Source organism: Caldicoprobacter faecalis, assembly GCF_900115765.1.
Classification (GTDB): Bacteria; Bacillota; Clostridia; order Caldicoprobacterales; family Caldicoprobacteraceae; genus Caldicoprobacter; species Caldicoprobacter oshimai.
In genome coordinates this window covers 115,344-173,014 of record NZ_FOXR01000001.1, presented here as the reverse complement: position 1 = coordinate 173,014, position 57,671 = coordinate 115,344, and the positions used below count along the sequence as shown (strand labels likewise).

Here is a 57,671-nt window from a genome sequence, read left to right as displayed (position 1 = left end):
AAAGCAATTTTACCTTATAATTCAAACGGTTTTCTAAACCCAAGCCGGTTTCGGCCAATTTCTGCCTGAATTCTTCCCTGAGTTTATTGTTAAGGCCCCATTTGAGCGTGCGGCGCGCATTTCGACAGTAGGCAATGGCCAGATTCTCCTCTATCGTCATGGATGGAGCAGTACCCTTCATGGGGTCTTGGAAAACTCTACCGATAAACCTGGCTCTTTCATGTTCGGGTACCCTGGTGATATCCCTGCCATCTAGCAATATGGTTCCCCTGTCAACTGGGTATACGCCTGCTATGACGTTCAAAAGGGTGGATTTTCCTGCGCCGTTGCTGCCGATTATAGAAATAAAATCGCCTTCATCAACTTTGAGGTTAATATCGCGCAGCACTACATTCTCGTTAACAGTACCTGCGTTGAAGATTTTCGTTACCCCTTTAAGCTCTAGCATGATAACCTCCTTCCCATTAAAACCCGTACAAAGCAAAACATCACGGTTCCAGCTTCAATTGGAGACAGTGGATGAGGTGCTTCGGAGCAAATTCCTGATCTTTGGCGTGCTGAGGGCTATTATCACCAGTACTGTGGTGAGCAGCTTTAAATCGGTGGCTGCGAAGCCTAGCCTCAATGCAATACCAATGCTCAATCTGTAGATAAAAGATCCCATCAAGGTCGCAAAAGTCGCCATACAAATGGTTCTTTCCCCTAGCATCATCTCACCTATGATTACCGAAGCCAAACCGGCAACAATGGTGCCTATACCCATACCTATATCGGCAAACCCCTGATATTGTGCTACAAGTGCACCTGACAGTGCTATCAACCCATTTGATAGGGATAAGCCGAGTATTTTCATGGTATCGGTGTTTATTCCGTTGGCTCGAGCCATTTCAGGGTTATCGCCCGTTGCCCTCAAGGCAAAACCGATTTGGGTTTTCAAAAAGCAATCCAGCAAAACCTTTATCAGAAATGCCGTAATTATAAACAACGCCAGAAATACCCATCTGTGTGGCACTCCCCATTCTTCGATATACGTAAATATGGTCCTGGAGTTCAGGAGCGTGACATTTGCCCGGCCCATGATGCGCAGGTTTATGGAATAAAGCGCTGTCATGGTCAGTATACCAGAAAGCAGTCCTGTTATCTTTCCCCGTGTGTTGAGGAAGCCTGTAATGCAGCCAGCAGCTATGCCAGCTGCTGTAGCCAAACACAGCGCTAAAAAGGGATTGCCGCCGTTAAAAATCATGATGGAAGCCACCGCTGCGCCAAGCGGAAAGCTCCCATCTACTGTTAAATCAGGGAAGTCAAGTACTTTAAACGTAATATAGACTCCCAGCGCCATTATGCCAAAAACCAGCCCCTGTTCCAGGGATGTAACCATCAGACCAAACAATCAAACCACCTCATCATCATTTTATAACCTCGTCGGCATTATCCAGTATATCTTTCGGTATGGTCAGACCAATGGTCTCAGCTGCTTTTTGGTTAATTATTAGAGTGACAACTTTAGCACCTTCTATCGGTATATCCTGAGGTTTTTTGCCCTTTATAATCTCTACGGCTATTCGGCCGGTTTGTTTGCCCAACTCTTTATAATCTATACCTTTGGTCGCTATAGCTCCTGCCTCTACCTGGCCTCGTTCAGAGCCTATGACCGGTATTTTGTGATCATTTGCAACCTTTATAACCGCTCCTATGGAGGAGACTATGGTGTTGTCAGTGGGAACGTAAATGGCATCCACCCTTCCCATCAGCGATTGAGTAGCCTGGCTGACTTCGTTGCTGTTGCTTACTGTGGCTTCTATTATAGTTAATCCGTACTCTGCAGCAGCCTGCTTTGCTATATCCACCTGAACCTTTGAATTTATCTCACCGGCATTATATAATATACCGACCTTTTTGGCATTTGGTACGAGGTCCTTGATCAATTTAATCTGTTCGGCTACGGGATTCATATCGGTTGTTCCGGTTACATTGCCACCGGGTTTTTCAAGGCTTTCAGCCAAGCCCGCTGACACTGGATCAGTCACTGCCGTAATCAATATGGGTATATCCTTGGTTACGTTAGCCGCCGCTTGAGCTGCCGACGTAGCTATGGCAAGTATCATATCCACTTTTTCATCAACGAATTTACGGGCTATGGTCTGCGCATTGGTTATATCATTCTGCGCATTCTGAAAATCGATCTTGATGTTCTTGCCATCTTCATAACCGGCTTCCTTGAGTGCTTCAATAAAGCCTTCACGGGCACTATCCAGAGCCGGATGCTCTACTAACTGTGATATGCCTATTTTAATTACCTTGTTTGAAGATGCTGTTTGGCTGCATGCAATAAAAGTAGTTGATAAGAGTGCTGTTGATAAAATAAGGATAAATACTTTTTTTAACATAAAAAAATTCCCCCTTTTTTTATTGACGGAGGGAAATAGACAGCTTATGCTTTTCCCTACCGTACTACCATACTACTTGCTAATTATAATAGCATATCAATATTGCAAAATCAAGAAAGCGATCCAGCGTTTTTATTTGTTTGTATAGTAACGTTTTGTATAACGCAAGCATAAAATAACAACACAGCATGAGAATTTATTTGAGGAGAGATGAACAATGCTTCCAAATAAGGATTTCGTTCGTCAATCGCTGGATATACATCTTTTTTTTGCGAGGATCATGAAGGAACACTCATTTTTTCTTCAAGTAGGATTTACGCCCAGAGATACTGATTTTATCCATGAAGCAGATGGATTTAGGAGGGCTTTTGATAAGCTTTTAGGGGAAACCATCTCACTTTCCAATGGCGTTGTCAGTCCCGAGGTGCTCAAATCGGGAGAAGTAATAACGCAATATACGCTTGAAGCTGAAATGGCTTCTTCATATTTAACAGGGGTTCGGATACCAACTGAATTAACTGAAGCGGAAGCAGGATTGTCAGGCGGGGGTTTTACAGGAGCCAATCCGATACTTGAACAGAGAGTGTTTATGCTTAATCAAAGGGCAATGAATTTAGTTGCTGCACTAATACAGTTTAAAACTGCTATTTTATCCAATGTTTTATCCTGTAAAATGTTTACGGTTAACTATCCTTTGCTGATTGAGCATATTTTAAGGGAAGCAAAACTTTATTTACGAATGATTCAGAGAATTCAAAACGGAGAGAGCATCAATATCGAGAGGGAAGCCCTTGAGCAGGAGCTATTCTGGAACAGAATTATGGCTGAGCATGCAAAATTTATCCGGGGGCTGCTTGATCCCACGGAAGAGGAATTATTCAAGAAGGCCAATGATTTTGGGAATGAATTTGATCAATTGACGAAAGAAGCCAAGGCTGCAATGGAAAAGACGATACCGCCGGCAAAGGTTACGGAGGAAAGCCTCAGAGCAACGCAGGCAATTCGGGATTTCAAAGCGCAGGGGACCCGGGGATTGCTTGAATGCAAGATCAGGTCCATAATTATACCGTTACTGGCCGATCATACGCTGCGCGAAGCAAATCACTATTTGCGGCTTTTAAAAACATTTCAAAGACAAAAATATATCAAAAATGAATAGCCAACTAGAAGATGTTTCTTCTGGTTGGCTATTTTGATAATTTGTCATACACGAGAACAGCACTATTAATGACAAAAAAATTATTATTTCCATATTACCAGCTTATGTTATATAATATCTTATGTTGCATAATATTATTGGTTTTTAGGTTGAAAAAATGCATTAAATGGCTAAAGGGAAGGGAATGATATTACCTTGAAAAAAGGAGCTAAAATAACAGCACGGGACATAAAAACACTAATAATACTTGTGGTATTCATTATTTTGGTTATATTTAAGATATCCGGCGAAAATAATTTTAAATCATCTGGAGATGTTCCAGGTAAAAAAGACATAACGTCGTTTGAAAAAGACGGTATAATAAATGATGGTTTAACAGTACATTTTATCGATGTAGGGCAGGCCGACAGCATTTTGATTACGATGAAGGATGCCGCGATGCTGATAGACGCCGGAAACAACGCAGACAGCCAGCTGGTTGTTGATTACATAAAGGACAGAGGAATAACAACGCTGGACTATGTTGTTGCAACCCATCCCCATGAAGACCACATCGGCGGGATGGATGCCGTTATAAACGCCTTTGAGGTGAAAAGCATAATAATGCCCAGGGTGGAGAGCACCACAAAAACCTTTGAGGATGTGCTGGAGGCCATTTCAAACAAGGGGCTGAAGGTTACTCCTCCAGTACCCGGCACCAAATATCCACTTGGAGAAGCCGAATTTACCATACTTGCCCCTAACAGCGAAGCTTATGAAGACACCAATGATTATTCGGTGGTTATAAAGTTGCAGTACGGCGCCACATCATTCTTGTTTACAGGGGATGCAGGCTTTGAATCAGAAGAGGAAATGCTTGAGAAGGGGTATGACTTAAGGGCAGATTTGCTAAAGGTTGCCCATCATGGAAGCAGGTATTCTACGTCAATGGAATTTTTGGAAGCCGTACAACCTAAAATAGCGGTGATATCAGTTGGAGAGGATAATGATTACGGGCATCCGGCACCTGAAACGCTACAGAGGCTCAGGCAGGCAGGTGCTGAAATATACAGGACCGATGAATCGGGCACCATAATCGCAACCAGCGATGGAAAGGCAATTGAAATGCTCAATCCATAAGGAGGGCTCTTGGCAATGAAGAAAGTTATAATTGACAGATTTGAAGGCGATTTTGCGGTTTGTGAAGACGAAGACAGGAAAATCATTAATATAGAAAAATCGAGGCTGCCCAAGGATGCAAAGGAAGGGACTGTACTCATAATCATGGGAGATAAAGAAGATGACATTAAAGTAGATTACGCTGAAACCGAAGCAAGAAAAAGCAGAATAAAGAGGATGATGGATTCACTATTCAATTGATTTCTCGTGAGCCGGGTTGCCTTTTTTGATTAAAGATAAAAACAACAGCATCAAAGGGATGACTATCTGGAACGGTATGGAATAGTAGAGCCATATATTTTCAGCCCAATCAAACATTTCGAATATATTTTCATACACCCATATAGAAAGCACAACGCAAAACGTGGCCACCGCTGTGGTGAATTTCCTGTAGTCGTTGGCTCCAATGAGCTGATCCAAACCGTTTACAGCAGCGTACATGCAAATCACAACCTTTATACTTCCACCTATTATCAGGTTTACATTAAAAAGCGGCTCTAGGTTTATACCTGGAATGAGCACAGAAGTCAGGTGAGGTACAAAGGTCGCTTGATATATAAGGTGGCTTCCAAGTACAGTTATATCCCTGAAAAAAATAAAGAGAAACAGCCCAGTGGCCGATAATGCCGATAAAGTCGAAACTTTTTTCAGATTCTCTCTCTTGTTTAAATGTGGAAATATCATCAGAAATACGATGGTCTCCCCAAATGGAAAGGTAAGCAAGTTTAAACTTGCTTTTATTACAGGGCTTATCCCGTTTTCTAACACAGGAAGAAATGCGGTAAAATCGTGGACGGTTAGAATCCCCAAGCTGATAATAACGGCTATAACTGGCACAAACGGCACCAAGATTTCGCTTGCCCTTCCTATGACCTCTACGCCGCTGTTTACAGCGTACATAACTACAAGGACAAAAATACCGACAATGACTTCCAGGGGTGTTTTGGGATATGTGGTTGTTACTATGAACGAACCAAAGTTTCTAAGCGCCAGGGAAGCCAGGTGTATAAAGTACCATATATAGAGTACGGCGATTATATTCCCTATAACCCTTCCAAATCGATGTCTCAAGATTTCCACTAGTGTCTTCGAGGGATTTAATAACGCGATTGAGGCATATACTGCGAGCAGCAGTGTACCACCTGCTCCACTTATAAGTATGGCCAGCCACCCATCGTTTTTTGCGCCCGTTGCTGGATTTAAAATCAGCGTGCTTCCAAATAGAAAACCTGTTATAAGCAGAAATAATTGTAAGCTGGATATTCTGGCTTTCTCCATCACTTTATCACTCCCGTCATTTTTAACATCCGCTCTATCCATTGTGAAGGGCTGATAGGCCTTTTCCCTATCGCCAAAAGCAATCCTATGGCAAGGCTTGATGCCATAATGATAATATTAACAATAAACACTTTTGCTGGTTCTTTTTTTCTTATAAATCGCCGAAAGTCATACAATCCCAGAATAGTAAAAATTATTAATATTATTAGGATGTTGCTATTCATCTTTCATCATTGGACTTTTTATGAGTCCCGCACGCATTATTTTTGCCTCCACCTTGATGTCAGCTGGCAGTTTGCTGAAGACATCGTTCCACTCGTCCATTACCTTTTTCCAGTAATGTGGATAATATTTATGCACCACTGTGCCAAATCCAAATATGTCACTGGAATAATCCTTTTGTGCTTTATTCAGCGCCATAACGATTTCCTTTTTAACCTCTTGGCTTAAAATTTTTTCTAATTTGTATATATCGTCAGGAGAATTAAGCGGTTTTTTCCCTGTGTATTCCCCTATGATTCCTTCAAGGCGAACTTGAACAGACAGTCTAGCTGGTTCACCATTTTTGAATTCTACGTCTATTTTTCCGCTCGAATTTGATACCTCTATGGACATCTTGCCATTGGTTACCGGAATATTGATAACAGTGCTTTTTACTTTATCTGTTGCAAACAAATATCCCCTTGTTTGGTATTGGTCCAGCCATCCAACCAGTTTCCCATCCTTGAAGACGGCTGTGCCTTCTGTTTTAACTGTTTTTTCGTTCTCCTTTGTTATTTGACCAATGGTAACCTGCCTGCATTTGTTCTCTATGTCCTTAAACAAATTTATTAACATTGTTCGTTTTACCTTTGCCCTTATGGCCGTGTTTTCTATTGTCCCCTTTATGTACATTGCTGGAATAGCCTCCATGTCAGGCTGTACTTTCAAAATTTGTTCAGGAGTTACATCCTTTGCCACCAGTACATCTGTTAGATACTCTGATTGATAATCCCTGTGGAGAAAGTCCAGTGCTTCATTGATACCGTCTTTGCAAAACCTCTCTCCGAGAATCAAAACCTGGGTTGTGCTTAAAAACAGCCTTTTATCTACTATCGACTTCATGCTTATTAAGGCATCGTAAATAGTTTCACCTTTATATGACTCAACAAATACCGGCTTGGGCTGCGCTGATCCTCCTCTTGCTTGGCCTGAAGATGTCGATTGTAAAGCGGCCGGTTCTATCACCTGCACGGTTACAATGATCTTTCCGTCTTCGGCTTTGTCTATTCCCAGAGCAGTTACTATGTTGATGTCTGCTAAATCCACGTTGTCCCAGCATCCGGTCAGCAGGACGGGCAGCATGAGTACAATCGCCAGTTTTTTAACCCTCACCTATTTTGTTCACCTCCCGACGCTTTATACCTACAGTACCTCTTGTATCCTCCTGAAACAGTATCTTTGGCCGGGTTATCATTGCCCATATTGGCACCATAATAATCGAATCCTTAAGATCGGTAGCTGTAAGCGGAGAAAAGGGCGCCATATATGGGATGCCGAAGGAGCGCAGCCTGCATAGGTGTATGATAACAGTTACTCCCACTAAAGATATTCCCAGGAAACCTAAAAAATTGGCGGCTATTAAAAAAACGAAGCGCAACAGCATGGTGGCTCTAATGAGCGGTGGAACAACGAAGCTGCATATGGCGGTTATGGCAATAATGATCACCATAAGGTTGCTGGCAATCCCTGCATTAACCGATGCCTCGCCCAGCACGATAGCCCCTACTATGCTGAGCGCTTGCCCTATCGTCCTGGGCATGCGCACTCCGGCCTCGCGCAGGAGCTCGAAAGCCGCTAACATTAATAAGGCCTCTACAAAAGGCGAAAAAGGAATTCCCTGCCGTGAAGCAGCCAGCGTAATTATAAGTTTAAAGGGTATTACTGTGTGATGGAAGCTGACCAGTGCTACGTACATCGCTGGCAGTAAATTGGATATAAGCAGTGCAAGGAACCGCAGCACTCTCATGAATGACGCAAAAAAAGCATGGTCGTAGTAATCATCTGACGTCTGGATAGATTCTATAAAAAGATGAGGTACTGTAATGACATAGGGAGTGCCATCGCACAGTATTGCCACCCTGCCTTCAAGCAGCTTTGCTACCAGCTTGTCGCATTTTTCGCTGTTTCCCACAATGGGGAAAAGGGTTAGCCGGTTGTCGGTTATGTACTGTTCTATATACCCCGTATCGAGGATGGCGTCACCTCTAATCTTTTTAACCCTCTTTCGTACTTCCTTGACGATTTCTTCATTTGCAATTCCCTTGATGTAGCATATGCAGATATCGGTTTTGGTCTGAATGCCTAGCTGCATCATCTCGAATTTCAGGTTGGGGGTTTTAATCCTTTTGCGAATGAGGACCATATTTGTAGCAAGATTTTCAACAAAACCTTCCCTTGGGCCCCTTATGGAAACCTCCGTGTCGGGTTCCTCAACCTGCCTGCCCTGTGGGGCTTTAACCCCCACAACCAGCGCACTTTTGCTTCCATCCACAAAAAGCACCGCATCACCCGATACGATTTTGTATACCACCTGCTGCATGCTTTGAACTTCTTCAACTTCATTATTGCTTATAACGCGTTCTTTTATAAGTTGATATACACGCTTTGCTTTGTCCTGCGCCTCTACACTCGAGAAATAGTCGAGTATGGGACGAACCACATCCTGATTTAATATACTCCTGTCCACAAGTCCTTCAATATATGAGACCAGTATTCGAATACAGCCATCCTCTCCGCATACTATCTCCCTTTGAATATAATCGCTGCATTCCGAAAAAATCTCATTAAGCCTCTCTTTCACTCTTTCGATATTCCGCGGCAGAGGCTCATCTATGCCCGTATATATTGTATCGATGTTGTCTTGCTGATTTCCCAGCCTCAAACGCTTCTTTATTTTTCTAAACATATCCACATCACCCTTCTTGTAGTATAACCTGCCCATTGGGAATGCATGCGTAAGTTTCAAGGAGCAAAAAGCTAAGGACAAAAGGCATGTCTTTGGATAGATTCAGGATGGTTATGGATCGGCCTTTCATGTTCATAATACGGGATAATTTGACGGGCGTTATACTGTTTGTGGGAGCTATAGTTGATTCGTAGTTGATCCTGGTATATAAGCATCATTAATTCTGCGACCATTAGCCCTGGTGAACATCAAAATATTTGTCGACCGTTAACCTAAAGATTATTTCAGGGTTAATGGTTTTTATATTGTTTTTTGCCAAAATATACTGTATTATTTAGTATAGAAACTACGCTTGAGGAGGTATAATGAATATGTATTACATAGGAATTGATCTGGGAGGAACCAATATAGCTGTAGGGCTTGTCGATGAAGAAGGAAAAATCATCCATAAGGATAGCGTTCCCACTTTAAATGAAAGGGAATATCCTGAAATCATAAAAGATATGGCCATGCTTTCGCTGAAAGTGATTGAGGACTCTGGCGTTTCTTTGAAAGAAGTAAAATCTATAGGGATAGGAAGTCCGGGAACGCCCAACAGTGAAGAAGGTATTCTCGTTTATGCAAACAATCTTAAATTCAGAAATGTTCCTATGCGGGCTGAAATGCAGAAATACGTAGACCTTCCTGTCTATCTTGACAATGACGCCAATGTGGCTGCTCTTGCTGAAAGCGTGGCGGGGGCCTGCAAGGGAGCAAAGCATTCGGTTACAATTACACTGGGTACGGGTGTAGGCACTGGAGTTGTGATAGATGGCAAGGTTTACAGCGGTTTTAACAATGCTGCTGCCGAAATGGGGCACATGGTGATTGTGGTAGACGGCGAGCAGTGCACATGCGGAAGAAAGGGATGCTGGGAGGCTTATGCTTCTGCCACTGCTTTGATACGTCAAACAAAAAAAGCAGCCGTTGCCAATCCCGATTCTTTAATAAATAAGCTTGTTGATGGGGATCTGTCAAAGATAAATGCTAAAGTTCCTTTTGACGCCGCAAGACAGGGAGACAGGGTTGGGCTGCAGATTGTTGAAGAATATATGAAATACCTTGCCGAGGGTCTGGCAAACGTAATAAACATATTCCAGCCAGAAATTATAGCCATAGGCGGCGGAATCTCGAAAGAAGGAGAATATCTGTTGGCGCCGCTCAGAAAGTTAGTGAGCGAAAGGATCTATACTGTTGAGGGGGTGCCTCAGACCAGGATAGTTGCTGCACAGCTGGGCAACGATGCAGGCATAGTGGGTGCAGCAATGCTAGGAAAAATGTTTTGAAGTTGTACAGCGGTTAGAATTTAGATGCGAAATGCTGACTGTTTTGTAAAAACTCGGAGGAGAATATTTTATTAGAGTAAAATGTTCCCCTCTGTTTTTTATTTTTTATAGGAATAGACACGGCTCGATGTTTGATGGTATTATTATAACTGGTATTACAATTTGATGTCCAACAACTAGCGCATAACTGCCTTTTAGCTAATATAGGTAAGAATATTGATTGATAATGTTTTGTGTAAGTGGGGGGAAGCTTAAGAGTGGTACATGCTTTTGAGATGAATGGACTTTACATAGCAGTAGATGTCAATAGTGGAAGTGTACACAGCCTTGATAGGATAACATACGAAATCTTAAAGGCTTTTCCGGATAATTTTTCGGCAGACAGGGCCATTCAGAAGTTTGGGGATAAATTCGGTGTGGACAGCGTTAAAGAGGCTTGCCGGGAAATTGAGCAGCTAACGGAACAGGGAATGCTATACAGCCCTGAATTAGATGAAGCCGTTCTCCTCCGACAGCTTGAAAATAATAGCGGCTTAAAGGCGCTGTGCCTTCACGTGGCTCACGACTGCAATCTAAGCTGTGAGTATTGCTTTGCCTCTAAAGGGAGTTACTGCTCCGAGAGAAGGCTGATGCCTGAAGAAGTGGCATTTAAGGCCATGGAATACCTTGCCCAAAATTCTGGAAACAGAAAAAATATAGAGGTAGATTTTTTTGGTGGGGAACCGCTGATCAACTTTGAAGTGATAAAAAAGGCTGTTGATTACGGTAAAGAGCTGGAGAAGCGGTACAACAAGAAGTTCTATTTTACCATAACTACCAATGGCACTCTGCTCGACAGGGAAAAGATTGGCTATATCAACGAAAACATGGACAACGTGGTTATAAGCCTGGACGGAAGGAAGAGCATCCACGATGCCATGAGATACCACAGAAATGGGGAGGGGAGCTATGACGAGATTGTGGATGCCGCCAGGAAATTGGTAAGCAGCAGAGGCGGTAAGAGCTATTACATCCGCGGGACGTTTACAAATAGAAACCTGGACTTCGCCGAAGATGTTTTCCATATAGCAGGATTGGGCTTTGAAGAGATATCGATTGAACCCGTGGTGGGTAGAGGTCAGCCATTTCACATCACGGATGAGCATATACCTGTAATCCTTGACGAGTATGAAAGGTTGGCCAAAAGAATACTGGACTATATAAAGGCCGGGAACAAGCTCAGGTTTTACCATTTTAACATAAACCTTTATGGCGGGCCCTGCGTTCAAAGGAGGGTTGTAGCCTGCGGTGCAGGCTTTGAATACCTGGCGGTATCGCCTGAAGGGCATTTCTATCCCTGCCATCAATTTGTTGGACAGCCGCAGTTTATAATGGGAGATGTATTCAGGGGTATAGATGACCCCGGGGGATTGTCCGACCAGTTTAAAAGGTGCAATATTCTGACAAAGGGAAAGTGCAAGGATTGCTGGGCCAAATATTTTTGTTCTGGCGGGTGTCATGCCAACGCGTATTTTACAAACGGAAGCATTGACATCCCAAACGAGCTGGCGTGTGCTATGCAGCGCAAGAGGATAGAATGTGCACTTATGATGGAGGTGGCGCTTTCCCTTGAAAGCGCTTGATAATTAGGGTTTGACTGCGCTCTTTGTGTGCCATTTTAACGATTAGGTATAGTGACAAAAGCCTGTAAAAAGTGGGGTGTGAAGCTTGAAAATCGTCTTAGCGCCCGATTCGTTTAAAGGGACTTTTTCTTCCCTGGAAGTCATTGAGCATCTGGAAGAGGTGGCAAGGCGGCACTTTTCGCCTTTGGAGGTGGTAAAGGTGCCCATTGCCGATGGCGGCGAGGGAACGGTGGACGCGCTTGTTACAGCCGCTAAAGGTGAGTACAGGACAGTTGAGGTAATGGGCCCGCTGCCAGGGATGCGCGTTAAAGCCAAATACGGCATAATTTATGGCAAAACGGCAGTAATCGAAATGGCACAGGCATCTGGGCTGCCCCTTATCCCGGCTGGAAAAAGGGATCCATTGAATGCTACTACCTATGGTACGGGTGAAATCATAAAGGAGGCGCTCGATGAAGGTATCCGGGACTTCATCATAGGGATTGGCGGTAGTGCCACCAACGACGGTGGAATTGGTGCCGCTCAAGCGCTGGGAGTTAAATTCCTGGACAGGTCGGGCAAAGAAGTGGGATTTGGGGGCAAGCAGCTGCAGTTTATCGATAGGATTATCTTGGATGATATAGATCCACGGATTAAAGAGAGTACCATTACCGTTATATGCGATGTGAGCAATCCCCTTACAGGGCCTGACGGGGCTACAGCCGTGTATGGTCCGCAAAAAGGGGTAACTGAAGAGACCTTTGGTATTTTGGAGTCCGGGATGAAAAACTATGAACGGCTCATCAAGGAAACAACCGGTATGGATATGAGCATGGTTCCCGGCTCGGGCGCGGCAGGGGGGCTTGGGGCTGCATTGGTGGCCTTTTTTGGAGCCGTGTTAAAGCCGGGGATTGACACTGTCCTTGATTATGTAAGATTTGATGAGCTGATCGAGGGAGCTGACCTTGTGATAACTGGCGAGGGCAGGATTGATGGGCAGTCGGTGTACGGCAAGGTGCCCGTAGGGATAGCCAGGCGCTGCAAGCCAAAGGGGGTCAAGGTGGTTGCCGTAGTAGGAGGTATGGGGCCAGGGGCACAGAGGGTGTATGAATGCGGGATATCTGGCATTATGCCCACCGTGAACGCTCCCATGTCGCTAGACGAGGCTATAGCCAGAGCTGAAGAGCTTTTGAAGGATGCCGCTGATCGAATGTTCAGGTTTATAAAACTGGGAATGGAGCTTAAACAGTGTGAGTCTGGCAAATTGGTAAAAATTTAAGCTGTTGAAAAAAGATTTTCAATATGGTAATATCTTATCATGAAAAACATAATTTTGCCAAAAAAGTTAGGGAGGGTTAATAATGGGCTGCAAAGATAAGGTTAGAGTGGGAATTATAGGATGCGGGGGGATAGCCAACGGCAAGCACATGCCGGGGTTGGCTAAGCTGGATTGCGTGGAGATGGTGGCATTTTGCGATATCATAGAGGAAAGGGCTGAAAAGGCAGCCGCACAATACGGGTCAAAAGATGCCAAGGTGTACACCGACTACAGAAAACTTTTGGAAGACAAATCCATTGATGTGGTACACGTCTGCACTCCAAATAAGTCTCACGGCTACATAACTGTTGATGCCCTTGAAGCAGGCAAACACGTAATGTGCGAAAAGCCAATGGCTAAGACTGCGGCCGATGCCCGAAAGATGGTTGAGACTGCCAGACGTACAGGCAAAAAGCTGACCATTGGTTACCAAAATCGTTTCAGGCCAGATTCGGAATACCTGTATACCCTGTGCAGGAACGGGGAGTTGGGCGAGATATATTTTGCAAAAGCTCATGCCGTGAGGCGCCGCGCAGTTCCCACCTGGGGCGTGTTCTTGGATGAAGAGGAACAGGGTGGAGGGCCGCTTATCGATATAGGTACCCATGCTCTGGATTTGACCCTCTGGATGATGAACAATTATAAAGTGAAGAGCGTTATGGGCACTGTGTATCACAAGCTTTCTCAGCGTGAAAATGCTGCCAATGCGTGGGGGCCATGGGATCCCAAGAAGTTTACCGTGGAGGATTCTGCCTTTGGCTTCATAGTCATGCAAAACGGGGCAACCATCATCTTAGAAGCCAGCTGGGCATTGAACACCTTGATGGTGGGCGAAGCCAAGACCACCCTGTGCGGAACCGAAGCAGGAGCCGATATGTGGGATGGCCTGCGTATAAACGGTGAAAAATACGGCAAGCTATACATAACGAAACCAGGGCTTGATGCTTCTGGAGTAGATTTCTACGATGCCAGTAAAGCTGAGTCGCCTGGCGACAAGGAAGCTAGGATGTGGATCGAGTGCATAATAAACGATACTGAGCCGGTGGTCAAACCAGAAGAAGCGCTGGTTGTAACCGAGATCCTTGAGGCGATATACCAGTCTGCTAGGACAGGAAAGGCTATATATTTTGACGAATAAACTCGCAAATCGCTAGGTATGTGGCTTTCTATGTGGCGAGTGAGGGGGGAGAGCTAAATGTCTCCCCCTTGATTATAGCGTTAAGAGACCCGGCTCCAGAGGTGAGGTTAAATGCGGTCATCTTTTTAGGTAAAATTAGGAAGTTCAAATACTATTGAACGCCCGAGATATGTTGCTAAAAATGACGCTGATGCGAGAGTTAAAGAGGAAGCTGCTCGTATTTGGGGAATTATTCCCAAAAATGATTCATAAGACTGGACTCTGCTCATCCGAAGAGAGCAATCCATTCAGTTTTTACAAAATAAACCAACTGAATAAAATCCTCCTATAAAGTAAAAGCTAAAATAGACAACCTTGATTTTATAGACTTTATGGGAGGGATATGCAAAATGGAAGGCCGAGTAGAGAAAAAGAATCAGCCTCTTTCCGGGGTCAAGTGCGTTGTAAACACCTGCCATTACTATATGGAAGGTGACTATTGCGGGGCCGCAAAAATCGAGATCCAACCGCGAAACGCTCGAACCACTCAGGAAACCGATTGTGCCACCTTTGTTCACAAGTAAGGGCCTATTGTGCAAAAACTTTAAAAGAGGGGTATGTCCTAATGGGCATACCCCTCTTGTTTTAAAAATTGGCTCTTCAACCCTTTCTTTTTTTTATAAATTGATTTATAATTTTAAAATATATTCTGTGTTACAACAACTATGAAAGCAAAATTCAAATACGAGCATGGATCACAAAAACTGCCAGCTGAGCAGCGAGTGAGTGGGATGTTATTTGAAAAAACAGTAAATGCTTTGGAGGGATAACGTGAAGAGATTAATGTTGGGGAATGAGGCGATTGCAAGGGGAGCCTATGAGGCGGGGGTAAGGGTGGCAACAGCATATCCCGGCACGCCCAGTACCGAAATCACCGAATTTGCAGCGAAATATGATGAAATCTATGCTGAGTGGTCGCCCAATGAAAAGGTTGCGCTGGAGGTAGCAATTGGCGCTTCATTTGCCGGGGCAAGGGCCATGGTGGCCATGAAACATGTGGGGCTCAACGTAGCGGCAGATCCTTTATTTACCGTTTCGTACACAGGGGTCAATGCCGGTCTGGTCATTATAGTGGCGGACGACCCAGGTATGCACAGCTCTCAAAATGAACAGGACAGCCGCTATTACGCTCGCGCATCCCAGGTACCTATGCTGGAGCCGGCTGACAGCCAGGAGGCTTTGGACTTTGTTAAACTTGCCTTTGAGCTTAGCGAGGAATACGATACCCCTGTGCTAATTAGGCTTACTACGCGCATCGCTCATTCACAGAGCATTGTGACCCTGGGCGAAAGGATGGATATAAAGCTCAAAGATTACAAAAAGCTACCCGATAAAAACGTTATGATGCCGGCCATGGCCAGAAAGCGCCATGTAGAAGTGGAAAGGCGTATGAAGGCTTTGGCCGACGCTGCCAACGATTTGTGGATAAACCGCATCGAAATGGGTGATACGTCAATTGGCATCATAGCGAGCGGCATAGTATATCAATACGCCAAGGAGGCACTGCCCAACGCTTCCTTTTTAAAGCTGGGCATGGTCAATCCCCTGCCGCGAAGGCTTATCGAGTCGTTTGCCAGTAAGGTGCGCAAGCTGTATGTCATAGAGGAGCTCGAACCGGTGCTGGAAGAGCAAATCAAGAGCTGGGGAATTCCTGTCATTGGGAAAGAGATATTCCCTGTGCAGGGCGAATTGAGCGCAAACATGATAGTGGAGAAAATCGCGGGCAGGGCGCCTGACGTAAGGCCAGCGCAGGACCTTCCGCCACGGCCACCTGTCATGTGTCCTGGTTGCCCTCATCGGGGTATATATTATGTCATGAAAAAGCTCAGGCTTCATGCCACCGGGGATATAGGATGCTATACTTTAGGGGCTCTGCCCCCGCTTGAGGCCATCGATACCTGCGTATGCATGGGAGCCAGCGTTGGGATGGCCCATGGAATGGAAAAAGCGCGAGGAAGGGATTTCTCGCGCAGGCTGGTGGCCGTCATCGGTGACTCCACCTTTATACATTCGGGGATCACAGGGCTTATAGATATAGTGTATAACCAGGGGACTTCCACCGTGGTCATACTGGACAACTACACCACGGGTATGACGGGGCATCAGGACCATCCAGGAACGGGGCGCACCATCAAGGGGGAGGCTGTCACGCCGCTCAACCTGGTAAACCTTATAAAAGCCATAGGTATAGAGCACGTCAGGGTAGTTGATCCTTTTGACCTTGAAGAGGTAGAGAAGGTTCTCAAGGAGGAAACGCAGAGGGAAGAGCCGTCTGTAGTTATTGCACAGCGTCCGTGCGCGCTGCTATCAAAGGAGATGAAGGCACCTCTGTCAATCGATAGGGATACCTGCCGGCTTTGTGGCGTTTGCCTGCGCTTGGGTTGTCCTGCCATCGAGAAAAAGTCCGACGGCATGCACATCAACCAGGCCCTGTGCAATGGCTGCGGGCTGTGCGTTAAGGTATGCAAATTCGGTGCAATAAGAAGGGCAGGTGAATAATATGGACACTAGGAGTATACTCATAGTAGGCGTAGGCGGACAGGGCACCCTGCTTGCCAGCAGGATATTGGGGAGCCTGTTTGTAGATTTGGGGTATGACGTCAAAATATCCGAGGTTCATGGAATGGCACAGAGAGGCGGCAGCGTAGTCACCCATGTAAGATACGGCACAAAGGTGTTTTCGCCGCTGGTTGAGCCAGGTACTGCCGATATACTGCTAGCGTTTGAGAAGATGGAGGCGCTGCGGTGGATTCATTTTTTGAAAGAGCAGGGAAGGGCTATAATAAACTCTCAGGAGATAGAGCCCATGTCGGTGATAATGGGAGCTTATGAGTATCCTAAAGATTTGGAAGACAGAATACGAAATGTTTGCCCCGGCGCTGTATTCTTTGATGCTCTGGCCGTTGCAAAGGAGCTGGGGAACATAAAAGTGGCTAATACTGTTCTCATCGGCGTGCTGGCTCGATTTTTGAACGTTGAACCTCCAATGTGGGAGAAGGCCATAAAGACGGCAGTACCTCCCAAGACAATTGAAGTCAATTTAAAGGCATTTCACAGGGGATATAATTCGGAGTTATCATAAGTCATCTTTGACGGCAAAAGCATTGTAAGGTTGATTAAAAAATAAAAAGAAGTTCAAGAAATAGGTCATGTATGAAATTAAGGAAGGTGTAGCAGAAATGTACTGGGATAAAGCACATGAATGTATGGAGCGGGAGCAGCTGAGGGAATTGCAGTCGCGCCGTTTGGTTGAAACGGTCCGTAGGGTATATCACAACGTGCCCTATTACCGTCAACGCATGCAAGAGATGGGATTGGTACCCGAGGACATAAACGGCGTCGAAGACCTGCATAAGCTTCCTTTCACCACCAAACAGGACCTTCGAGACAATTATCCTTACGGCACCTTTGCTGTTCCGCTAAGCGAAATCGTTAGGATACATGCCTCTTCCGGTACAACGGGTAAGCCTACTGTTGTGGGGTACACCCGAAAGGATATTATCACCTGGTCGGAGCTCATGGCCAGAACCCTAGTATGCGGAGGTACCACCAAGGATTCAGTGATTCAGATAGCCTATGGCTATGGCCTTTTTACAGGGGGCCTGGGGGTACACTACGGGGCCGAGCGAATCGGCGCTTCGGTCATCCCAATCTCGGGCGGCAACACAAAAAGGCAGATCATGATCATGAAGGATTTCGGCACTACTGTACTGGCGTGCACCCCGTCGTATGCACTGCACATCGCCGAGACCATGGAAGAAATGGGAATAAAAAGGGAAGAGCTCAAGCTCCAGTACGGGATCTTTGGTGCTGAGCCTTGGAGCGAGGGTATGCGCAGGGAAATAGAATCCAAGCTTCAGATATCTGCTATAGACATATACGGACTGAGCGAGGTTATAGGACCCGGGGTTGCCAGCGAATGTCAGTACAAGTGCGGGCTTCATATATTTGAGGACCACTTTATACCCGAGATAGTTGACCCTGAAACCGGAGAAGTGCTACCAGAAGGTGAGGAGGGTGAGCTGGTAATCACCACCATTACAAAAGAAGGCCTGCCCCTGATACGGTACCGCACCAGAGATATATCGGCTTTGAATTATGAACCCTGCAAATGTGGGCGTACCCATGTTCGAATGAAAAAGGTGTTGGGCAGGACCGACGACATGATCATAGTGCGGGGAGTAAATGTATTTCCTTCGCAGATTGAGAGCATACTTATGGAGATCGGACAGACAGAGCCGCACTATTTGCTGGTGGTCGACAGGATAAACAATCTGGATGTGCTGGAGATATGGGTGGAAGTATCCAACAAGTTATTCTCCGATGAGGTGCGCAAGCTGGAGGAACTCAACCGCAGAATAACCAACGAGATACAGAGCGCACTTGGCTTGTCAGTCAAAGTCAAGCTGGTCGAGCCTAAGACGATTGAGCGTTCAGAAAGCAAAGCCAGGCGCGTAATTGACCGGCGAAAGCTTTGAGAAGGGAGGAAAAGCCTATGACTCAGATCTCGGTATTTTTAGAGAATAAAAAGGGTAAGCTGGCCGAAGTCACAAAGGTGTTGGCCGAACATAACATTGACATGTGTGCTATATCGATAGCTGACACAACCAATTTTGGCATATTGCGAATCATAGTTGATAACTCTGAGAAGGCGCTGAGGGTATTGCGTGAAGCTGAGTATACTGTGAATACCACAGAGGTATTGGCAGTTGAAGTCCCCGATAAACCTGGAGGTCTGCACCAGGTACTTGACATATTGAGCAAAGGGGATATAAGTGTAGAGTACCTGTATTCTTTTGTGCGGCGGCCTGCCGAACGAGCCCTCATATTATTTAAAGTAGATGACCTCAAAGCAGCCAAAGAAATGTTAAAAAAGGAAAACGTCAGCGTGCTGACGGCGGATGATGTAAATGGCTTGGGAACAAAATGATCAGGATTCAGGTGATTTGAAATGCGGCCCAGTAAAGTAATAATTGACCTTGCCAAGCTGGATAGGAATATAAAAAGCATAAAGCGCATATTAAAGCCCGCTACTCAGCTGATGGCGGTTGTAAAGGCGGATGCTTACGGGCATGGTGCTATCGGTGTGGCACATCAGGCTTTGGTATCCGGAGCTTCATGGCTGGGAGTTGCCATACCAGAGGAGGGGGCAGAGCTCAGGGAGGCCGGCATTACCGCACCCATACTGGTGCTTGGAGGCATAGATGAGACTCAGGTGAAGACGGTAGTTGAATACGATTTAACCCAGTGCGTGTTTTCACTAGAGGTGGCAAGGCTGTTGAATCAGGAAGCCCGGCGGCTGAATAAGCGGATAGGCGTTCACCTCAAGGTCGATACCGGCATGGGACGTATTGGGCTGGTTGATATTGAAAGCATAAGGAAGTTCTGTGCCGAGATAAAGGCATGCAGCCATTTGAGATTGGAAGGGATATTTACCCATTTTGCTGCAGCTGACGAGGAAGACAAGTCCTTTACTAATCAACAGATGAGGCGGTTTTTAAACATCCTCGATATCCTTCGCGGCGACGGCATAGATTTCAAGTGGGTTCATGCCGCCAACAGCGCTGCCATTATCGATTGCCCTGATACCCATTTTAACCTGGTACGGGCAGGAATTGCCATGTATGGGTACTATCCTTCTGCAGCCGTCAAGCGTTCAGTTGTACACCTTGAACCAATACTCCAGTGGGAAACGAAGGTGGTGCACGTAAAGGATATAGATAAAGGCGATAGCGTCAGCTACGGTAGAACTTTTATCGCCGAGGGGCCCATGCGTATCGCAACCCTTCCGGTGGGCTATGCGGACGGATACAGCCGCCTGCTCAGCAATAGGGGATGGGTTTTGATAAACGGCCAGAGGGCTCCCATCGTTGGCCTGGTGTGCATGGACCAGGTCATGGTGGATGTAACCCATATCCCAGGGGTAAAACCTGGTGATACTGCGGTGCTCATTGGAACCCAGGGAGGGGAGACCATCTCAGCCGAAGACATCGCACGGCTGTGTGGCACCATTTCGTATGAAATTTTGACGGGTATAGGGCGCAGAATACCCAGAATCTACATCTGATGAAGGCATGGGAGGAGCTGATATACGTTGATAGACAAGGCAAAGGCTGTGACAAAGGAAGACATAAGGCGGATGATGGCCAGGCGCAGAAAGGAGATGGGCCAGCAGGAAATCGATGAGAAAAGCGTGCGGATAGCTGAGTTTTTACTCTCTTTGGACTTTATTAAAAATAGTCAAACCATCATGGCCTACGTAAACATGCCGGGAGAAGTAAGAACTGAGAAAATAATTGAAGATTTGCTGAAAGCCGGTAAGACTGTGGTGGTGCCGGTTTGTATCACTCAAACGGTTGACCTGTTGGCGTCGCAAATCAAAGGGCTGGACGAGCTTGTAGCCGGACATTACGGAATACTCGAGCCCAAAAAGGAGTATATAAGGCCTGTTGACCCCAGCATTTTAGAAGTGATAATAGTGCCCGGCCTTGCATTTGATATACACGGCAATCGGATAGGCCACGGTAAAGGGTACTACGACCGCTTTTTGATGAAGGTCCCGCCTTTTGCAAAAAAGGTTGGACTAGCCTTCGATTTTCAAGTTATGCCCAGCGTACCCGTTTGTCATTTTGATGTCCCGATGGACTTGATTATAACCGAAAGCGGTATTAAAAAGGTAATGTGAGTTTTAAGCGCAATACAGCAGGGATGATGCAAAAAAAGGCATGGAGCTAAAAGCCCCATGCCTTTGATTTTTATGAGCTTAATCATTATTTTTGTTGTCAGTTTAAAGAGGAATTTTAATTATTTTGTCGAATAAATATCTGTCGAATAAATGGTTGTATAAAATTTCTCATATGTGAGGGAGTCGATTTGGTTAAGAATATTAGTCCCCAACAGCTGGATGAAATAGTAAAAAAGGCTATTGAAGCTCTTGAAAACGGGAAAAAGCAGATATTTGAAATTTCAGAGAGTGCCAGGCAGGAATGGAAAGAGTTGGAGGCCAAGCTTGAAGAGCTGCAAGTTAAAGTAAAAGAAGCGGTAGAAGAGGTAGAAAGGCTGTCTCTCTTAGAAAAGAAAAGCCGATACAGGCTTATGATAGTGAGTAAAAACTTTAAGCTCTACAACGAAGATGACATCAAAATGGCCTACGATACCGCCAGAGAACTGCAAATCAAGCTGACCCTTAAAAAAGAAAATGAACAGCACTTGATAGCCCAGAGGACCGAACTTGAGATGAGGATTAGGCGTGCAAGGGAAATCGTAGAAAGAGCCGAATATCTGGTCACTCATGTGGCTGTGGCCATGAACTACCTTATCGATGCACTGACTAATATAAGTAGTACCCTATATGAATTACAAAAAAAAGAGATGATGGGTATAAGGATAATCACTGCCCAGGAACAGGAACGCCAGAGGTTGGCCAGAGACATCCACGACGGTCCCGCTCAATCGTTATCAAATATCGTGCTCAAGTGCGAGCTCTGCGAAAAACTACTGTACAGGGATGTAGAGAAGGCCAGGCAACAAATAGGCGAGCTAAAACAGCTGGTAAAACTAAGCCTCCAGGAGATACGGAGAATCATATTCGACCTGCGTCCCATGTCTCTAGACGATTTAGGCCTAGTGCCCACACTCCAGCGTTACGTGTCAAAGTTCATCGAAGAGACTGGCATAGATGTAGCGTTGGAAGTCTATGACCTGGATGAAAACGCTCTGGATAAAGTGGTTGAGGTGGCCGTATTCAGAATCGTGCAGGAAGCGCTAAACAACATAAAAAAGCATTCAAAGGCAACAAAGGCCTATATCAAGATGTACATAAAAGATGGTTTTTTAATTGCCAGGATTGCCGACAATGGCGTAGGCTTTGATAAAGAAAAAGTTGAAGAGCAGAAAAGGACCAATATCTATGAAGGAGGGTTCGGCATATATGGCATGAAGCAGCGTGCCGAGCTGCTTAAAGGCAAATTGACTGTTCAATCTCAGGAAGGAAGGGGTACCACGGTTTTATTGCAAATACCTATTAATACTACGGAAAAGGAGGGTTAATTAAATTTATGGAGAAGGAAAAGATAAAGGTGCTTATTGCTGATGACCACTCGCTTTTCAGGAAAGGCCTTGAGCAGTTGCTTGAATTAGAAGAGGATATAGAAGTAGTAGGTGAGGCTTCCAACGGTAAAGAGGTGGTGGAAAAAACCTTGCAGCTCAATCCCGATGTGATTTTGATGGACATAAACATGCCGGTACAAAATGGCATATACGCTATCAAAGAGCTTAAAGAGAGGGGATGCCAGGCCAAGGTAATAGTGCTCACGGTGCATGACGATCGGGAATACCTCCTGGAAGCGGTAAGAATAGGTGCGTCAGGGTATATCATGAAGGATGCTGACGTTGATCATCTTTTGAAGGCCATCAGGGACGTTTACAGAGGTGAAACTTACATACAGCCCAACCTCTCCGGCAAGCTTATAAAGGATTTTGACAAGATGAGCTATCATTCGGTAAGAAAGCAGTTTGAACAGCACAACTTAACTCCGCGGGAGATTGAGGTCTTGCTGCTTATAGCCGACGGCAAGAACAACAAGGAAATTGCCAATGAGCTGTACATAAGTGAGAAGACGGTTAAAAACCATGTGTCAAACATATTTAAAAAGCCGGATGTAAGCGATCGTACACAGGCTGCCATCTATGTGTTCAAAAATCATTTAAAATAAGATTTACGGCCTCTCCCCTCCTCTTCAAAATTGCCTAGAAATGATGCTTGTTTTATAGTATAATAACACAAGAGGGGAGGGGATAAAGTGGGACCCATAAAACAGGGTTTGAAGCTGCTGGGGACCCATGCTGTCATGTCGCTGGTTCAGTTTATATTTATGCCAGCGTTATTCGGTATTCTTGAAAAAAATCAGGTATACCAGTGGCTTATAGGGCTTGTTTATATAGCAATATTCTGGTTGATAATATACGCTGACATGAGCAGTAAAGGACTGGATGACGCCAAAAAGGAGGCTTTTGCCCCGTATAAAGGCTTTATAGCCGGCCTTATAGCTTCTATTCCGGGCGTGATTTTATACCTGCTGGCTATTAGTATGAAGTCTTCTGCAGACAGTATCAATTGGTTTAACACAGTTTTGCGGATTTGGCTGGTACCATATACCAAGATATTTGTTACGTTTGAGAAGATGATGCCTGATATAGCCATAATACCAATTGTTTTGCTTCCCTTATTATCGGGAATTAGCTATATAGATGGGCTTCGCAAGAGAAAGAAGATTTTGGAGGCCATAGAAAAGGCCGAGGCAATGAGGGCCGAGAAGTCAAAGGTGAATATAAGCTTTTGAGATGACGACATAAGTTATTTGCATGATAATTCCTCATATTACAAGCCAGTTGTCTGTCTGTCATATCTTCCTTTAAACAGGTATACACCCGCAAAAAGTGGGTGTATTTTTATTTTTATTTTTATGGAATAATCTCCTATATTTTTGGAAAAATAAAGGTATTGTACCAATATTGTTGGAGGAGCTGTGTATGGAGGAAAAGGTAAAGGGTAAGCTCATGATAATTGGCGGTGCAGAAGACAAAGAGGGTGAATGCGTAATCTTAAGAAAGCTTGTCGAACTGGCAGGGGGACAAGAGGGGCACATTGTGATCCTGACAGTAGCCACCGAGTATCCCCAAAGCATAGGTGAGGAATACACCCAAATATTTGATCGCTTTGGTGTACGCGATATAAGCGTGATACATATAGATTCCAGGCATCATGCTAACAACGACGGATTTATAGACAAAATGGACGTTGCCACCTGCATATTTTTCACCGGCGGCGACCAGCTGCGTATCACCTCTCTTCTGGGAGGTACAAAGGCTGAAGAGAAGCTGAAAGAGGCATATCATCGCGGTGTGGTAATTGCCGGAACCAGCGCAGGCGCTTCGGTCATGAGCGAAACCATGATCACGTCGGGCAATGATGATGACGCGCCCAAAAAATGTACACTAAAGATGGCACCGGGATTAGGGCTTTTAAAAGACGTCGTAATAGACCAGCACTTTGCCCAGCGTGGCCGAATTGGCCGCTTGCTTACCGCTATAGCTCAAAACCCGCACATGTTAGGGGTGGGAATTGACGAGGATACCGCAATCATAATAGATGGAGATGCGGTATTTGAAGTGATAGGGTCCCATGCTGTGACAATACTCGACGGCAAAAACCTGGATTTTACCAATGTCTCGGAGTTGAAGCCTGATGAAATACTGGCGCTGACCAACGTCGTAATGCATGTACTTCCAGCGGGTTACAGGTACGATATCAAATCGCGAAGACCGGTGATCAGGAGGTAATTGCTTTGAAGATTTGCGAGCTTAAGGCATTTAAAGGAAGGAACATTTACAGCCATCAAAAGGTCGTTAAAATGGTCGTGGACTTGGAAGAGCTGGCGGATATACCTACAAAGGATATAAGTGGATTCAACGGTGCGCTGTTGAAGCTGCTTCCCGGCCTGTACCAGCACCACTGCTCCCTGGGCTGTCCCGGTGGCTTCATTACGAGACTCATGGAGGGAACATATCTGGCGCACGTCATTGAACACTGTGCCCTGGAGATACAGCATGTTTTGGGGTATGACGTCAGCTTCGGCAGAGCAAGGCAAATCAAGGATTCAACCAGATACACCATTGTGTACGCCTACAGAAATGAGGTGGCAGGTTTGGAAGCCGGCAAGTGTAGCGTTCAATTGGTGGAGGCCTTGTGTCGTGGCCAGGCTTTTGACATTGATTGGCATCTTAATAGGATAAAAGAAAAGGCAATGAAAAGCGAGTTGGGCCCCAGTACCAAAGCCATTGTTGAGACCGCACTGGAAAGAGGGATTCCCGTTATGAGAATCGGGAATGGCAGCATATTGCAGCTAGGGTACGGAAAGTATCAAAAAAGGATAGAGGCTACCATCACTGAGAATACCAGCTGTATTTCGGTTGATATAGCCTGCGATAAGACCTTAACCAAAGAGATATTGAGGGAAGCGGGAATACCCGTTCCTGAAGGCAGCGTATGTACTTCGCTTGAAGATGCACTGGAGATAGCCCAGGAGTTGGGGTACCCCGTGGTTGTAAAACCTGAAAGGGGAAACCAGGGCAGAGGAGTGTCCCTCAATCTCACCACTCCAGAGGAGGTGGCCCAGGCTTTCAACATTGCCAAACAGGTGGATGAAAACGTCATAGTGGAGAAGTATATCAAGGGGAATGATTATCGTGTGCTGGTGGTGGGGGATAGGGTAGTGGCCGTTGCGCAGAGAATTCCTGCCCATGTGGTGGGAGACGGTAAGCACACCATCTCTCAGCTGGTGGATATAATAAATAAAGACGAAAGGCGAGGCGAAGACCACGAAAAGCCGCTCACCAAAATTAAGATTGACGAGATTTCGCTGGCAGTGCTGAAAAAGCAGGGGTACACTCCAGATAGCATTCCTCCCGCCGGCAAACGGGTGTATTTAAAAGTCAACGGCAACTTAAGCTCGGGCGGAGAAGCCATCGATTGTACCAACAAGATACACCCCATAAATTGTGAGATTGCGGTAAGGGCGGCACAGATAATAGGACTTGATATTGCAGGAATTGACATTGCCTGCCCCGATATTTCCAAGCCAATAGAAGAAGGTACAGGCGCGGTAATAGAGGTAAACGCCGCACCCGGTATACGCATGCACCTGTATCCATCCAAGGGCAAGCCGAGGAACGTGGCCCAACATATCGTCGACATGCTCTTCCCGCCGGGAAGCAGACACTCAATCCCTATCATATCAGTTACAGGGACAAACGGTAAGACTACCACTGTTCGCATGATTGCACACATTCTTAGGACACACGGTTATACCGTTGGAATGACGACAACCGGTGGGGTTTTTATAAATGACCGCTGTGTCATGAAAGGGGATACCACAGGACCTGCCAGTGCAAAGATAGTCCTGACCGACAAAAGCGTAGAGGTTGCAGTGCTGGAAACCGCCCGCGGCGGCATCATTAGATCAGGCCTGGGCTATGACCTCAGCGATATCGCTGTCTTGACCAACATCAGCGAAGACCATCTGGGGATAGATGAGATCTATACGCTTGAGGATTTGCTGCATGTAAAATCACTGGTGTTAGAGGCTGTAAAGACAAACGGTTATGTAGTGCTGAATGCCGATGACCCCATGGTGGCGGAAGCTGCCAAGCGGGTGAAAAGCAACATAATATACTTTTCAAGGCAGGAGGACAACATCACCGTACACAGGCACCTCATGGAAGGGGGAATTGCTGTATTCCTGAAAGGACAGCATATCACCATTGCTACGGGAGATGGATTTATACAGTGCATGGATGTTTCCAGGATCCCGGCTACATATGGGGGAAAGTTGACGTATAATATCGAGAACAGCCTGGCGGCCGTAAGCGTTGCCTATGCCATGAAAATTCCCATAGAAACCATACAAAAAGCATTGGGTTCCTTCTATGCCGATGAGTTCCATAATCCTGGCCGCTTTAACGTGTTCAATATAAAGGATTTCAGGGTGGTGGTGGACTATGCGCACAATATCAGCGGTTACACCCAAGTCATAGAAGCCATCAAAAAGATGGGAGCATCGCGAACGGTTGGAATCATAGGGGTTCCCGGCGACAGGCAGGACAGCAGCATCAGGCGCATAGGTTTTATAGCTGGAAAAGGCTTTGACAGCGTCATAATCAAGGAAGACGTTGACCTGAGAGGCAGGCGCAGGGGTGAGGTGGCCAAGCTATTGGAGGAAGGGATCTTGTCAGCCGGGATGGACCCTGGCAATGTCGAGATAATACTTTCAGAGGTTGAGGCGCTTAAAACCGCTATGAGGGGGGCAAAACCTGGAGACCTGATCGTGATCTTCTATGAGAAGCTGGAGCCTGTGATGGCCACGATAAAAGAGGCACTGTCAAATATTGAAGGAGGGACAAATAGCGATAGGGACAGCGCCATGGTGGAACTTACCAGGCTGCAATAGAAACGCCAAAGTTCGGATTACTACCCCGGATACCAACAAAAATTTGCGTTTAAACAACAGCAAATGATATTATATAAATTAGGAAGGAAGGAAAGGGGTAGTAATCATGGATATACATTTTAAGGAAATAGAGTTAGAAGATAAACCTGTATTTGACCACTATTTTTCATTGAGGCATTATGAAAATTCAGAGTTTACATTCACAAACATGTTCATATGGCGGCATGCTTTTAATTTGAGGTTTTCAATAATCGACGGCTGTCTTTGTACCATAGGCAGGTTTGGAAAAGATTTCTACTTCTTTTTCCCACCTTTAGATGGAGAAGGCAGCAACGTCGATAGCGCAATCCACAAGCTGATTCAATATTTCAAAAAACAAGGATATCCCATTGTGATGAAGGGAGTTACCGATATCACCCGAAGGATAATTGATGAGGCAGTGCCCGGGCTGTTTAGGTTCGAGCGGGATCCCAACAACGATGACTACGTATATCGTACCCAGGACCTCATTCACTTGAGGGGCAAGAAATACCATCAAAAGAGGAATCACATCAATAAATTTTTGAGAAGCTATCAGTATACATATGAACCGGTAGACGACAGCAACATAGAAGAATGCATACAGGCCGAGCTGGAGTGGATGAAAAGAAAGGATCCAGTCCCTGGATTGGAATATGAAAAGGTGGCTGTGCTTGAGGCATTGCGGAATTTCGACGCTTTAAAGCTCAAGGGCGGTGCATTGAGGATTGACGGCAAGATCCAGGCATTTTCTTTGGGAGAACTCCTTAACCCCGAAATGGCTGTCATTCACATAGAAAAAGCCAATACGCAGTATCATGGATGCTATGCCATGATCAACCAACAGTTTGCTGAGCATTGCTGGAAAGATGTGCCCTATATAAACCGCGAGGAGGACATGGGCATACCCGGCTTACGACAGGCAAAGAGGTCATACCACCCCGTTAAGATGGTGGAGAAGTACACCGGGTATCTGGTGGAGGAGTAGCCATGGAGATAAGGTTTGCTGGCCCCGATGATATGACACAGATAAAGAGCTTGTGGGAATACTGCTTTGACGACCCGCCTGAGTTTGTCAGCTGGTTTTTTAGCAGGAGATACAGAAGTGAAAACACTCTGGCAGTTTACGAGGGAAAAAACGTCCGCTGTGCCCTTCAGCTTTTGCCCTATCAAATTATGCTGAGGGGACAGCCTGTGAAGACGTCATACCTGGTGGGCCTTTCAACCTGGCCGCAGTACAGGGGAAGGGGCGATGCAAGGGCACTCATCCGGTATGCCTTTGAGGTTATGCGCATGCGTCACGAGTGGGTGTCCATTTTGTTGCCCTTTCGCTATGATTTCTATAGGAAATACGGATGGGAGATATGTTACCACCACTTGGTGTATACCGGGGACCGGGAGATATTGGGTCCGGCAGGCAAAATCCTGGATGACATAATTCCTGCCACAAAAGGACAAATAAATCTCATGAGCAAATGTTACCAAAAATTTATGGAGGCATATAATGGATATGTGATAAGGAATGAGGATGACTGGGAACGGTTGCTGGATGACCTTCATATAGCCGGTGGCACTGGATATATAGTCATCAAGGATTCTGAGGCGACAGGTTATGTGCTCTTTGAGATTTCAAACCGTCAATGCAAAGTACGTGAGCTCATATATATTACTCCCGAAGCTAAAAATACGCTTATGAGGCTCATTGCCAACCATTATTCCCAGGTTGATACCATTGTTTGGAATGCGCCGCCCGATGATATCACCTACATGGATATGCCTAACCCACGGGGGGTAATGTATAGACAACCTTATGTGATGGGGCGTATTGTGGATGTGGAGAAGGCCTTAAAGGTGTTGAGGACCTCAGGGGAAGTTGATTTGAAGATTCAGGTTATCGATCCTGTACTGAGGTGGAATGAAGGAGTCTTCCGTCTCCGCAATGGCGACGGGGGTCTGGAAGTGGTTTCGTGTAACGCTTTGCCACAAGTCGTAATGCCGATTACTACGCTTGCTCAGCTGCTATGGGGATACATAACCCCAATCCAGGCCCAAAAACAGGGCAGGCTTGAGGTGTTGGATAACAGTGCAATTGATTCTTTAAAGAGCATATTCACATCCACTGTCAATTATATAATAGAGGATTACTAGATCCCTTTAGAATTTCAACATATGTCACAGCAACAAAGCGCTATATACATTTTTTGACTATTGTTTTTTCTTTTTGGCCAGATAGGAGCCAAAATTCCATATTGACAACTTTCGAGGGACTTTTTATACTTAAGCTTATACGATAAACCAAATCGATTGCTATGCAGGACATTTATGTACAAGTTTACAGGGTGGTATTAGGAACTTGAAGGTTGTTATGATTTTAGCCGGCTTGACAGGCGGCTTTTTTATTGAGCGAGAAGTGATGCGCCTGAACGAAGCCCTTGTGGCAAGGGTCCTTCGGTCGGGCCGGGTAGATAAAAAATTTTTTGGACAGATTGTTGTAAAAAACGTTATTGTTTTACTAATTTTAACATTAGCAGCCGCTTGGTCGTTGACGCTGCTGTTGTCATTGAGCGCTGGTATCGTTTTGTATACCTTTTTCTATGTGGTCAAGAAAAACCGCCATATGGGGAAGACTATAAACAGAAGGGAAGCGATGGCTCATGGAAAGAATAATAGATATAAATCCTAAGGTGTGGTTTACCATACCCATACTGGGCGGAATACCTGTAACCGATGCCGTGTGTATATCTTGGATTGTCAGTGCCGGGTTGGCAATCTTTGCCTTTGTGGTAAGATTTTACCTTTTACCCCGGTTCCAGGAAATCCCCAGAGGTTTTCAAAACATCCTTGAGCTGTTTGTGGAATGGGTGTACAGCTTTTCGCGTGACACAGTACACGAATTCAGCAAAGAGTTGGCACCTTATATCGGTACGCTGGCGCTTTACCTTGGATTTGCAAACACCGTTGAGCTGTGGGGATTGAGGCCTCCCACCACTTACATTGCCTCCACATTCGCACTGTCAATCATCACCTTTTTCCTGATCAACTTTTATGGCATCAGGAAGAAGGGGTTGTGGGGCAGATTGAAGGATTATACCAAGCCTGTACCGTTTATCGCCCCCATCAAAGCCTTGACCGATTTGGCGGTGCCGGTGTCCCTGGCTTCCCGAATGTTTGGAAACATCCTGGGGGGCCTGGTGGTGATGGAACTCATATATAAGGTGGTGCCTCTTGTCATACCCTCATTTTTGTCGATATACTTTACCCTGTTTGATGGGCTTATACAGACCTTTATATTTATCACTTTGTCGTTAACGTTTATAGGAGAGGCTATAGAATAATGTTAAACAGACATCTCGATATAAAAAAACAGTAAACAGTGAGGTTAATGTAGTACAGATACTTATCAGGAGGTGAACCTAAAATGGGATTGACCGCCATTGGAGCTGCTCTGGCAGTCTTAACAGGTTTAGGTGCGGGTATCGGTATGGGCATTGCCACCGGTAAAGCCGCCGAGGCTACGGGAAGGCAGCCGGAGGCCGTAAACCAGATCAACAGGATCCTGCTTTTGGGCCTGGCTCTCACTGAATCTGTAGCCATATATGGCTTTGTAATCGCTCTGCTTATCATCTTTATGCAGTAAGGGCCAGCTTTGCGAGCTCTTATCAAACGGTTAAATAAGGGATTTCGCTTTTTATCTGGCATTGCTTGTTTTTCACATGGCGGGAAGCCATTGAATATTTGAATAAAAACAGTAAACCTGTATTCGTAAGATGTTCAGCAACGGATAAAAATCCTTATCGTGAGAAGAAGGCAGATTGGTTGCCGGCTTTCTCACGAAATGTTCTTTTTTGACGGATAAAAAACAAAAAATTTAAAGAAACGGTGAATTCATCATGAAAGAATATGTTTGGACCTTTATCTTTAATATAGTCAACACCATTATACTGTTTATATTCCTGAAATGGCTGCTGTTTAAGCCGATAAAGAACTTTCTGGATAGGCGTACCCAGAGATTTGAGGCAAAGATAGAGGAGTTAAAAAAACGCGAAAGCGAAATTGAGGAAAACAAGCGTCTGTCCAGAGAAGAGCTGGAAAAGGTGCGCCAACAGGTGAAGACCATCATGGAACAGGCTGAGCGCATTGCGCAGGAGCGCATACAGGAGGCACAGCAAGAGGCGCAGCGCCAGGCAGAGGCCATACTGGAGCAGGCCAGGCGCCAGATAGAACAGGAGCGAGAACAGGCGGTTGAGGCCGTTAAAGCGCAGGCAGTTAATCTGGCTGTCGAGCTGGCTTCAAAGGTCCTACAGAGCCATATAACTCCTGAACAGAACAAGGCAATAATTGAGAAATTCCTGGAGAAGGTGGAAACATGATGGCAGCAAACGTTGAAAGAGGGACCTTATGGTCTGCTTTTCCACTGGATGAGGCAAGCGTAGCGCAGATAGAAGAAAGATTCTCGGCTTTTTTGGGCAAAAAGATAAAACTGACTTTAAAGGCTGATCCTGAAATAATAGGCGGAATCATAGTAGTGGTTGGCGACAAAATATACGATGGAAGCGTGAAAGGCCAGCTTAATAGGATGAGGGAACACCTGCTGGGGCTTCAAAAGGGGGATATGGTTGACTTGGGGATTGACTTAAAGTCCTCAGGTCAACTCATCAGTATGGAGTCTGTTAGCGAGTTCATTCGAAACAGGATTCAAGAATATCAGCAGGAATTTGATGTTGAAAATGTCGGCCGTGTAATACGTTCAGGGGATGGTGTGGTATTAATCAGCGGGTTGAGCGATTGTAGATATGGCGAGCTATTGAGGTTTGAAGGCAACGTATTCGGCATCGCCTTTAATCTTGAAGAGGATACAGTAGGTGCTATATTGCTCAACAACCAGAATTCGGTGATGGAGGGGACAACTGTTTACAGTACCGGCCGCGTTGTTGAAGTGCCAGTAGGCGAGGGCTTACTGGGCAGGGTGGTCAATCCTCTGGGACAGCCGCTAGATGGAAAAGGCGCCATCCACGCCGAGGCCTACAGGGAGATTGAGCAGAAGGCTCTAGGTATATATGAAAGGGATGTGGTGAACCAGCCTTTGCAGACCGGCCTGCTGGCGATAGATTCTATGATACCCATCGGTAGAGGACAGAGGCAGCTGATTATCGGCGATCGCCAGACGGGAAAAACCGCTATTGCCCTGGATACAATAGTCAACCAAAGGGATAAGGATGTAATATGCGTGTATGTAGCCATCGGCCAAAAGGCATCCACGGTATCCCAGGCCATCAATACCTTGAAGGAAATGGGGGCCATGGATTATACCATTGTGGTTTCGGCTACTGCCAGCGATTCAGCTCCAATGCAGTACATTGCCCCTTATGCAGGCTGTGCTATGGCGGAATACTTCATGTACAAGGGAAAGGACGTACTCATCGTCTACGACGATTTGACCAAACATGCCATAGCATACAGAACGTTATCACTACTACTGCGCCGTCCTCCGGGGCGAGAGGCTTACCCGGGAGATATCTTTTATCTGCATTCCCGCCTTCTGGAGCGTTCAGCCAAGCTGAGCAAGGAAAAGGGTGGCGGGTCGTTGACGGCGTTGCCCATAATAGAAACTCAGGCTGGCGATATATCGGGATATATTCCTACAAACGTAATATCGATAACCGATGGCCAGATTTTTTTGGAAGACGAACTGTTCTTTGCTGGCATTCGTCCTGCTGTAAATGTTGGGCTGTCAGTTTCGAGGGTAGGAAAGGCGGCCCAGATTAAAGCCATGGCCAAGGTTTCAGGTACACTGCGATTGGAGCTTGCTCAGTACCGCGAATTGCAGGTGTTCTCCCAGTTTAGCTCAGAGCTGGATCCATCCACGCGGGAGTTGCTGGCACAGGGAGAGAGGATCACCGAGATACTCAAGCAGGAGCAGTACCATCCAATGGACGTAGCGCACCAGGTCATCCTCCTGTACGTGGTCACCAAGAAGATGCTGTTGGATGTACCTGTAAACAGAATACAGGAATTCAAACAACAATTTATCGAGTATATGGATTGCTATCACCGAAACGTGGTTGAAAATATACGCAAGACCGGCGATATAACTGAAGAGGATATGGCCGAGATAGAGGCTGCCGTAAATGACTTTAAACAGACATTTTTGAAGTAAGAGATGTGCAGGTGATATCTTATGTACAGCACGGTTGAGATCAAGCGCAGGATCAGGACCATACGTCAAACGCGCCAAATAACCAAGGCCATGTACCTCATCGCTTCGTCCAAGCTCAGCAGGGCCATGGAAAAGTACAGGGCTAATCACGTATACTTTGAAAAGATACGCTCTACTGTGAAGGATATCATAGTCCATAGCCCTGAAATCGACCATCCTTTTTTTGTGCCAAGGGGAAATGAAAGAGCCTCCTATCTCGTCATCGCGGGAAACAAAGGGCTGTGCGGAGCTTACAACCACAACGTGCTTCAGACAGCCCTATCACACATACAACAGCACAGGGGCTCCGTTAATATATTCGTGGTGGGCCAGGTAGCCCGCGATTTCTTCAAAAGAAAAGGCTATAACGTCAATGATGATTTTTTGTACGCAGCAGAAAACCCGAATTTTCACTATTCAAGAGATATGGCCGAGCAGCTGATAGATGCCTATAGCCAAAATGAGATGGATGAGCTTTACATCGTTTACACCCATATGGAGTCGACGGTAAAGCAGACTCCAAAAGTCATCAAGCTGCTGCCAGTCGAACTGTCGGCTTTTCGCGATGTGAGCCTTGACGTGGAGTATCGCGCCGATATACTTTATCACCCTTCGCCCAAGGCTGTGCTGGACCTGCTGATCCCCAAGTATCTGCTGGGATTCATATATGGGGCGTTGATACAGTCGTTTGCCAGCGAGCAGCAGGCCAGGATGATGGCGATGGATACCGCTACAAAGAATGCCGATGACATGATAGCAGAGCTGCAGATCAAGTATAATCAAGCTAGGCAGGCTGTTATCACCAATGAAATTTCCGAAATAATGGGTGGTGTGGCCGCTCTTGAATGAAAGCGGCTTCGGTAAAAGGAGATGAGACATAGATGGAATACAAAAATAAGGGAAAGGTTGTGCAAATCGTCGGTCCAGTAATTGATATACAGTTTGAGTCCGAAGAAGTACCAGCCATACTCAATGCCGTCAAGATAATAGACGGTTCCAGGGTGGTATGGGCTGAAGTGTCTCAGCATCTTGGGAACCGCAAGGTGCGCTGTATTGCCCTTGAGGCCACAGATGGATTAAAAAGGGGACTTGAAGCCTATGATACGGGAGCTCCTATTTCGGTGCCCGTGGGTAAAGAAGTGTTGGGTCGGGTTTTCAATGTCCTGGGGGAACCAATCGATGGCAAGGGGCCCGTAAATGCGCAGGAAAGGGTCCCCATTCATCGCCCGGCACCGCCACTTGAGCAGCAACGGCCAGCTACCGATATATTGGAAACTGGAATCAAGGTCATAGACCTGCTGGCTCCCTATCCCAAAGGGGGCAAGATTGGCCTGTTCGGTGGAGCTGGCGTGGGAAAGACGGTGCTTATCATGGAGCTCATACACAACATCGTTACCCAGCACGGCGGCGTTTCGGTGTTTACAGGAGTAGGCGAGCGTACTCGCGAGGGGCATGAACTGGTAAGCGAGATGACGCAGTCGGGCGTGCTGGAAAGAACAGCGCTGGTGTTCGGCCAAATGGATGAGCCGCCGGGCGCCAGGATGCGGGTAGCGCTGACGGGGCTTACCATTGCGGAGTACTTCAGGGACAAAGAAAGGCAGGATGTCCTGCTGTTTATCGACAACATCTTCCGCTTCATTCAGGCAGGGGCTGAGGTGTCTGCCTTGCTGGGCAGGATGCCTTCGGCTGTTGGGTATCAGCCCACCCTGGCGGTGGAGGTCGGGGCGCTGCAGGAGCGCATAACATCCACCAAAAACGGCTCCATCACGTCGGTCCAGGCGGTGTATGTTCCAGCCGATGACCTGACTGATCCGGCGCCCGCCACCATATTTGCTCACCTGGATGCCACCACCGTTCTGTCCAGGCAGATTGCTGAGATGGGCATATACCCTGCAATTGACCCCTTGGATTCCAGCTCGAGGATACTCGATCCGAGGATAGTGGGCAAGGAGCATTATCGGGTGGCGCGCAAAGTCCAGGAGATTTTGCAGAGGTACAAAGAGCTGCAGGATATAATCGCGATACTTGGCATGGAAGAGCTCAACGAGGAAGATAGGATGGCGGTTTACAGGGCCCGAAAGATTCAGCGGTTCCTGTCGCAGCCCTTCCATGTGGCTGCCACTTATACAGGCATCGAAGGCAAATTTGTTCCAATCAAGGAAACTATCGAGGGCTTCCGTGCCATCGTAGACGGAGAAGTAGACGATATACCTGAAGCCGCATTTTTCATGGTGGGAAACCTGGATGAGGTGTTTGAAAAAGCCGAGAGGATGAAGAAAGCGGGTTGATAGCATGGCAAGCGAGTTCTACCTCGAGGTCATAACCCCTGAGAGGACTTTTTTCCGGGGAAACGTTGAAATGGTGATAGTAAACAGCTCGGATGGAGAACTGGGCATCATGAAAGGGCATGTCCCAATGGTGGCGCTGGTCGCAATTGGAACGCTGAAGATCAAGCAAAATGGCAAGTGGCGTGAGGCGGCCATAAACGAAGGGTTTATGGAAGTGCGTCCCGATAAGACCATCATCCTATCCCATTCGGTAGAATGGCCGGAAGAGATAGACGTAAAGCGCGCACAGGCTGCTTTGGAGCGGGCACAGGAAAGGGCACGCCAGCGCAGGAGCATGAAGGAGTATTACCAGTCCAAAGCAGCCATGGCCCGCGCTATGGCGAGGCTCAAAGTAAAGAAACGTTATAACATCGATTAGGCTAATTGATTGGATCCAGGTCAGGGTATAGCCACAAATTCTGGCTGCATGCTGGTAAAAACAGTGAGCGTATCGAACCCTGACCTTTTTATTTCATTGAGCGCAGCCTCAAACTCGAATGCCACGTGTTCAGGGGCATGGGCATCTGAGCCCAGCGTAAGAATACTGCCGCCCAGCTGTTTGTATCTTGCAATTATATCGGGATGGGGCATAGGGGATTTGGATGCATGGCGGTAGCCAGATGTGTTGACTTCCAGTCCCTTGTCTTTGCTGATGAGGGTTTTCAATATTTCATCCACCAGCGTGGCACATAGAAGATGATCTGTCTCTTCAATGGGGAAGGGGGAATACCGCTTTATGTAGTCCAAATGACCTAAAACATTAAAAGCATCAAAGGATTTGATGAGCATAAGTATCTCCTCATAGTATTGCCGGTAGCTTTCCTCTTTTGTCTTTCCTTGATAAAAGGTGCCCCAGTAAGGGTCAACCCCTCCTACTATATGAACCGATGCTATTACAAAATCAAAGGGATATGCTTTTATGATATCGGTACATTTCTCGAGGATGTGTGGCTGCAAGCCAATTTCGATTCCCTTCTTTATTACTAGCTGTCCTTTAAACATGTCCTGCATTTTTTCTATGTCTTCAAAATACCTGTCCAGCGTCCTGATGTCAAAAGGTGGAATGCTGTCATCCGGCCAATCGATATCTATATGATCAGTGAATGCGATTTCTTTGAGCCCTGCTTCAATGGCACGCAGGCATGCCGCCTCCATAGACATACGGCTATCCAGCGAATACGTGCTGTGAAGGTGGTAGTCCAACAATTTCTATCCCTGCCTTTATATTGGATTTCTATATTATTTTACAGTCGTTGTTGCCGGCAGTCAATAAAACGCAACAACAACGGGCTTTATTCAGTGTTATATCGAGAGCAATTCAAGCCACAATTAACCGCTAAAAGTTTATCTTAAAGACAAAAGTAAATTCATAATTGACATTGCTCTAAAGTTTATAATATAATATACATTAGTTTAACGCTTTATCAATTTAATCAATTAAAGTGTTAAATAAATGGGGGGTTTAGATGATTGGTAAGCTAAAATTGAGCCTGCCCGACGGCGTGCAGGACTACTTGCCTGATGAATGCTATAACAAGCGCAAGATAGAAGATAAAATAAGAAGGTTTTTTTATTTGAGCGGCTATAATGAAATAGAAACGCCGATACTCGAATTTTTTGATGTATTTGCGGGGGTTAAGCCTTCTATCGAACAGGAACACATGTTTAAACTGATCGATCCCGAAGGAAGAGTACTTGTGTTGCGCCCCGATATCACCATGCCTATTGCCAGGGTTGTTGGCACGAAGATGGGTGACCACCCTCTTCCACTCCGATTATTCTATCTAGGGAATGTATACCGATACGGCGAATTTCAGGCCTGCAAACAGCGTGAAGTGGCACAGGCAGGGGTAGAGCTTTTGGGCGTAGATGGGCCTGAAGCCGATGCAGAGGTCATCGCGATGGCCATACAGCTGTTTCTGGATCTGAGGCTTGCAGAGTTTCAGATTGATATAGGTCAGGTGGAATTTTTTAAGGGCTTGATTGAAGAAGCGGGGATATCCGAGCAGGAGGCGGAAGAAATCCGAACCTTGATTGACCAAAAAAACATGTTGGCCCTTGAGATGCTTCTCAAGAAACTGCCCATTTCGGTGCATATTAAGGAAACGATGTACAGGTTGCCACAGCTCTATGGAGATAGCGAAATCCTGACAGAAGCCATGAAAATTTCTCGCAGCCCCAAATGCAGGGCCGCTCTCGAAAACATATATCAGGTATACGGAATTTTAAAGGACTACGGATTTGGCCGCTACATCACTTTTGACCTGGGAATGGTTCAAAGCTTCAACTTTTATACTGGCATAATATTCAGGGGAATAACAAAAGAGCTGGGTTATCCTGTGTGTGGCGGCGGTCGATATGACAGGCTGGTATCCGAGTTTGGGCGCGACCTGCCGGCTACAGGGTTCGCGATAGGCATCAAGCGCCTGCTTATCGCTCTGGAACGTCAAGGGAAATTGGAAGAGATACCGCCCGTCGATGTGCTGGTAGTGGCAGAAGGCAGCCAGAGGGGTAGGGCATATGAATTTATGCAGCAGCTCAAAAAGCAGAACAAAAGGGTAGAGATGTTCCTATCTACAGAGGAGAGCAAAAATCCTTTGGATTATGCCAGAAAGAAGCGCATTCCAAGGGTAGTAGAGGTCAGAGAAAAAGAGGATATTGTTGAGCACGAGATCGATTTCTAATAGAGATATAAGCTGACATTTACGTTGAGCGATGGAAGCGTTTTGTGGTTATTTTTTAGTTACTTGTAGTTATTTGTTCATCTGTTTTTTATGCAAGTTAACTCCATTGTTTTAAGCAGTTTAACACCATTGTACGAATTTTCAAGTGCCAAAAAAGGATATGCTTTACTATTCATAGAAAGGGGAACATTTCGTTGGTAACCATAGCTCTTGCCAAGGGAAGGCTGATGGAGGAGGCCATAGATGTTCTGGAGGCTGCAGGGGTTGACTGTGGCCAACTTAAAGAGCCCTCAAGGAAGCTGATATTTTTTACGCCCGACCAGCAAATTCGCATAATACTGGTCAAGCCCAGCGATGTTCCAACGTATGTGGAATACGGCATAGCTGATGTAGGAATTGTAGGCAAGGACACGCTGCTGGAAGAGGGGCGTCTTCTGTATGAGATGCTGGATTTAAAGTTCGGCCAGTGCAGATTGGTAGTAGCCGGTTTTCCTGAAAAGCAGGATAGCTGGATCACGCGCTCTCATACCCGTGTGGCTACAAAATACCCCAATATAGCGCGTAACTATTTTTCGCGGAAAGGCAAGGCAGTGGAGATTATAAAGCTGAACGGCTCTGTGGAGCTGGCTCCCTTAACGGGATTGTCCGATGTAATTGTGGATATAGTGGAGAGCGGCAGGACCCTTAAAGAGAACGGGCTTGTGATACTGGAAGAGATATGCAGTATAAGTGCCAGGCTGGTGGTCAATCGCGTCAGCTTAAAGATGAAGAACAGGGAGATAAAAGCGCTTATCGATAACATTCAAATGGTATTGGAGGAGCGAAAAGATGGTGAAGTTAATTGATGGAAGGGGTAAGGATACCGCATGGATATTGAACAGGCTCGACCGCCGCTCGCAGGTATCGTTTGAAAGAGAAAGAAACGCTGTCTTGGAAATACTTTTAGCTGTTCGGCAAAGAGGGGATGAAGCGGTTATTGAATATACTGCTCGATTCGATGGAGTACATTACGCCAACGCACAGGAGATGCTGGTATCCCAAGAGGAAATCCAGGAGGCCTATTCAAAGGTTGATGGCCGTTATATTGATATACTCAGGCAAGCTCGAGACAATATATGGAAATTTCACAACAAACAGCTTGAAAATTCCTGGGCAATATGCGAAGAAAATGGCATAATCTTGGGACAACGTGTAGTGCCCATGGAGCGAGTTGGAGTCTACGTACCGGGTGGGCGAGCGGCATATCCTTCTTCGGTGCTTATGAATGTCATTCCCGCGAGGGTGGCAGGTGTATCTGATATTATCATGGCCACACCGCCCGGGAAGGACAAAAAGGTAAACCCGCATACCCTGGTGGCGGCGTGCGAGGCGGGGTGCAAAAGGATATTTAAAATAGGGGGAGCGCAGGCTATAGCCGCACTGGCCTTTGGTACCCACACCATACCCAAGGTGGACAAGATAGTAGGGCCGGGGAACATTTATGTGGCGCTGGCTAAGAAGGAGGTATACGGCTACGTAGACATCGATATGATAGCCGGCCCCAGCGAGGTGATGGTACTGGCCGATTCCTCGGCTGAGCCAGCCTTTGTGGCGGCCGACCTCATGTCGCAGGCCGAACACGACCCCATGGCTTCAGCCATTCTTGTAACTACCTCTTTCGAGTTAGCCAGCCGTGTAGTTGAGGAACTGCAAAGGCAAGTTGAGGGCTTATCATCAAAGGACATCATACAGGCTTCTTTAAGGGATTTTGGGGCCCTGATCGTGGTTGATTCGCTTGAACAGGCTGTAGAAATCGCAAACTCCATTGCACCAGAACACCTGGAGCTGGCCGTACAAAACCCCTTTGAGATTTTGGGGGCCGTCAAGCATGCGGGTTCCATATTCCTGGGGCACTATACTCCCGAGCCGGTGGGGGATTATATGGCCGGGCCCAACCACGTGCTTCCTACCGGCGGTACGGCGCGTTTCTTCTCACCCCTGGGAGTATACGATTTTGTAAAGAAATCCAACATAATATTCTATACCGAAAAAGCGCTAAAAGCCGTATCTCTCGATGTTATAGAGTTTGCAAACAGGGAAGGGTTAACTGCCCATGCAAATTCCATAGAAGTGAGGTTTAAAGAGAATGGCTGAATTCCTGCGTAATGACCTTAAAGCTTTAAAGCCCTATAAGGTTCGTAGCGTGCCTTATAAAATAAAATTGGATGCCAATGAAAGCCCTTATGACTTACCGGAGGCTATCAGGCAACAGCTAGTAAAAGAATTGATGGAGGGGTGTCAATTTAACAGATACCCTGATTCCGATGCAACCGCCTTAAGGCAGGCTATTTCTCGATACTGCGGCGTATCGCCCGATGAGGTTATGGTAGGGGCTGGTTCAGATGAGCTGATAAGGGTGATAATAAGCGCTTTCGTGGGAAAAGGAGACGGGGTGCTGTGCCCCAGCCCATCGTTTACAATGTACGGCATATTTACCCATATAGCCGGGGGCATACCTGTAGAGGTGCCGCTAGATGACAACTTTGACTATGATGTGAGCGCATTTTATAAGGCAATAGAACAATACAAGCCCAGGGTTGTGTTCATATGTTCTCCTAATAACCCTACAGGCAACGTCATCGATAAAGATGAACTTATGAAGCTGATCAAGGCTTTTAACGGCGTGGTAGTGGTGGATGAGGCTTACGGCGAGTTTTGCGGGGATTCGATTGCGGACCAAATCGTAAATTACCCCAATGCACTGGTCCTCAAGACCTTTTCAAAGGCTTTCGGGCTGGCCGGCCTTCGCGTTGGATATCTGATAGGAAACAGAAAGCTGGTTGAACAGGTATACGCGGTAAAGCCACCTTACAACCTAAACAGCTTCTCACAGAAGGCGGCACAGCTGGTACTTGAAAACATTGACCTTTTTCGTAGCAGGATTGCCTCCATGATACACGAAAGGGAACGACTGTACGATAAATTACGTGGTGTCAAAGGAATCGAGGTTTATCCTTCGAAGGCCAATTTTTTGCTCATAAAGGTTCCCGATGCCGAAATGGTCTATAAAAAGCTAATAGGGGAAGGTATACTGGTTCGCAATTTCCCCAATGACCCCAGGCTCAAGAATTATCTGCGCATCACGGTAGGTACAAGACAGGACAACGACGCTTTTGTAGAAACGCTAAAACGAATACTGGAGGGGTAAAGTATGAACCAGAGGATAGGTAAGGCAGAAAGGCGTTCCAGTGAAACAAGCGTAAAGGTGGAGATAAATCTGGAAGGGCAGGGGTTGGCCAGGATAGATACAGGTATCGGATTTTTTGACCACATGCTCACCATCCTAGCAGGGCACAGCGGCTTCGACCTGTTGGTGGAATGCCGTGGTGACTTAAATGTGGACGGCCATCACACAGTGGAGGATGTGGGTATCGTCTTGGGTAGGGCTTTTGCACAGGCGCTGGGAGATAAAAAGGGAATATCCCGTTACGGGACGTCGTTTGTGCCTATGGACGAGTCACTGGCCATGGTAAGCTTGGACATAAGCGGGCGGCCATACCTACATTATGAGACACCGCAGCTTGCTCTCATGGTAGGAAGTTTTGATACACAGCTTGCCGAAGAGTTTTTTAGGGCCTTCTGCAATCAATGCGGAATCACACTGCATGTAAGGATTTTATACGGCTCAAACGCTCATCACATGCTGGAGGCCGCTTTTAAGGCTTTTGCACGGGCTTTGCGACAGGCGGTGGCTCTGGAAAAAGACGTGGATAAAATTCCTTCCACCAAAGGGATTATTGACTGATCGGTGTCTTAAACACGCTGTTGGAGCGAATATCTGTAAATTTTAAAAATTGGGGGTAATTTAGAATATGACAATTTATCCGGCAATAGATATAAAGGGTGGAAAATGTGTTCGCCTTATACAGGGCAGAGCCGAACACCAGACGGTTTACAGCGACAACCCGGTGGAAGTTGCGCTGCAATGGAAGGCCCAAGGCGCCCGCTTCCTCCATGTAGTGGATTTAGACGGGGCTTTTCAAGGGCATTCGCAGAATGAAAGCATTATAAAGGAAATCATAGAAAGAGTGAATATACCGGTTCAGGTAGGCGGCGGAATACGCTCCATGGAAAGGATAGCCTACCTTTTGGAGGAGGTGGGGGTGGCCAGGGTTATACTGGGTACAGCGGCGGTGGAGGACCCTGTATTGCTTGAACGGGCCATAAGGCGTTTTGGAACATCAATAGCTGTCGGGATAGATGCCAGAAACAACAGGGTAGCCATCAGAGGTTGGGTAGAGGAATGCGATATAACGCCGGTTGAGCTGGGTAAAAGGGTGAAGGAGATGGGAGTGGAGACGGCGATTTACACCGATATACTGCGCGACGGCATGCTGGAGGGGCCAAACATACCATCGACCAGGGAGATGGTTGAAAAGACGGGTCTTAACGTGATAGCTTCGGGTGGAGTAAGCTCTCTTGAGCATATAGCCCAGCTTAAGTCTGTGGGGGTAGATGGCGTCATTATAGGCAAGGCGCTATACAGCGGTAAGATAGATCTAAAGCAAGCCTTAAAATTGGAGGAGAGATAGACGATGGAAACGATAAGAATCATACCTTGTTTGGATGTATACGGTGGCAGAGTGGTAAAAGGGGTACATTTCGCCAACTTGCGCGATGCGGGCGATCCCGTCGAAATAGCAAAGGCCTATGAGGATGAAGGAGCCGATGAGCTGGTATTTTTGGATATATCGGCTACCGTTGAAGGTAGAAAGAACATGCTTAACGTCGTTGAAAAGGTGGTCAGCCGAATATCTATCCCGCTTACTGTAGGCGGTGGAATAGCTGAGCTGTCGGACATACGGGACGTACTGGAATCGGGTGCCAGTAAGGTTTCGGTAGGCACAGCGGCCTATAAAAATCCTGATTTAATAGCCGAAGCTGCCGGGATTTTTGGACCTCAGCGCATCATCGTCGCCATAGATGCCAAAATGCGCGGGGGCAATGGCTGGGACGTGTATATAAGGGGCGGAAAAGAAAACACTGGCAAAGACGCCATCGGGTGGGCAGTTGAAGTTGAAAAGCTGGGAGCCGGGGAGATACTTTTAACGAGTATGGATAGGGATGGGACCAAGGATGGGTACGACATACCACTTACTAAAGCGGTATCCCAGGCTGTGAGCATACCGGTAATCGCCTCCGGAGGAGCAGGAACGCTGGAACACTTCTATCAAGCGGTGGTACAGGGTGGGGCCAAAGGAGTGCTGGCTGCGTCGGTATTTCATTTTAAGGAGGTAAGCATACAGGAAGTCAAAGATTATCTGGCTAAAAGAGGGGTACCAGTAAAGGGAAATATGAATAAAAACGCCGCTGAATAGGCAATTCAGCAGTTGATTAAAAGCACAATAAACCTGAAGGAGGAGTTTTTGATCATGTTGATGGGCGAAGTGAAATTTAACAGCGATGGGTTGATACCCGCCATAATTCAGGATGAGGAGACGGGAGAAGTGCTGATGCTGGGCTATATGAACCGCCAGGCCTTGGAAAAAAGCCTTGAGACCGGAATAACCCATTTCTGGAGCAGAACCCGTAGAAAGATATGGATGAAGGGTGAAACCTCGGGTCACGTTCAGAAGATAAAAGAGGTATTCATTGACTGCGACGGAGACGCTTTGCTGTTTAAGGTGCAACAGGTTAAGGCTGCCTGCCATACCGGTTATAAGTCCTGTTTTTACCGTGCTGCCGATAAAGCCAATGGCACATGGGTCATAAAGGGAGAGAGGGTATTTATCCCTGAAGAGGTATACGCTGATGTGAAAAGAGATGACGAACATAAAATGGATGGCACAGCCGAGCGGCCTTCTTCGGAAATGCAGGAGGAATCATCTGAAGAGCAAAACCGTGCAAACGGAAAGACATCGGTGCTGCAGGAGCTGTATGACGTCATAGTGGACAGAAAACTGCATCCCAGGGAAGGGTCTTATACATGCTATCTGTTTGAAAAGGGCATCGATAAGATTTTAAAAAAGGTGGGAGAGGAATCAGCTGAGGTGATCATTGCAGCAAAAAACAGGGTAAAGTCTGAGGTCATATATGAAGTAAGTGACCTTCTGTATCACCTGCTAGTTGTGCTGGTTGAGCAGGGCATATCCATTGAAGAGGTATATGATGAATTGAAGAGACGCAGATAGAATGCAGGATATTGATAAAGATAATGCAAGATTTTGAGAGAAATATAAAAATAATCGTGATAAATCCACTGCGGTTGTTTTTGACTTATAATCGTGGGTACTATATACTAATAATAGTCAGCGGGACGTTGCAGCCGAATGACGGTTGAAAGGGGCAGATAAAATACTTTGTGCTGTTTGTGTTGATAGTAAGAGGTGGGTAGGCTGCTTGAGGAAGGTAACAGGCCTCGGTAGCTCAGTTGGTAGAGCAGCGGACTGAAAATCCGCGTGTCGGTGGTTCGATTCCGCCCCGAGGCACCATGATTGTCTCGGTCCAACAGATTAAAACGCGAAAGGCAGAAGTAAGCTTGTGCGTGAAAAAAATTTTGAAAAACAAGTAGCGCCCTTAAAAGGACGGTAGAAAACCCAGAAAGAAGAAGGTTTTAATAAAGGAGGAAAAATACAAAAGGAATAGCGCGCGGGAATAGCTCAGTGGTAGAGCGTCACCTTGCCAAGGTGAAAGTCGCGGGTTCGAGTCCCGTTTCCCGCTCCAGTATGGCGCCGTAGCCAAGTGGTAAGGCAGAGGTCTGCAAAACCTCGATTCCCCAGTTCGAATCTGGGCGGCGCCTCCATTTTTGCCGGAGTGGCGGAACTGGCAGACGCACAGGACTTAAAATCCTGGGGTTTGAATAAAACCGTGCCGGTTCGAGTCCGGCCTCCGGCACCAAAAATGAAGGGTTCCAGGGTTTTGAAAATCCTGGAACCCTTCATTTTTTACAGCGGAGATTTTTAGCTACTTTGTTTCCAATGTAAGTCCAATGACCATTTGATAAGTCACTCGCTCAAATGTAGGAGGAATTCTCCAACACTAATTCAAAAAGGGAGTTGACTTGGAGTTAACTCTATGCCTTATGATATTAAATTAGTTTAGGATATTAATAAAGAATATTGATTTGAAAGGAAGATAGGAAATGGCAAGTAATTAGGAGTATAGCAATAAAAATATGACTACTATTCTAACGCTTGACTTGGATTTAGCTTCAAGCATTAGCTATTATTAGTTATTATAATATCGAACATCGGAGGTAAAAACACATGACAATTACAGAAGTAAGCAAAAAATTTGGCCTTTCACCGGATACACTCCGCTACTATGAGCGTATTGGGCTGATTCCTAGGGTGCATCGCAACGAAAGCGGAATCCGGGATTATACAGAGGAAGACTGCAGGTGGATTGAATTCATCAAATGTATGCGTGATGCGGGAGTTCAAATTGAAGCACTGATCGAGTATGTCGCGCTGTTTCAGCAAGGAGATGCAACCGTAGAGGCCAGAAAACAGATCTTAATCGAGCAGCGTGAGCAACTCATCGCTCGTATCGAGGAGATGCAAAAAGCACTGGAGAGGCTTAATTATAAAATTGAGCAATACGAAACCAAGGTTGTCCCTGCACAAAACAAACTAAAAAGATAAAAAGATATCATCCAGCCTGCTAAAAGTAAAAGACGAAAACTATAAGCTTAGGTATATTCATGTCCTTAAGTTTCCGGATGTGGCACCGAACGATTGTCTTGCTTACTCCTAGTCAGGCGTTTCCTTGGTGGATATGATTAATTATCTGCTCAATTTTGTGCTAACTGCGCTTGCTACGGGTGGGGCTGTCGTTGTTTCCCAATATATTGGACGCAAAGAAAAAGACCAAGCCTGTAATGCTGCCAGTCAGTTAATTACTGTCACTACAATTATTTCCTCGGGAATTATGCTGTTCGTCATTCTCTTTCATAAACCAACGTTACGGATTCTCTTTGGCAGTGTCGAAGATGATGTTATGGCAGCTGCCATTACCTATTTTGTCATATCCGGATTATCCTATCCGTTTTTTGGAATCTATAATTCCTGTGCCGCATTGTTCCGTTCCATGGAGAAATCCCACATCACGATGAATGTTTCCGATGAATGTTTCCATTATCATGAATCTGATCTCTCAATAGGAAGAATGAGGTTTTCATCCGTTTCTCTGAAATTTTCTCCTGGAACGGAGAAATGATTCGGAAAATGTGGAAGAATTTCCAGGTTATCTGAATCAATATTCAATCAAACAAAGTTGTTTTCCATGCTTACCGGAATGCCCCCGGCTTTTCAGATGCTGCCTAATTTTGTTGTCTAGTATTGGTTGCGCATTAATAACACTTGACTTGGAGTTAACTCCAAATGATAAATTAGTAATTGCCATGAAGTAGGCATATCAAAAGTACAACCCAAAACAATCAATAAAACTCGGCTGCAGCATTAGAAATCAGTTGAAAACTTCATAAATTACAGAGAGGATGGTGCTTTTTATGATTTACAAACCATTTCACAATCTAAATATTTCACAACTTGGTATGGGTTGCATGCGTTTACCCACCACTGGGAAAGGTGGGCCGATTGATGAAAGAAAAGCACGAGAACTTATTGAGTATGCTTATGAACATGGTATTAATTACTTTGATACTGCTTATAGGTATCATAATGGTGAATCGGAAGTATTTTTGGGGAAAATATTGAATCAATATCCTCGTGAAAGCTGGTATTTGGCAACTAAGATGCCGGGGCACATGATGCGTTACAATGAAGGAAATTTGGAATTTGTAGGGTATCTAACTGGATTGAAGAAAACTTCACCAGCAGAGATATTTGAGGAACAGTTAGAAAAATGTAGGGTAGATTATTTTGATTTTTATCTACTGCATAATGTTTGCGAAACCTCATATGATTTGTATACGAATGAGGTTTTAGGTATTGTGGACTTTCTACTTGAGCAAAAGAAGGCAGGCCGTATTCGTTACTTGGGTTTTTCTGCTCACGGTAGGGCTGAGACTATCGAGAAATTTCTCAACTGGAAAGATTGTTTTGACTTTGTACAGATTCAGCTCAACTACTTAGACTGGACGCTACAGAATGCAAAACGAAAATACGAGATTCTTGTTGAACGGGATATTCCAGTGATGGTTATGGAGCCCTGTCGTGGAGGTCGGCTGGCATCTTTGGATGAGGAGACGAATGCAATGTTGAAAAAAGCTCGTCCTAACGATTCCATTGCATCGTGGGCATTTCGATTTGTAAAGTCTTTACCGGGTGTACAAGTTGTACTCAGTGGAATGACGCATATTGACCAATTAAAGGATAACATCAAGACATTTTCTGATCCCACTCCTATTACAGAGGAAGAAATAGAGCTTTTACGAAAGGTTGTATCCAGGTTAGTAGACCTTGTACCTTGCACCTCCTGTCGATATTGTTGCGAGGGTTGTCCTAACAATCTGGATATTCCCATGTTAATCTCCCTGTATAATGAATTCTCCTTTGAACCTTCTCCTGGACTTAGATTTACGATTGATGCGCTAACGGATGAAGAGACGCCTTCTAACTGTATTGCTTGTGGTGAATGTAAGAAGCTATGTCCTCAAGAGATTGACGTACCCGTAATTATGAAAAAGTTATCTGAAGCTATTTCGAACTTTCGTTAGATTCAAATGATCATATGGTATTTTATAAAAGTTATAGAATATTGAGGAGGGTTGAATAATGGAATATGTAAAATTAGGTAATACAGGTCTTGAGGTGTCTCGAATTTGTCTTGGTTGCATGAGTTTTGGAGACCCTGAGAGGTGGGTGCATAAATGGGTACTTAATGAAGAAGAAAGTCGTGCCATTATTAAAAGGGCTCTTGAGCTTGGAATTAACTTTTTTGATACAGCGAATATATATTCTTATGGAAGGAGTGAAGAAATTCTCGGTCGGGCAATAAAGGATTTTGCAAACCGCGATGAGGTTGTTATTGCTACAAAGGTATGGGGTAAAATGTTTGATGGACCTAATGGAGGAGGCCTTTCAAGGAAAGTAATTATGAGAGAGATTGATAATAGCTTAAAACGTTTAGGGATGGATTATGTTGATCTGTATATTATTCATCGCTGGGATTACGATACTCCAATTGAAGAATCGATGGAAGCGTTACACGATGTTGTAAAAGCTGGGAAAGCCAGGTACATAGGTGCATCTTCTATGTATGCGTGGCAATTCCAAAAAGCGCTTTACACAGCAGAGAAGAACGGCTGGACTCGTTTTGTAAGTATGCAGAATCACCTTAATCTCATTTACCGTGAAGAGGAAAGGGAGATGTTACCGTTGTGCAAAGCCGAAAGAATAGCCGTTACACCCTATAGCCCATTGGCAGCAGGGAGGTTATGCCGAGATTGGTCAGCGCCAACTAAACGTTATGAAACTGACCAAATAGCAAGGTCCAAATATGACTCGACATATGAAGTGGATAAGGTTATAGTGGATCGGGTAAAGGAAGTGGCCCAAAAACACGGAGTATCTCAGGCGCAGATTGCATTGGCCTGGTTATTACAAAAAGAAACGGTTGTTGCTCCTATTGTAGGTGCAACGAAGATTTCCCATGTAGAAGAAGCAGTGGCGGCTTTGTCGGTTTCTTTGAGTCCAGAGGAAGTTGCCTATTTGGAAGAGCCATATGTACCTCACCGAATGGTTGGGCCTATTCCATACAATTGGAAAATTTAAGTTGCGAAACTTCTGGTAAAATTATTGTTTACTTTTGATTGTTTTATGATATAATAATATAAGCAAGGTAATCGGCACCGCAAAGTGCGGTTACCCTGAGATGGCTATTTAAAGAATTTATAACCACCCTGGGCCAGGAGGGTGGTTATTTTCTTTTTGGAGAGGAACTCCAAAAGTGCTATGATAAACAATCCGAAGGTTATCATCAAGGACAACGCCTCGAAAACGCTCATCATAAGCACCACCTCCCTTCTGTGGGGAAGTGGCAACCGCACCCTGCTGTATCCGATTACCTTGTCTATATTTTACCATAAAATTGTAAATTCAACAATCGTATAGTTTTACTGGCAGGCTATAGAGGCCAAGGCGATGTGGCAATAAAAGTTATTCAAAAGGAGAACCCGGAAGTTATAATCTACGGGGAAGTACCAGAATGGGAAATGCCCGAGTACATAAGGGATTCTATACAACAAGGAAAACAGAAAGCACTTATTGTACTTGGACATGCAGAAAGCAAAGCACCGGGAATGAAATATTTAGCTCACTTAAGGCACCAATTGATCAATGACGTTATAGGTGAGGGGGCCTACTATTCCATCGGGTACCAGCCCATTATCGGCCTGAAGCCTCATAACCGCTTGGCGTGTGAGGGGGCCAAAAATTCCGTCGATGGGTCCGGTGTAATAATCCAGGCTGGCAAGTGTATTCTGCAAAATGGCGACATCATCACCCCAGTTGCCTATGCGCAAAATCCTCCTTCTACATACCACAGTTTGATCCTCCTCCCAGCGTATTAGCAAACAAAGACATTACATTAATCTATGATATGCTACCGCTTTGAGAGTTGCTATATTTGTTTCAAATTTAATAATACCGTTTCACCATGCACTGCTCAAACTTTTAACGGCAGGGTTCACTTGCGGAAAAGGCTTGCAATGCTCTCCTTTATAGCTAAAACAAGGTTTTTCGCAGCTTGAATCTTTTCCCATGCCTCTTCTTTCCCGTAGCTCAAGAAAAAGAAAGCACCTCCTCCGAAGATGACAAAAAGGAACAAAAACAGTATTCCTTTTCCAGCGCCGGTGTTTTCCTTTGCAAGTTGGGGAACTTTTTCTTTCTGTCGTGTCTCTTCATTTCGGACGGTACCACCAAAGAGCGCTATATCTGCAACTTCAGCAAAAAATGAAGTTGCTCTTAATGCTCTCTCTTTCATATGGTTGTATGTCCCAAATTCCAAAAGTAGGGAGCGAGGATGAAGCTCTTGATTATAATTTCCTTTGCCCATAAAGATGTCTTTTATAAGGCCTGGATACCGTTTGTCAGCGACCGCTTTTATGCGATATGCGAATGATTCATTTACTTCGCGGTTTTGGTTACTCCTCCCCACCACAATGCGTATTCTGGTAATTTCCTTTCCGTTCAATCTCGTTATATATTCTTCCTTCGGGACTGAATCCCTGTGTACGTCAAAAAGGGCAGCCGGGCTGTGGTCTTTTATTATTTTAAAAGCTGTCCGTCTGGAACGCCTGTATGCTCCTGCATCATGAGGGTCGTGGGGGGTTGTATTAACCACGGTTTTTACCCCCCTATTTTCAAATTCTTCTCCCAATTTTTTGGCAACATCCAATATACCTCCATTTGCTCTTATGCTGGCTGATCCATCTGATGGTAGATATGATTCATCGGAGTGTGTACAATAGATCCCTATGGTCCTGTTTTCATTCTGCGCCAAAGTCGGTATATATGAATTAAAGGATATATCCGAAACATCCGGTAGTTCAACATCTTCTACAAACTCAGCTATGGCGGTTTTATCTGAAACGTCAACTTTTATAATCCTGTATTTTTTATTATCTTGGCTGATGTATTCGTCGTCTACATATACCCTCATTCCAATTTTGAAGAGAACGGTTCCATCTGGAAGATATACGGTAAAATGATCCGGTTCACTTTGATACCAATCATCAGCGTTGACGGGATAAATGGAAGTTGTTAACAATAAAATGACAACCAGGAATAAAGGAGCTAATTTGCGCATCCTTTCACCTCATTATATTTTTGTTTGGCAGCGCTAAGGCTGTAAAAATAATATTTTTCAGATACTACTTTTTTATTCCTAAATGGTTCAGGGGTAAATTCCGATACAATAATAAGGCCGACGATGACTATATGCGAGGAGCCACAAAAACAAAAGAGCACGTAACGATCTACCTTGCACCACGACAGGTAACTTACTATCCAGCCATGATCCTACAGCACGAACCAGCCGTAACCTTCAGACCATGGCCAAACAGGTCATCACCTGTCGTGATGGTTCGTTCGACCATACAGGATGCCTGTACAGCCCTGTACAACCTCTCGGCTGCACAGAACCGTTAGTACAACAATGACCTTCGGCACCCTGTATGATCTTCGCTCGACCCCGTGTGACAGGTTGGAATCTTATTGCAATCATAAAAGATACGACTGCAATAAAACTTTTCCCCGCCACACGGGATCTGCCCGCCGACTGCATACAGGCCTGACGCGACCTGTATGCAATCTTTGGCCGACCCATATACGCCCCGTCCGAGCGTATATGAGTCTGGGCTCAACCGTTACGTACCCTTCGCTATTTATGTTAACCAGTTCGAAACGGTTTATACGCTGTCCTTTAAAATTTTTTATAACAAACCTGATCGATTTTTTTATAATCAGAACAGCTGTCTTTACTCGCTTTACGGTAAAAAATACTTAAACTTCTACAAGACGGAGATGAATTGCTAAAAATGTGATAAAATATTTTTTAAGGTGATGGCTAATGTAAGAAACCCAGAAAACCATACCAGGTGCGATAGGCAAACATATAAGCTGTTGAGGGTACTGTGCCGTCTTTCCAAAAATCTGTATAACTAATGAATGAAGCAGCTGGCCAGCCTGCTGTCTAACAGGATTTAGTTTAAATATTTTCAAAAATAGGGAAAGGGAGGATGTATATGATAATTAAAGCCCATGAGATGGAAGTCGAGCTTAGAGAGCGGATGAGGGGAGGAAATGGTACTGTCAAGATCACGCATATAGGGAAAGAGCAGCTGCCCGCCAAGACCCGGCTTTTTGCAAAAATAACTCTGGAAAAAGGGTGCTCCATAGGATTCCATCAACACGCCAATGAGACCGAGATGTTCTATTTCTTGAAAGGCAGGGGCAAGGTTGACGACAATGGTACTACACATTATGTACAAGCAGGGGATGCAATGTTTACAGGTGGTGGAAAAGGTCATTCGGTTGAAAACTGCGGCGATGAACCGCTGGAGTTACTCGCTGTCATTGTGCTGGATTGATTGTTCCATCGTTTCCATAAATATATCAGTGTTTTTTCATATATATCTTCACATAATAAATACAAAAAAGTAAAGGAGCATCGATGCGAAATGGACAGCGGAACATTCAATCCAGAAGAGCACTTAACCAAACTACCCATCCGTCGCTGGAACCCCAAGGCCAACAGCTGGGAGACCGACTATGCCGATTATCTGGAGGTCAAGTGGCGGATGGTATGGTTTCGCGATGAAAACAAACAGGGCACCAAGACTGTCATACGCGATAAGATCATAGACCCTCACAACAAGTTTGCCTATTATGAGCTTGAGGTGACCGATAGCAAAGGAAATGTGGAGATAGGCGTAGGGTCTGAGACCGGAGATGATTTTGAAGATTATATAGAAAAGGCATATACCAAGGCCTATGGGCGTGCATTGGCGGCTTTGGGATACGGTACACAGTTTGCGCCCGAACTGGAAGAAGGGGAGAATATAGTGGATAGCCCAGTGGAGGCCAAGGCAAGGGAAGCAAAAGCTCCTCCCCGTGAGGAACCGATCACCGAGGCACAGAAAAGAGCAATATATGCCATATACAATGCACTTGGATACTCTGAAGCCCAGATGAAAGAAATACTGCAGCAGCGGTATCACAAGACCGAAAGCAAAGCGCTGACCAAACAGGAGGCCTCAGACCTCATTGACTACCTCAATAGCTTGAGGGACAGGGAATAAGCCGTGGGTATCGAGTATATCCTGTTTCATCTTCTTGACGACACCCCTAAGATAATATAAAATGAGCTTATTAAAAAAATATATAGGGGTGTACGAAATATGGCACAGGTTATACCTTTCAAAGGCTTACGTTATAATACCAGCAAAATAAGCGACTTGTCGAAAGTCATGACTCCTCCTTACGATGTAATATCGCCAGCAGAACAGGACCGGTTCTACCAAATGAGCGAATATAATATCATTCGCTTAGAGCTGGGGAAGGAAGAGCCGGGGGATGATGAATACAACAATAAATACACCAGGGCTGCTCGATATTTAAAGGAGTGGCTCGAGAATCAAATATTGGTTCAAGAAAAGCAGCCTTCATTCTACATTTATCAGCAGCAGTTCAGCCTTCCAAACGGCAATACGTATACCCGGACAGGATTTGTAGGATTGGTAAGGCTGGAGGAGTTCTCAAGGGGCGTCATACTGCCGCATGAGAATACCCTTTCTAAACCCAAGGCCGATAGGTTACAGCTTATGCGAGCCTGTGAAGCCAATTTCAGCCAGATATTTGCGCTTTATGACGACCCTGAAAAGACAATCCCGATGTTGCTTAAACAGTATACGGATGCAAATTCGCCTGACATTGAAGTGGAAGCTATCCAGGGGATTATTGAAAGGCTTTGGGTTGTGTCGGATGCCTCGATAATAGCTCAAATTCAAGAGAGCATGGCAGACAAGAAGCTTTACATTGCAGATGGCCACCACCGGTACGAGACCGCCCTCACGTACCGCAACGAGCGCATGAAACAAAACCCACACCATACCGGCGATGAGCTTTATAACTTCGTAATGATGATGATGGTAGAGATGGAAGATCCTGGGCTGATAATACTTCCTACCCATCGAGTGATAAACGGTATTAAGAATTTTTCCAAAGAAGAATTTCTGCAGAATGCATCCAGGGATTTTGTCATTGAGGAACACCTATTCTCCGGCCGCACCTTGAAGCAGCGGGCAGAGGAGATGGACAGCTTACTTACCAAAAAAGGTAGCCATACCTTCGTGTTTTACGATGGCAATTTGAAGAGCTGCCATGTACTGGCGCTCAAAGACATTGAAATAATCAGTGAGCGTCTGCCCGAGCACGATATGTCATATAGGAGTTTGGACGTGACCATACTTCATACCTTGCTTCTTGAACCCCTTTTGGGAATAGGGAAGGAGCAGATAGCAAACCAAGAGTTTATCACTTATACCCATGACTTGACAGAAGGAGTAACGTGGGTAGAAGAGGGCAATTGCCAAATGGCCTTTTTCGTCAACCCCACATCTGTCAAGCAAGTCAAAGAAGTTTCGCTGGCAGGGGAGAAGATGCCGCAAAAATCCACTTATTTTTATCCCAAGCTATTGACCGGGTTAGTAATAAACAAGTTTTAATTCATAGTGATTTTAAAAACAGCAGGATTACAAAGGTCCTGCTGTTTTTTATTGTGCTGAATAAATAATCCTCATTTGTGTATTCTATTACTTAGAATGATAGTGACTTTAAAAAAGCTTGTATTGTACTCAGCAAATGCTGAGAAACAAACAATTTAAAGCGAGAGGATAACCGTTATGAAGTACATAGACAGTCAACCGAATCCAAAAAACAGAGAGAAGATGGAGGAAAACAATCCGCCTAGGCTAAAGAGCGAAGAGCAGGTTGATTTGACGCTTGATAAGGAAGTCAGTAAAAACTTAGAAAAGTTCAAGGCTTTTTTGAAGGACAGCAGCGACGTGGTGTTCCGCGAGTTCAGCCTGGGGACGCAGAGCATCCCGTGTGCTCTGGTATATGTCGATGGGCTGGTGAACACGGCGATAATCAACGAACAGATTTTAAAACCCATGATGTATCAGATTGCCCTTCTGGAAACCAGCCTGAACCGGACGATACAGCCGGATAAGATATTTGAAGTCGTCAAGCTGCATGCATTGGCGATAGGTGAAGTCAAAGAAGTGAAAACTTTGGATGATGCTTTCTTGCGCGTTTTGTCAGGCGAAGTGGCCGTTATGGTAGAGGGTTTTGACAAAATCCTCATAGCAAATGCCAGGGGTTGGCCCCAGCGCGGCATACAGGAGCCTCCCTCGGAAATCGTAATTCGGGGACCCCGGGAGGGCTTTACCGAAACGCTGAGGGTAAACACCGCCCTGCTCAGAAGAAGGATCAAGGATCCAAACTTGGTGATTAAGACCGTTCAGGTTGGCCGGCGTGGCAAAACTGACGTGGCCTATGCGTATATCAAAGGGATAGCCAACCAGGAGCTGGTGGAAGAGGTAGAGCGGCGGCTTAGCCAGATAGACGTCGATATCTTTATGGACAGCAGCCAGCTAGAACATTATATTCAGGATAGCTACCTTACTTCCTTCCCTCAAATCGAGGTTACCGAACGTCCTGATAAGACGGTAGCCAGCCTGGTAGAAGGCAGAGTGGCCATCTTGATGGATAACAGTCCTTATGCCCTTATAGTGCCTGCCACATTCTATCAGTTTTTTCAAAGCGCCGAAGATTACTACGAACGCTGGGTACTGTCTTCCGTCATCCGGCTCTTGCGCTGGAGCGGAGCCATTTTGGCATCGCTAACTCCGGCGCTGTATGTAGCTATCGTATCGTTTCATCCAGGCTTTATTCCCACCAACCTGGCAATATCCATTGCTGCCACCCGCGCAACGGTACCATTTCCAGCATTTGTTGAAGCCCTGCTTATGGAGATTACCTTCGAGCTTCTCAGAGAAGCAGGTGCAAGACTGCCGCGGGCCATCGGCCAAACCATAGGTATAGTAGGCGGTTTGATTATAGGGGATGCGGCCGTCAGAGCGGGTATTACCAGCCCCATTATGGTCATTGTGGTGGCCATCACTGCCATAGCTTCATTTCTCATTCCCTCGTATAGCGTCGCCATGGCCATAAGGCTACTTCGCTTTCCTTTTATAATTTTAGCCGCTTTGCTGGGCATATACGGCGTCATACTGGGTTTCATCATTTTGAACGTGCATTTGGTCACCATAAAGAGCTTTGGGGTAAGCTATATGACCCCCCAGGCGCCTATGAGGCACCAAGACTGGAAAGATTTTCTTATACGTATGTCCAGCCAGATCATGATGCGAAGGCCCACCAGCACATATGCCGTAGACATCGACCGGAGGAATCAGGACCCTGTCAAGGAGGAGGCCCAATGAAAGAAAGAAGCGATAGATTGAGCAATATACAAATTCTGTTTGTGGTATCCTCCACCATCATAGGGGTAACGGTGTTAACTCTACCCCGTACAGCCACTGAATTGGCCAAGGCAGGGGGGTTCATTGCTACCTTTGTCACCGGGATATTGATGGCTTTGGTGTTGATTATAACCGCATTGCTGGCCAGAAGATTTCCAAACAGCACTGTAATGGAATATAGCAGAGAGATAATAGGCCTTGTCCCAGCCAAGATATTGGGTTTTGTGTTCTTTTTTTATTTCGTAAGCGTGGTAACCACTGTTCTGAGGTTATTTTGCGATGCCATAAAAGTGCTGTTGCTTGAAAATACGCCGCTGGAAGTATTGATAATCACCTTCATGCTGGCAGCGGTCTATTTGTGTCTCAACGGCATCAGCTCCATCGCTAAGATATGTGAACTATTTGAACCCCTTGTAATTGGCACAATGCTGCTGGTAATTGTATTGTCCTTAAAAAATTTCAATTTCGAAGAGTTGCTGCCTGCATTCAAACAGGATGTTTTTGAGTGGATCCGCGCTGTTCCTCCTTTGGCGATCTCCTATCTCGGGTTTGAGGTGCTCCTCTTCATCACGCCCTATGTCCAGGATACCAGCAAAGTTGTGAAATACGGATTTTTGGGCATATTGCCTTCGATTTTTATCTATTCTTTATTTGTGGCCGTCACAGTGGGTATAGTGGGAGTGGAACCGGTTGCGCGATCGCTGTATCCCACCATTCAGCTGGCCAGGTACATTAAATTCCCTGGAGGTTTTGCGGAGCGATTCGATATCTTCTTTATGATTTTCTGGATACTGGGTGCCTATACCACTACGTCCTCCTATCTTTATCTTTCATCAATTTCAATAACAAGACTGCTGGGGCTTAGAAATTATAAGCCTTTTATACTCTTGATTGTACCTATAATATATACGCTGACATTGTTTCCACAGAATATAAAGGAGATAGGCATGTTTTCACAGTATGTGAGCTATTTTGGACTGGCTTTGCTGGCTGTAACGATAATTCTTTACATACTGGCCGTTATACTTAAAAAGGGGGAATCATCGAAAAATGAGGATAAACAATAAATATTTTGTGGTAGCGCTTATCGCCATTATCATCAT

The 57,671-nt window shown here is 45.6% G+C and carries 59 protein-coding genes, 4 tRNA genes and 1 pseudogene (2 of these 64 cut by a window edge); 53 read left to right on the top strand and 11 right to left on the bottom strand.

The genetic code is table 11. The features are described 5' to 3' along the window. The 3 genes in view from BM241_RS00900 to BM241_RS00890 are tightly spaced (at most 54 nt apart) and all read right to left on the bottom strand, a layout consistent with a single transcriptional unit that may run on beyond the window. On the bottom strand, positions 1-448 hold the 5' portion of the coding sequence (locus BM241_RS00900) for an ABC transporter ATP-binding protein (RefSeq protein WP_025746728.1). Its footprint begins 356 nt before the window's first position; only the first 448 of its 804 coding nucleotides appear in the window; the start codon lies at positions 446-448; its stop codon lies off the left edge, out of view. A gap of 54 nt (positions 449-502) precedes the next feature. Then, the gene (locus BM241_RS00895; RefSeq protein WP_207648940.1) at positions 503-1,390 is read right to left on the bottom strand and encodes an ABC transporter permease; all 888 of its coding nucleotides are present in this window, start codon (positions 1,388-1,390) and stop codon (positions 503-505) included. A gap of 16 nt (positions 1,391-1,406) precedes the next feature. Then, the gene (locus BM241_RS00890; protein WP_025746726.1) at positions 1,407-2,387 is read right to left on the bottom strand and encodes an ABC transporter substrate-binding protein; all 981 of its coding nucleotides are present in this window, start codon (positions 2,385-2,387) and stop codon (positions 1,407-1,409) included. Positions 2,388-2,604: 217 nt separating this feature from the next. On the opposite strand from BM241_RS00890, the gene BM241_RS00885 reads away from it, so the two are divergent. From BM241_RS00885 to BM241_RS00875, 3 genes are all read left to right on the top strand, one after another. After that, on the top strand, positions 2,605-3,546 hold the full coding sequence (locus tag BM241_RS00885) for a DUF2935 domain-containing protein (protein WP_092281827.1): 942 nt from the start codon (positions 2,605-2,607) through the stop codon (positions 3,544-3,546). A gap of 195 nt (positions 3,547-3,741) precedes the next feature. After that, on the top strand, positions 3,742-4,665 hold the full coding sequence (locus tag BM241_RS00880; RefSeq protein ID WP_025746725.1) for a ComEC/Rec2 family competence protein: 924 nt from the start codon (positions 3,742-3,744) through the stop codon (positions 4,663-4,665). 15 nt (positions 4,666-4,680) lie between these two features. After that, on the top strand, positions 4,681-4,905 hold the full coding sequence (locus BM241_RS00875) for a DUF3006 domain-containing protein (RefSeq protein ID WP_025746724.1): 225 nt from the start codon (positions 4,681-4,683) through the stop codon (positions 4,903-4,905). Here the strand turns inward: BM241_RS00875 and BM241_RS00870 are convergent. The 3 genes from BM241_RS00870 to BM241_RS00860 form a co-directional block, all read right to left on the bottom strand. After that, entirely contained in the window at positions 4,894-5,982 is a 1,089-nt protein-coding gene (locus tag BM241_RS00870; RefSeq protein WP_025746723.1) for a GerAB/ArcD/ProY family transporter, read from the bottom strand. The genes BM241_RS00875 and BM241_RS00870 overlap by 12 nt on opposite strands. A gap of 216 nt (positions 5,983-6,198) precedes the next feature. After that, positions 6,199-7,356, bottom strand: a complete 1,158-nt coding sequence (locus BM241_RS00865) for a Ger(x)C family spore germination protein (RefSeq protein ID WP_092281826.1) — start codon at positions 7,354-7,356, stop codon at positions 6,199-6,201. Beyond that, on the bottom strand, positions 7,346-8,929 hold the full coding sequence (locus BM241_RS00860) for a spore germination protein (RefSeq protein ID WP_092281825.1): 1,584 nt from the start codon (positions 8,927-8,929) through the stop codon (positions 7,346-7,348). The genes BM241_RS00865 and BM241_RS00860 overlap by 11 nt, the downstream gene beginning before the upstream one ends. Positions 8,930-9,021: 92 nt before the next feature. Between BM241_RS00860 and BM241_RS12165 the strand changes: the two genes are divergently transcribed. The 27 genes from BM241_RS12165 to BM241_RS00730 all read left to right on the top strand — a co-directional run bounded on the left by BM241_RS12165 (position 9,022) and on the right by BM241_RS00730 (position 36,277). Beyond that, a complete protein-coding gene (locus tag BM241_RS12165; protein WP_207648939.1) occupies positions 9,022-9,123 on the top strand; it encodes a serpin family protein in 102 nt (33 codons plus the stop codon). A 177-nt stretch (positions 9,124-9,300) separates the two neighbouring features. Continuing rightward, the gene (locus BM241_RS00855) at positions 9,301-10,254 is read left to right on the top strand and encodes an ROK family protein (protein ID WP_092281824.1); all 954 of its coding nucleotides are present in this window, start codon (positions 9,301-9,303) and stop codon (positions 10,252-10,254) included. Positions 10,255-10,511: 257 nt separating this feature from the next. Further along, positions 10,512-11,876: a thioether cross-link-forming SCIFF peptide maturase gene (scfB, locus tag BM241_RS00850; RefSeq protein WP_092281823.1), complete on the top strand. Its 1,365-nt coding sequence runs from the start codon at positions 10,512-10,514 to the stop codon at positions 11,874-11,876. A gap of 85 nt (positions 11,877-11,961) precedes the next feature. Beyond that, entirely contained in the window at positions 11,962-13,134 is a 1,173-nt protein-coding gene (locus BM241_RS00845) for a glycerate kinase family protein (RefSeq protein WP_092281822.1), read from the top strand. A gap of 82 nt (positions 13,135-13,216) precedes the next feature. Further along, a complete protein-coding gene (locus BM241_RS00840; RefSeq protein WP_092281821.1) occupies positions 13,217-14,311 on the top strand; it encodes a Gfo/Idh/MocA family protein in 1,095 nt (364 codons plus the stop codon). A gap of 389 nt (positions 14,312-14,700) precedes the next feature. Then, positions 14,701-14,874 (top strand): DUF1540 domain-containing protein, encoded by a 174-nt coding sequence (locus tag BM241_RS00835; protein WP_084054597.1) that lies wholly within the window; start codon positions 14,701-14,703, stop codon positions 14,872-14,874. 247 nt (positions 14,875-15,121) lie between these two features. Continuing rightward, positions 15,122-16,849 carry an indolepyruvate ferredoxin oxidoreductase subunit alpha gene (gene iorA, locus BM241_RS00830; protein ID WP_092281820.1) on the top strand — a complete coding sequence of 576 codons (1,728 nt, stop codon included), beginning with the start codon at positions 15,122-15,124 and terminating at the stop codon, positions 16,847-16,849. A gap of 1 nt (position 16,850) precedes the next feature. Next, positions 16,851-17,432, top strand: coding sequence for an indolepyruvate oxidoreductase subunit beta (locus BM241_RS00825; protein WP_092281819.1), 582 nt, complete (start codon positions 16,851-16,853; stop codon positions 17,430-17,432). Between the two features lie 97 nt (positions 17,433-17,529). Then, a complete protein-coding gene (locus BM241_RS00820) occupies positions 17,530-18,828 on the top strand; it encodes a phenylacetate--CoA ligase family protein (RefSeq protein WP_025746713.1) in 1,299 nt (432 codons plus the stop codon). 17 nt (positions 18,829-18,845) lie between these two features. Next, positions 18,846-19,280: an ACT domain-containing protein gene (locus BM241_RS00815; RefSeq protein WP_092281818.1), complete on the top strand. Its 435-nt coding sequence runs from the start codon at positions 18,846-18,848 to the stop codon at positions 19,278-19,280. Between the two features lie 21 nt (positions 19,281-19,301). Further along, the gene (gene alr, locus BM241_RS00810) at positions 19,302-20,417 is read left to right on the top strand and encodes an alanine racemase (protein WP_025746711.1); all 1,116 of its coding nucleotides are present in this window, start codon (positions 19,302-19,304) and stop codon (positions 20,415-20,417) included. 27 nt (positions 20,418-20,444) lie between these two features. Continuing rightward, complete coding sequence (locus tag BM241_RS00805; protein ID WP_051456293.1) at positions 20,445-21,035, top strand: 5-formyltetrahydrofolate cyclo-ligase; 591 nt, start codon at positions 20,445-20,447, stop codon at positions 21,033-21,035. Between the two features lie 188 nt (positions 21,036-21,223). Beyond that, positions 21,224-22,399 (top strand): sensor histidine kinase, encoded by a 1,176-nt coding sequence (locus tag BM241_RS00800; protein ID WP_092281817.1) that lies wholly within the window; start codon positions 21,224-21,226, stop codon positions 22,397-22,399. An 8-nt stretch (positions 22,400-22,407) separates the two neighbouring features. Next, positions 22,408-23,064, top strand: a complete 657-nt coding sequence (locus BM241_RS00795) for a response regulator (protein WP_092281816.1) — start codon at positions 22,408-22,410, stop codon at positions 23,062-23,064. A gap of 87 nt (positions 23,065-23,151) precedes the next feature. Next, positions 23,152-23,691, top strand: a complete 540-nt coding sequence (locus tag BM241_RS00790; RefSeq protein WP_025746707.1) for a hypothetical protein — start codon at positions 23,152-23,154, stop codon at positions 23,689-23,691. Between the two features lie 190 nt (positions 23,692-23,881). Then, complete coding sequence (locus BM241_RS00785; RefSeq protein WP_025746706.1) at positions 23,882-24,691, top strand: cyanophycinase; 810 nt, start codon at positions 23,882-23,884, stop codon at positions 24,689-24,691. A 5-nt stretch (positions 24,692-24,696) separates the two neighbouring features. Next, positions 24,697-27,357 carry a cyanophycin synthetase gene (cphA, locus tag BM241_RS00780; protein WP_025746705.1) on the top strand — a complete coding sequence of 887 codons (2,661 nt, stop codon included), beginning with the start codon at positions 24,697-24,699 and terminating at the stop codon, positions 27,355-27,357. Between the two features lie 106 nt (positions 27,358-27,463). Next, complete coding sequence (locus BM241_RS00775) at positions 27,464-28,363, top strand: DUF2156 domain-containing protein (protein WP_092281815.1); 900 nt, start codon at positions 27,464-27,466, stop codon at positions 28,361-28,363. 2 nt (positions 28,364-28,365) lie between these two features. Then, positions 28,366-29,523, top strand: a complete 1,158-nt coding sequence (locus BM241_RS00770) for a GNAT family N-acetyltransferase (protein ID WP_025746703.1) — start codon at positions 28,366-28,368, stop codon at positions 29,521-29,523. Positions 29,524-29,728: 205 nt separating this feature from the next. After that, on the top strand, positions 29,729-30,058 hold the full coding sequence (locus BM241_RS00765) for a hypothetical protein (RefSeq protein WP_025746702.1): 330 nt from the start codon (positions 29,729-29,731) through the stop codon (positions 30,056-30,058). Further along, complete coding sequence (locus tag BM241_RS00760) at positions 30,030-30,710, top strand: F0F1 ATP synthase subunit A (protein ID WP_051456292.1); 681 nt, start codon at positions 30,030-30,032, stop codon at positions 30,708-30,710. The genes BM241_RS00765 and BM241_RS00760 overlap by 29 nt, the downstream gene beginning before the upstream one ends. An 83-nt stretch (positions 30,711-30,793) precedes the next feature. After that, a complete protein-coding gene (gene atpE / locus BM241_RS00755) occupies positions 30,794-31,012 on the top strand; it encodes an ATP synthase F0 subunit C (protein ID WP_025746700.1) in 219 nt (72 codons plus the stop codon). A gap of 253 nt (positions 31,013-31,265) precedes the next feature. Further along, positions 31,266-31,745 carry a F0F1 ATP synthase subunit B gene (gene atpF / locus BM241_RS00750; RefSeq protein WP_025746699.1) on the top strand — a complete coding sequence of 160 codons (480 nt, stop codon included), beginning with the start codon at positions 31,266-31,268 and terminating at the stop codon, positions 31,743-31,745. Further along, positions 31,745-33,532 (top strand): F0F1 ATP synthase subunit alpha, encoded by a 1,788-nt coding sequence (gene atpA, locus BM241_RS00745; protein WP_177206053.1) that lies wholly within the window; start codon positions 31,745-31,747, stop codon positions 33,530-33,532. Before atpF ends, atpA begins: the two co-directional genes overlap by 1 nt. A 21-nt stretch (positions 33,533-33,553) precedes the next feature. Continuing rightward, complete coding sequence (atpG, locus tag BM241_RS00740; RefSeq protein ID WP_025746696.1) at positions 33,554-34,420, top strand: ATP synthase F1 subunit gamma; 867 nt, start codon at positions 33,554-33,556, stop codon at positions 34,418-34,420. Positions 34,421-34,452: 32 nt separating this feature from the next. Continuing rightward, positions 34,453-35,859, top strand: coding sequence for a F0F1 ATP synthase subunit beta (atpD, locus tag BM241_RS00735; RefSeq protein ID WP_025746695.1), 1,407 nt, complete (start codon positions 34,453-34,455; stop codon positions 35,857-35,859). 4 nt (positions 35,860-35,863) lie between these two features. Then, a complete protein-coding gene (locus tag BM241_RS00730) occupies positions 35,864-36,277 on the top strand; it encodes a F0F1 ATP synthase subunit epsilon (protein ID WP_092281813.1) in 414 nt (137 codons plus the stop codon). Between the two features lie 20 nt (positions 36,278-36,297). Here BM241_RS00730 and BM241_RS00725 read toward each other — a convergent pair whose 3' ends face one another. Further along, a complete protein-coding gene (locus BM241_RS00725; RefSeq protein ID WP_025746693.1) occupies positions 36,298-37,104 on the bottom strand; it encodes a histidinol-phosphatase HisJ family protein in 807 nt (268 codons plus the stop codon). A 260-nt stretch (positions 37,105-37,364) separates the two neighbouring features. Here BM241_RS00725 and hisZ point away from each other — a divergent pair, with 260 nt between their 5' ends. From hisZ to BM241_RS00645, 16 genes are all read left to right on the top strand, one after another. Further along, entirely contained in the window at positions 37,365-38,582 is a 1,218-nt protein-coding gene (hisZ, locus tag BM241_RS00720; protein WP_092281812.1) for an ATP phosphoribosyltransferase regulatory subunit, read from the top strand. 188 nt (positions 38,583-38,770) lie between these two features. Continuing rightward, positions 38,771-39,427 carry an ATP phosphoribosyltransferase gene (gene hisG / locus BM241_RS00715; protein ID WP_025746691.1) on the top strand — a complete coding sequence of 219 codons (657 nt, stop codon included), beginning with the start codon at positions 38,771-38,773 and terminating at the stop codon, positions 39,425-39,427. Continuing rightward, the gene (gene hisD, locus BM241_RS00710; RefSeq protein WP_092281811.1) at positions 39,411-40,715 is read left to right on the top strand and encodes a histidinol dehydrogenase; all 1,305 of its coding nucleotides are present in this window, start codon (positions 39,411-39,413) and stop codon (positions 40,713-40,715) included. Before hisG ends, hisD begins: the two co-directional genes overlap by 17 nt. After that, positions 40,708-41,769 carry a histidinol-phosphate transaminase gene (hisC, locus tag BM241_RS00705; protein WP_092281810.1) on the top strand — a complete coding sequence of 354 codons (1,062 nt, stop codon included), beginning with the start codon at positions 40,708-40,710 and terminating at the stop codon, positions 41,767-41,769. Before hisD ends, hisC begins: the two co-directional genes overlap by 8 nt. A 3-nt stretch (positions 41,770-41,772) precedes the next feature. Next, positions 41,773-42,366 carry an imidazoleglycerol-phosphate dehydratase HisB gene (gene hisB / locus BM241_RS00700; protein WP_025746688.1) on the top strand — a complete coding sequence of 198 codons (594 nt, stop codon included), beginning with the start codon at positions 41,773-41,775 and terminating at the stop codon, positions 42,364-42,366. A 67-nt stretch (positions 42,367-42,433) separates the two neighbouring features. Further along, on the top strand, positions 42,434-43,153 hold the full coding sequence (gene hisA / locus BM241_RS00695; protein ID WP_025746687.1) for a 1-(5-phosphoribosyl)-5-[(5-phosphoribosylamino)methylideneamino]imidazole-4-carboxamide isomerase: 720 nt from the start codon (positions 42,434-42,436) through the stop codon (positions 43,151-43,153). Between the two features lie 3 nt (positions 43,154-43,156). Continuing rightward, complete coding sequence (gene hisF, locus BM241_RS00690; protein ID WP_025746686.1) at positions 43,157-43,939, top strand: imidazole glycerol phosphate synthase subunit HisF; 783 nt, start codon at positions 43,157-43,159, stop codon at positions 43,937-43,939. Between the two features lie 51 nt (positions 43,940-43,990). Beyond that, the gene (gene hisIE, locus BM241_RS00685; RefSeq protein ID WP_394328166.1) at positions 43,991-44,752 is read left to right on the top strand and encodes a bifunctional phosphoribosyl-AMP cyclohydrolase/phosphoribosyl-ATP diphosphatase HisIE; all 762 of its coding nucleotides are present in this window, start codon (positions 43,991-43,993) and stop codon (positions 44,750-44,752) included. A gap of 224 nt (positions 44,753-44,976) precedes the next feature. Then, positions 44,977-45,052: transfer RNA gene (locus BM241_RS00680), tRNA-Phe, on the top strand. Between the two features lie 157 nt (positions 45,053-45,209). Then, a tRNA-Gly gene (locus tag BM241_RS00675) sits at positions 45,210-45,284 on the top strand. 4 nt (positions 45,285-45,288) lie between these two features. After that, positions 45,289-45,363, top strand: a tRNA-Cys gene (locus tag BM241_RS00670). A gap of 5 nt (positions 45,364-45,368) precedes the next feature. Next, positions 45,369-45,458, top strand: a tRNA-Leu gene (locus BM241_RS00665). Between the two features lie 368 nt (positions 45,459-45,826). Next, a complete protein-coding gene (locus BM241_RS00660) occupies positions 45,827-46,204 on the top strand; it encodes a MerR family transcriptional regulator (RefSeq protein ID WP_025746684.1) in 378 nt (125 codons plus the stop codon). Between the two features lie 133 nt (positions 46,205-46,337). Continuing rightward, complete coding sequence (locus BM241_RS00655) at positions 46,338-46,778, top strand: MATE family efflux transporter (RefSeq protein WP_242948214.1); 441 nt, start codon at positions 46,338-46,340, stop codon at positions 46,776-46,778. Positions 46,779-47,070: 292 nt separating this feature from the next. Further along, positions 47,071-48,240 (top strand): aldo/keto reductase, encoded by a 1,170-nt coding sequence (locus tag BM241_RS00650; RefSeq protein WP_092281809.1) that lies wholly within the window; start codon positions 47,071-47,073, stop codon positions 48,238-48,240. A 58-nt stretch (positions 48,241-48,298) separates the two neighbouring features. After that, positions 48,299-49,297 (top strand): aldo/keto reductase, encoded by a 999-nt coding sequence (locus tag BM241_RS00645; protein WP_025746681.1) that lies wholly within the window; start codon positions 48,299-48,301, stop codon positions 49,295-49,297. A gap of 104 nt (positions 49,298-49,401) precedes the next feature. On the opposite strand, the gene BM241_RS12160 is transcribed toward BM241_RS00645, so the two are convergent. Further along, positions 49,402-49,533, bottom strand: coding sequence for a putative holin-like toxin (locus BM241_RS12160; protein ID WP_177206052.1), 132 nt, complete (start codon positions 49,531-49,533; stop codon positions 49,402-49,404). Between the two features lie 96 nt (positions 49,534-49,629). On the opposite strand from BM241_RS12160, the pseudogene BM241_RS13045 reads away from it, so the two are divergent. Beyond that, positions 49,630-49,839: pseudogene (locus tag BM241_RS13045) on the top strand (Nif3-like dinuclear metal center hexameric protein); the annotation flags it as partial. A 3-nt stretch (positions 49,840-49,842) separates the two neighbouring features. On the opposite strand, the gene BM241_RS00635 reads toward BM241_RS13045, so the two are convergent. The 3 genes from BM241_RS00635 to BM241_RS12155 form a co-directional block, all read right to left on the bottom strand. Continuing rightward, the gene (locus BM241_RS00635) at positions 49,843-50,067 is read right to left on the bottom strand and encodes a peptidoglycan-binding domain-containing protein (protein WP_084054644.1); all 225 of its coding nucleotides are present in this window, start codon (positions 50,065-50,067) and stop codon (positions 49,843-49,845) included. A 143-nt stretch (positions 50,068-50,210) separates the two neighbouring features. Next, a complete protein-coding gene (gene spoIIP, locus BM241_RS00630; protein ID WP_025746679.1) occupies positions 50,211-51,332 on the bottom strand; it encodes a stage II sporulation protein P in 1,122 nt (373 codons plus the stop codon). Positions 51,333-51,569: 237 nt separating this feature from the next. Then, positions 51,570-51,851 (bottom strand): hypothetical protein, encoded by a 282-nt coding sequence (locus BM241_RS12155; RefSeq protein WP_143094027.1) that lies wholly within the window; start codon positions 51,849-51,851, stop codon positions 51,570-51,572. A 418-nt stretch (positions 51,852-52,269) separates the two neighbouring features. On the opposite strand from BM241_RS12155, the gene BM241_RS00625 reads away from it, so the two are divergent. From BM241_RS00625 to BM241_RS00600, 6 genes are all read left to right on the top strand, one after another. Continuing rightward, the gene (locus BM241_RS00625; RefSeq protein WP_025746678.1) at positions 52,270-52,614 is read left to right on the top strand and encodes a cupin domain-containing protein; all 345 of its coding nucleotides are present in this window, start codon (positions 52,270-52,272) and stop codon (positions 52,612-52,614) included. A 90-nt stretch (positions 52,615-52,704) separates the two neighbouring features. Next, on the top strand, positions 52,705-53,325 hold the full coding sequence (locus BM241_RS00620) for a hypothetical protein (RefSeq protein ID WP_025746677.1): 621 nt from the start codon (positions 52,705-52,707) through the stop codon (positions 53,323-53,325). A 99-nt stretch (positions 53,326-53,424) separates the two neighbouring features. Beyond that, positions 53,425-54,750 carry a DUF1015 domain-containing protein gene (locus BM241_RS00615; protein ID WP_025746676.1) on the top strand — a complete coding sequence of 442 codons (1,326 nt, stop codon included), beginning with the start codon at positions 53,425-53,427 and terminating at the stop codon, positions 54,748-54,750. Positions 54,751-54,927: 177 nt separating this feature from the next. Then, positions 54,928-56,529, top strand: a complete 1,602-nt coding sequence (locus BM241_RS00610) for a spore germination protein (RefSeq protein WP_025746675.1) — start codon at positions 54,928-54,930, stop codon at positions 56,527-56,529. Next, complete coding sequence (locus BM241_RS00605; RefSeq protein ID WP_092281808.1) at positions 56,526-57,635, top strand: GerAB/ArcD/ProY family transporter; 1,110 nt, start codon at positions 56,526-56,528, stop codon at positions 57,633-57,635. The genes BM241_RS00610 and BM241_RS00605 overlap by 4 nt, the downstream gene beginning before the upstream one ends. After that, positions 57,619-57,671, top strand: partial view of a Ger(x)C family spore germination protein gene (locus BM241_RS00600; RefSeq protein ID WP_092281807.1) — the start only. The gene runs 1,120 nt beyond the window's last position; the window shows 53 of its 1,173 coding nt (coding positions 1-53); its start codon is at positions 57,619-57,621; its stop codon lies off the right edge, out of view. Before BM241_RS00605 ends, BM241_RS00600 begins: the two co-directional genes overlap by 17 nt.

Bases quoted from the DNA above. Each gene is read 5' to 3' on its own strand.
- alr (WP_025746711.1), top strand. From the start codon at position 19,302: ATGCGGCCCAGTAAAGTAATAATTGACCTTGCCAAGCTGGATAGGAAT.
- BM241_RS00625 (WP_025746678.1), top strand. From the start codon at position 52,270: ATGATAATTAAAGCCCATGAGATGGAAGTCGAGCTTAGAGAGCGGATG.
- BM241_RS00820 (WP_025746713.1), top strand. From the start codon at position 17,530: ATGTACTGGGATAAAGCACATGAATGTATGGAGCGGGAGCAGCTGAGG.
- hisA (WP_025746687.1), top strand. From the start codon at position 42,434: ATGACAATTTATCCGGCAATAGATATAAAGGGTGGAAAATGTGTTCGC.
- BM241_RS00775 (WP_092281815.1), top strand. From the start codon at position 27,464: ATGGATATACATTTTAAGGAAATAGAGTTAGAAGATAAACCTGTATTT.
- BM241_RS00605 (WP_092281808.1), top strand. From the start codon at position 56,526: ATGAAAGAAAGAAGCGATAGATTGAGCAATATACAAATTCTGTTTGTG.
- BM241_RS00655 (WP_242948214.1), top strand. From the start codon at position 46,338: ATGATTAATTATCTGCTCAATTTTGTGCTAACTGCGCTTGCTACGGGT.
- atpA (WP_177206053.1), top strand. From the start codon at position 31,745: ATGGCAGCAAACGTTGAAAGAGGGACCTTATGGTCTGCTTTTCCACTG.
- BM241_RS00835 (WP_084054597.1), top strand. From the start codon at position 14,701: ATGGAAGGCCGAGTAGAGAAAAAGAATCAGCCTCTTTCCGGGGTCAAG.
- BM241_RS00870 (WP_025746723.1), bottom strand. From the start codon at position 5,982: ATGGAGAAAGCCAGAATATCCAGCTTACAATTATTTCTGCTTATAACA.
- BM241_RS00855 (WP_092281824.1), top strand. From the start codon at position 9,301: ATGTATTACATAGGAATTGATCTGGGAGGAACCAATATAGCTGTAGGG.
- BM241_RS00770 (WP_025746703.1), top strand. From the start codon at position 28,366: ATGGAGATAAGGTTTGCTGGCCCCGATGATATGACACAGATAAAGAGC.
- BM241_RS00660 (WP_025746684.1), top strand. From the start codon at position 45,827: ATGACAATTACAGAAGTAAGCAAAAAATTTGGCCTTTCACCGGATACA.
- BM241_RS12155 (WP_143094027.1), bottom strand. From the start codon at position 51,851: ATGGGTCGGCCAAAGATTGCATACAGGTCGCGTCAGGCCTGTATGCAG.
- BM241_RS00650 (WP_092281809.1), top strand. From the start codon at position 47,071: ATGATTTACAAACCATTTCACAATCTAAATATTTCACAACTTGGTATG.
- BM241_RS00615 (WP_025746676.1), top strand. From the start codon at position 53,425: ATGGCACAGGTTATACCTTTCAAAGGCTTACGTTATAATACCAGCAAA.
- atpG (WP_025746696.1), top strand. From the start codon at position 33,554: ATGTACAGCACGGTTGAGATCAAGCGCAGGATCAGGACCATACGTCAA.
- BM241_RS12160 (WP_177206052.1), bottom strand. From the start codon at position 49,533: ATGATGAGCGTTTTCGAGGCGTTGTCCTTGATGATAACCTTCGGATTG.
- BM241_RS00875 (WP_025746724.1), top strand. From the start codon at position 4,681: ATGAAGAAAGTTATAATTGACAGATTTGAAGGCGATTTTGCGGTTTGT.
- spoIIP (WP_025746679.1), bottom strand. From the start codon at position 51,332: ATGCGCAAATTAGCTCCTTTATTCCTGGTTGTCATTTTATTGTTAACA.
- atpD (WP_025746695.1), top strand. From the start codon at position 34,453: ATGGAATACAAAAATAAGGGAAAGGTTGTGCAAATCGTCGGTCCAGTA.
- atpE (WP_025746700.1), top strand. From the start codon at position 30,794: ATGGGATTGACCGCCATTGGAGCTGCTCTGGCAGTCTTAACAGGTTTA.
- BM241_RS00645 (WP_025746681.1), top strand. From the start codon at position 48,299: ATGGAATATGTAAAATTAGGTAATACAGGTCTTGAGGTGTCTCGAATT.
- BM241_RS00620 (WP_025746677.1), top strand. From the start codon at position 52,705: ATGGACAGCGGAACATTCAATCCAGAAGAGCACTTAACCAAACTACCC.
- hisC (WP_092281810.1), top strand. From the start codon at position 40,708: ATGGCTGAATTCCTGCGTAATGACCTTAAAGCTTTAAAGCCCTATAAG.
- BM241_RS00860 (WP_092281825.1), bottom strand. From the start codon at position 8,929: ATGTTTAGAAAAATAAAGAAGCGTTTGAGGCTGGGAAATCAGCAAGAC.
- hisF (WP_025746686.1), top strand. From the start codon at position 43,157: ATGGAAACGATAAGAATCATACCTTGTTTGGATGTATACGGTGGCAGA.
- hisZ (WP_092281812.1), top strand. From the start codon at position 37,365: ATGATTGGTAAGCTAAAATTGAGCCTGCCCGACGGCGTGCAGGACTAC.
- BM241_RS00885 (WP_092281827.1), top strand. From the start codon at position 2,605: ATGCTTCCAAATAAGGATTTCGTTCGTCAATCGCTGGATATACATCTT.
- BM241_RS00785 (WP_025746706.1), top strand. From the start codon at position 23,882: ATGGAGGAAAAGGTAAAGGGTAAGCTCATGATAATTGGCGGTGCAGAA.
- BM241_RS00760 (WP_051456292.1), top strand. From the start codon at position 30,030: ATGGAAAGAATAATAGATATAAATCCTAAGGTGTGGTTTACCATACCC.
- BM241_RS00825 (WP_092281819.1), top strand. From the start codon at position 16,851: ATGGACACTAGGAGTATACTCATAGTAGGCGTAGGCGGACAGGGCACC.
- BM241_RS00730 (WP_092281813.1), top strand. From the start codon at position 35,864: ATGGCAAGCGAGTTCTACCTCGAGGTCATAACCCCTGAGAGGACTTTT.
- hisD (WP_092281811.1), top strand. From the start codon at position 39,411: ATGGTGAAGTTAATTGATGGAAGGGGTAAGGATACCGCATGGATATTG.
- BM241_RS00610 (WP_025746675.1), top strand. From the start codon at position 54,928: ATGAAGTACATAGACAGTCAACCGAATCCAAAAAACAGAGAGAAGATG.
- atpF (WP_025746699.1), top strand. From the start codon at position 31,266: ATGAAAGAATATGTTTGGACCTTTATCTTTAATATAGTCAACACCATT.
- BM241_RS00795 (WP_092281816.1), top strand. From the start codon at position 22,408: ATGGAGAAGGAAAAGATAAAGGTGCTTATTGCTGATGACCACTCGCTT.
- BM241_RS00890 (WP_025746726.1), bottom strand. From the start codon at position 2,387: ATGTTAAAAAAAGTATTTATCCTTATTTTATCAACAGCACTCTTATCA.
- BM241_RS00815 (WP_092281818.1), top strand. From the start codon at position 18,846: ATGACTCAGATCTCGGTATTTTTAGAGAATAAAAAGGGTAAGCTGGCC.
- hisB (WP_025746688.1), top strand. From the start codon at position 41,773: ATGAACCAGAGGATAGGTAAGGCAGAAAGGCGTTCCAGTGAAACAAGC.
- BM241_RS00840 (WP_092281821.1), top strand. From the start codon at position 13,217: ATGGGCTGCAAAGATAAGGTTAGAGTGGGAATTATAGGATGCGGGGGG.